Source organism: Minwuia sp., assembly GCF_048263705.1.
In the GTDB taxonomy this organism is placed as follows: domain Bacteria; phylum Pseudomonadota; class Alphaproteobacteria; order Minwuiales; family Minwuiaceae; genus Minwuia.
The window spans coordinates 113911-168573 of sequence record NZ_JBLXDV010000009.1 but is presented as its reverse complement, the minus strand read 5'-3'; the positions used below and the strand labels follow the sequence as shown (position 1 = coordinate 168573).

Genomic DNA, 54663 nt, shown 5'->3' with positions numbered 1-54663 from the left:
GTTCCGGCGATCCGGATCGCAGCCCGTCCGCCATCGGTGGAGAGGCAGTCCGCTTCCAGAACGCCGCCCGTCCCGACGAAATCGGCGACAAAGGCACTGTTGGGCCGGGCGTAGACGTCGTGCGGTGTCGCAATCTGTTCGAAGCGACCATCGCGCATGACGGCGATCGTGTCGGCCAGCGCCATCGCCTCGCGCTGATCGTGCGTGATGTAGAGCGTGGTCGCGCCGGATCTCTGATGAAACAGCCGCAGCTCGGTTTCCATGGAGTCCCGCAGATGCGGGTCGAGGTTGGCCAGGGGTTCATCCATCAGCACGATCCGCGCGCCGCTGGCCAGGCACCGGGCCAGTGCCACGCGCTGCCGTTGTCCGCCGGACAGTTCGGCGGGCCTGCGCTCCGCATAGGGCGTCAGTTCGACGGTTTTCAGATGTACGGCGGCCTCGGATCTGGCGCTGCGCCGGCCGCTGCCAGCGGACTCGATCGGGAAAGCGACATTCTTCAGCACCGACATATGCGGCCAGAGCGCATAGGACTGGAAGACGACGCCGACCTGGCGGTCTTCCGGGGACAGATGCCGGCCCGGCCCGGCGATGGCTTCCCCGTCCAGCGCGATTTCGCCCGCATCCAGCGTCTCCAGCCCGGCGATCAGGCGCAACAGTGTGGACTTCCCGCAGCCGGACGGACCCAGCACGACAAAGAACGATCCCTGCGCCACCGACGCGGAGAGCGTATCGACGGCGGTCTCGGAACCGAAACGCTTGGTCACGTCCTTCAGATCGATCGACATGGTGGGAGAAACTCTATGGAGATTATGACAAGCGGGTGACTGTCGGTTCAGATATTATTTCAGCTCGACCGGCTGGCCGTGCGGGGTGGCCAGGTAGGCCTCGCGCCATGCGGCCTTGCGTTCTTTCACGGCGCTGGTGCTGGCAAGGCCCTTCTCGCGGCAGAGACGTTCCAGCGCGGCCAACCAGTGATGGTAATAGGTGTCGCCCAGGTCGGCATCACCCGCCGCTTGCGCCGCCTTGATCTCGTCGGACAGGGTCGCCGCCCATTCGTCCCAGCCGAAATGTCCTGCCTCGTGCAGCCTGACGGCGAGCGCAAAGGCTTCCGCCTCCCACGGTTCGCGGAACGTCGGGCCTTCGCTGTCCTTCGGGATGCCGGGCAGGTCTTCGGGCGCGGCAGTCACAGCGCCTCCAGATAGGGTTCCCAGAGGTCGATTTTCACGGATCCGCCGAATGCATCCGGGCCCCACAGGTCTGTCGCCTCGAAACGCACGGTGTAGAGGTGCTCGCCGTGCCGCTCGCCCCTGGCGCTGGCGTCGGCAAAGACGTGGCCGCCGTGGTGCAGGACGATCTCGCCCACATGACCGCGGACATAGCGCGGGATACGGGTGTGGCCTTCCGGGTTGATGTTCCGCGCGCGTACCCGGTCGCCGACCGCAAACGATGGCGCGGCGTCGATATCCATGCTGGCGGGCCCGCCTTTCAGGAAGGTCTGGTCGACCGTGCCGCCTTTCAGCAGGCGGATGGAGTCCGGATCGGCCTTGCCCGCGGCCTTGGCCGTGGCCAGTTCCTCTTCGGTGATCAGGCCCTTCTGCAGCAGCAACCGCTCGGACGCATCCAGCCACTTCTCGTAGTAGCTCGCGCCCAGATAGCGGTCCGGGTCCATGGTCTCGCGGGCGAATCGAGCCTCGTCGATGCTCCACTTGCCCAGGAATCCGGCCGCCAGCGTGACCGCAAAGGCGCGGCGTTCCCATTCGGCGTGGAACAGCTCTTCCCTGTCTTCTGGGTCCGGATCGATCGGACCGAAGCCGTGCATGCCGCCCATGTCGTGCGGGCCGTTCATGCGGACACGCTCCGGGGGTCACGGGCCTTCTCGACACCGATCATGGAATTGCGGCTGACCAGGTCTTCCAGCTGTTCGGACGTCCAGTCCCCGGTCCCGGCGGGGCGCTCGGGGATCACCATGTAGCGCATCTCGGAGGTTGAATCCCAGACGTCGATCTCGACGCTTTCCGGCAGGTCGGTGCCGAACTCGGCCAGCACGCCGCGCGGGTCGATCACCGCCCGGCTGCGATAGGGGTTGGACTTGTACCAGCCCGGCGGCAGGCCCATCGTCGTCCACGGGTAGCAACTGCACAGCGTGCAGACGACAAGATTGTGCCGTTCGGGGCTGTTGAAGACGGCGTGCATGTGCTCGCCCTGACGCCCCGTGAAGCCCATGGAGGCGATCGCTTCAGTCGCGTCGCGTTTCAGCCAGGCCTCGAATTCCGGATCGGTCCAGGCGCGGGCGACGATCTTTGCTCCGTTCCGAGGGCCGACCTTGTGCTCATAGCGTTCGATGATCTCGTCCAGCGCCTGCGGGTCCACCAGTCCCTTCTCGACCAGCAGCGATTCCAGCGCCTTGGTCCGCAGCGCCAGATCGTGCGGCGGCTCGGTATGGTCGTGATCGTGATGATGGCCGTCGTGGGGCATGGCATCCTCCTGCTGTTGTGGCCAATGTTGCCACGGTGCGCCGTCGCTGTCAGCATTTCGACAGTGAATTCAGGGAGAGAACGCGCATGAGCCGGGAAACTGCGGTCGAGAAGGCCGGAACCTATGTCACCGACGGCCCCTTCTTTGCCGAACTGGCGGAGCGGGTGGCGGTGCGGACCGAAAGCCAGAAACCGGACAGCCTGCCCGAACTGCACCGCTATCTGGACACCCTCATCGAACCCGCGTTCCGGGCCATGGGTTTCACCTGCCGGAAGTTCGAGAACCCGCTGGGGCTGGGGCCGGTGCTGCTGGCCGAGCGGCACGAGGGCGACGATCTGCCGACGGTGCTGGGCTATGGCCACGGCGATGTCATCCGCGGGCTGGAGGACCAGTGGACCAGGGGGCAGGGCCCGTGGATCCTGACACAGGACGGGGATCGCCTCTACGGCCGCGGCACTGCCGACAACAAGGCGCAGCACACGCTGAACATGAATGCGCTGCGCACGGTGATCGAGACGCGCGGTACGCTCGGTTTCAACGCCAAGTTCATCGTCGAGACCGGCGAGGAGACCGGCTCGAAGGGTTTTCGCGAGGTGATCGAGCAGAACATGGACGCCTTCAGCGCGGATGTCTTCATCGCCTCCGACGGTCCGCGGGTGAAGCCGGACCGGCCGACATTGACGCTGGGTGCGCGCGGGGCCGTGAATTTCGATCTGCTGTGCGATCTGCGCGAGGGCGGGCACCATTCCGGCAACTGGGGCGGCCTGATCGCCAATCCCGGTCTGGTGCTGGCCCACGCCATCGCCAGCATCTCCGATCGGAATGGTGCCATCCGCGTGCCGGAATGGCGGCCCGAGCGCATTGATCCCGCCTCGCGTGAGGTGCTGAAGGATATCGAGATCGACGCGGGCAAGGGCGGACCGACCATCGACACGGACTGGGGCGAGCCGGGCCTGACGCCGCCCGAGCGGGTCTATGCCTGGAACAGCTTCGAGGTGCTGGCCTATCGTACCGGCAACCCCGACCGCCCGGTGAACGCCATCCCGCCGCGGGCCTGGGCGCACTGCCAGTTGCGCTTCATCACCGGCATCGATTTCGACGACATCATCCCCGCGCTGAAACGGCATCTGGAGCGCGAAGGGTTCCCGCAGGTGCAGGTGCTGCCCCCGGACGAGAAGAACGCCGGTGCCTTCGCGGCCAGCGCCACTCCGCTGGAGAACGCGTGGGTCGGACGCATCCGGCAGTCGATGGCGACGACCATCGGCGCGGATCCGGCAATCATCCCCAGCCTTGGCGGGTCGATCTGCAACGACCTGTTCACCGACCTGCTGGGCCTGCCCGCGATCTGGATACCGCACAGCTATGCCGCCTGCAGCCAGCACGCGCCCAACGAACACGTCCTGTTGCCCACCATGAAGTCCGCGTCAGAGATCATGGCGGGTCTGTACTGGGATCTGGGAGCGGAGTGACGCGGTGGCACCGCCCCACCTGTCGGGTTAGCAAGAAACATGAAACACCGGGCTGAGCGCCCTACAGCATCTCGCGCAATTCGGTCTTCAGGACCTTGCCGTAGTTGTTCTTCGGCAGGGCGTCGAGGAAGACATAGTCCTTCGGCCGTTTGAACCGGGCGATGTTGTCCAGGCAGAGCCGGTCCAGTTCGGCCTCCGTCGGCGCATCGCCCTCGGCCACGATGAAGGCCACGACTTCCTCACCCCAGTCCGGATGCGGGCGGCCGACGACCGAGGCTTCGGCGACGGCGGGGTGGCGCAGCAGCACTTCCTCGATCTCGCGCGGATAGATGTTGGTGCCGCCGGAGATGATCATGTCCTTCGAGCGGTCCTTCAGGGTCAGGAACCCGTCGTCGTCGAAGCTGCCCATGTCGCCGGTATGCAGCCAGCCGCCCTTCAGGGTCTCGGCGGTCGCCTCCGGCCTGTTCCAATAACCCTGCATGACCACGGGACCGCGCACGACGATCTCGCCGATCTCGCCCGCGGGCAGGGGGGTGTCATCCGCATCGACCACGCGCACCTCGACATCGGCGCGCGCGATGCCGACCGAACCCAGGCGCTCGGCGAAGCGCGGATGATCCACCATCGTGTGCATGTCGCGGCTGAGACCGGTGATCGTCATCGGGGCCTCGCCCTGGCCGTAGATCTGCACGAACTTCGGACCCAGCAGGTCCAGCGCCTGCCGGATATCGGCCACATACATCGGGCCGCCGCCATAGACGATGGTTTTCAGGTTTGACGTGTCGGCGTCGGCGATGCGGGGATCGTTGATCAGACGATGCACCATGGTCGGCGCGAAGAAGAAGCTGCACCCCGGCCAGCGTTCGATCAGACGGAACGTCTCCGCCGGGTCGAAGCCGCCAGAGTCAGGGATCACGTTCACCGCGCCCTTGGTGACGTGGGGCAGGGCGTACAGGCCCGATCCGTGGCTCAGCGGCGCGGCGTGGATGATGGCGTCGCCGGGGCTGATCTGATCCACGTCGGCGAAATAGTTCAGCACCATCATCAGCAGGTTGCGGTGGCTCAGCATCGCGCCCTTGGGCTGGCCGGTGGTGCCGGAGGTGTAGAACAGCCAGGCGAGGTCGCCGCCGTCGCAGGGGACAGGCTCCGGCGCACCGTTCTGCTGTTTCAGTCCCTCATAGGCGGGTGACCCCGTGATGACGATGCGCGGCGGGTCGGCCATCCCGGACACGGCTTCCTGCACGGCGTCCTGCAGATCCGCCGAAGTCAGCACGACGCGCGACCCGGAATTCTCCAGAATGTAGGCGAACTCACGCGGATGCAGCTTGGCATTCACCGGCACGGCTGCCAGACCGGCCCACCAGATGCCGTAGAGGCCTTCCAGAAAATGCTCGGAATTCTTCTGGATCAGGGCCACCCGGTCGCCGGGTTCAAGGCACGCGCGCAAACCCGCACCCAGCGCAGCCGCGTCGCGGGACAGGTCACGATAGGTCTGTGTGACCTGATCGCCGCGCGCGACGGCAGGCCTGTCGCCATGTACCAGCGCCGCGCGGTGCAGATGTTCCGCCATGTTCATCGGTCACGCCCTCCCCAAGGCACCCGCTTGCGATGTCGAAGCTGACCGGATTCAACCATCTCGCGTTCAGACTGTCACCCCGCCTCCGTGCAGGGAGCGAGCAACTCAAAGAACGCCGCGCGCATCGGGGACTCAGAAAGGCCCCCGGATAAACCGGGGGTGACGGTCTTTGCCCGGTTTCCCCGCCCCCATGACCGTCACCCCCGCTGGAGCGCAGCGGAATGCGATGGCCGGCGCGAATGTCCTGCGATATCGGAGCAGCTCAGGTGCCCGCCGCCGCCCCCATAGATCGGGGTGACAGTCCCGTACTCGGCCATTCATCCGAAGACGGGGCGGCCCTAAACCCGGAAAGGGCGTCGCCCCCGCGCGGCCAGGCGCTGGCCGATCCGGAAGGGGTCGGGCAGTTTCGCGCCTGCGCCCTTGAACTGCGCCTTTGCCTTCTCGATCTGCATGACGTTGCCGATCCGCCGGTCCAGAAAGGCCCAGGTTCTTTCGTGGTTCTCGGAGCGGTCGTTCAGCCAGTACAGCAGCGTCGAGCCGTAGACCCCGGCGAGCAGCGCCCGCTTGGAATAGAAGTTGAAATCCGTCGAGGTGTCGCCGATGGCGCGCCACATCAGATCGACCGTGCGATAGAGCGACTTCATGGCCGTCGGTGCGCGGTGGGGCAGACCCATGTGGTTCAGACCGCGCCGGACGGCCTCCTTGTGCGGTGCAGCCGCTTCCAGCCTCAGCCGCACGCCCGCCGCGATCTTGTCGCGAATGCGCATGTTTTCCAGATCCAGGTCGAGCATGTCGCTGACCATCTGCCGGTCGGCGCTGTCCAGATAATACTGCAACAGATCGTCCGCCCCGCCGGGAAAGGCCCGGTAGGCGTCGAGGGGCTCCAGCCCGGCATCGCGCACGGCATGGCGCAGGGTCGATTCCGTCCAGCCGTCAAAGGTCGCATGCGGCAGCGCGGCGTCCAGCAGTTGCGCGCGCAGATCGCCGATCTCGTCGGTGCTTCCGGTCTCGCTCATCACATCGTCTCCTGCAGGTGAAAGCGGAATTCGCTTTCGAAGATCAGTTTGGTCAGATCATCCATCCGTTGCGGATAGAGCACACCATCCAGATGATCGCATTCATGCTGCACGACGCGGGCGTGGAAGCCGTCGGCCTCGCGTTCGATCTTCTGCCCGTCCAGTCCGTAGCCGCTGTAGCGGATACGCGCGGGCCGTCTGACCAGACCACGCAGGCCGGGGACCGACAGGCAGCCTTCCCAGTCCCAGGCGGTTTCGTCGCCCAGCGGTTCGATCACCGGATTGGCGAGGATGGTCAGCGGCACCAGTACGTCATCGCCGCGACCCGCCGGAACGTGGAACATCACAAGTCGCCGGGGCGCGTGCACCTGGGGGGCGGCAAGGCCGGCCCCGCCGATATCCTCCAGCGTTTCCATCATGTCACCGGCAAGCTGCAGAACCTCGGGCAGGGTCGGATCGTCGATCGGTTCGGCAACCTGACGCAGGACGGGGTGTCCCATCTTCGCAATCTTCAGAATGGCCATGTGGCGTCGGTCTCCCGGTTGGCGGTACAGCCATCATTCTGGCGTCTCGTACGGCAGTTTAAATGTGGCATTCCCGCCCGGCTCCGTATCCGGCATGCAAAAGGGCGGCCCGCGACGGACCGCCCTTTTTTGTTTCTGTCCCGTCTTCAGGTCAGTTGATGGTGATGTAGCGCACGTCCGGCGTGCCCGAATAGATCGGGCGCATGCCCTCCACGCCCTTGCGGACGATGGTGTAATGCTTCCGGCCGCCGCGCAGCTGGATCGGTACATCGTCGTTCATCAGCCGGACCACGTCGCAGGTGTATTTCGCCCGCTCTTCCACCGTCGGTGCCGTCCGCATCTTGACCAGCAGCTCATCCATTTTCGGGTTCTTGTACTTGGTCAGATTATAGGGGCTCTCCGAATGCAGCAGTCCGAACAGCTGCGGACCGACATCCTCGGCATCCTGGATCCGCCAGCCGGACCAGTTGTAGTTGTTGGTGAACACCTTCTGGCGCAGCTGAAGCTGATCGACCGGCTGCAGGTTGGCGGTCACGCCCGCGCGGCGATTGAGCTGCTGCATGATCTCGGCCAGTTCGCGGCCGCGCTGGGTCGCCGTGTGGATCAGTTCATATTCGATCGGCTTGCCGTGCTCCGCTTCATAGGCGGCTGCCGCAGCCTTCGCGGCCTTCAGGTCGGGCTTGCGGTACCCGGCGTCGCACTTGGCGTCCGCACCCAGCGGATGTTCGACCGCCGGAACCGTGCTCTTGAACGAGACCTTCAGGTAGGTCTCCTGGTTCCAGGAATGCTGCACGGCCAGCCGCGCGTTCTTGTCGTCGAACGGCGGTTTCGCGGTGTTCATGAAATTGACGATCGCGCCCTGGCCGACGCGGCTGTGAACCACCAGCCCGTCCTCTTCCTCAGCTTTCAGGATGGTATCGCCGCGGTCCGTCCAGATCATGTCGACATCGCCCGACTGCAGCGCCGCGTAGCGCGTGGCCTGGTCGGGAATGATGCGGAACACGACGCGGTCCAGCGAGACATTGTCCTTGTCCCAGTAGTTGGCATTCCTGTCCACGATCACCCGGTCGCCCGAGCGCCAGTCGGACAGCATGAATGCGCCCGTGCCGATCGGTTCGCGGTTCTGCTTGTCGGCGGCCACATGGGCGCTGGAGGGAATGTAGGTGCCGAAGTTCACGCCGCCGTTCAGCCGTTCCATCGGTGCCCAGGGATGCTTCAGCTGGAAGGTGACCGTGTGGTCGCCGTCGGCCACGACCTTCTCGATGGGCGAGAAGAACAGCCGTCCGAAGTACTTGTTGGCGGGATCGAGCAGACGGTTCCAGTGGTCGGCGACGTCGCGCGCCGTGAAATCGGAGCCATCGTGGAATTTCACGCCCTTGCGCAGGGTGAAGGTGTAGGCCTTGCCGTCGTCGGATGCTTCCCAGGCGGTGGCGAGCTGCGGTTCCAGTTCGCCGCTGGCATCCGGCTGCACCAGACGGTCGGAAATGGCGTTCATCACCGTGCTCGCGGCGACGCCCAGCACGCGGGACTTGATGGCATCGAAGCCGCGCAGATCCGTCTCGATCGCGACCGTCAGCACCTTCTCGGAATGGGATGCGGCAAAGGCCGGCATGCCCGCTGTGATGGCAACTGCGGCGGCAACACCGCCGATCGCCCGTTTGATGGGTTTCATGATTTTCCTCCCGGTTGAAACTGTCCGTTTCTTGTTTTCTTGCCGAAAGTCTCGCCGCATCGTTGCCGTGGGTCAACAGACTGTTGACCGGCAGTCACTTGTCCGTGGCCGCCCGGCGGATATCTGATCGAGACAAGGAGAATGACATGAACAAGCCGAATGACCCGAAGCCGGCGAGCGATATCGTCGGCTATCACGCCCACATCTATTACCGCAACGACGCCGAGAAGGCCGAGGCCGCCGTGCTGCGCAGCCAGCTTTCGGCGCGCTTCGATGTGGAACTGGGACGGTGGCGCGACACGCCCGTCGGCCCGCATCCGCTGCCCATGTATCAGGTCGCCTTCGATACCGGGCTGTTCGCATCGTTCGTGCCCTGGCTGATGCTGAACCGGCGCGACCTGACCATCCTGCTGCATCCCCGGACGGGACAGGACGTGCCCGACCATGCCACCTTTCCGCTCTGGCTGGGTGAGAAGCTGCCGCTGGACATCGCGTTCCTGAAGCAGTTCGACCGTGCCTGAAGGTCTGTCCTAGAGCCGGTTGTGGCGGCCGCCGCCGGTCGGGAAGGCCTGGGAATATCCCACACCGAGCAACAGCGCGAACAGGCAGGCCACGGCGGGAATCTGGACGCTGAAATCGACCAGCGCATGCAGGCCGACCAGCGCGCCGGCCGCGAGGGCGATTCCGGGATAGCCCGCGTCCTGCTGTCTGGCGCGAATACCCCTGAAGCAGGCCAGCAGTACGCCCGCATAGAGCACCAGCAGCAGGATCAGCGCCGGTATCCCTGCGTCGGCAGCGAACTCCAGATAGCTGTTGTGCGCCTTGCTGATGGCATAGACACCGCCGAAATCGGCATTCTTGTAGCTCTGGAAATAGCTCTCGAACGAGCCGCCACCATGGCCGGTGAGGGGCTCGTCGGCGATCGCGCTGAAGGTGCGCTGGAACAGCCAGGGCCGGCCGCCGAGAGATTCCCCGTCGACCTCGGCCTTGCGCTCGAACGTGCCGCCACCGGCAGCGAACAGCACCAGCACGGTGGCGATCACCGCACCGCCCGCGAGGACGGGCAGGCCCGGCAGGCGTCCGCGGCGATAGAACCAGGCCCAGGCCACGACCGCCAGCCCGGCCCCCGTCGAGAACAGTCCGGCCCGTGACTTGGTCAGCAGCAGGGCAAGCAGCAGGATCGCGAGCGCGGTGGCAAGCAAGACGCTGGACAGCCCGAAGCGCGAGGGGGGGCGGATGACCGGGCGCGGCCGGTCGGATCTCGTGTCGCTTTCGGTGTGAAACGTCCGGGCAAGCATGCCGAAGGCCGCCACGGCCGCCAGTCCGGCGAAGGTTGCGAAACTGTTGCGGTTGACGAATGTGGACGTCAGGGAATCCTGATAGGCGCGCTGTTCGATCCCGACGATGGTGTCGCCGCCGGACAGTTCCGCGATCAGGCCGTAGAGCGCGTAGACCGTGCCGATGACGACGATCGCGTACAGATAGATCGCCGCGTTCTCGGGTTCGCGCCCGGTCTGCGCGGCCAGCCAGAAGATCGCGCCATAGCACAGCAACCGCATGGCGGCGGTCGCGGCGTCCGAGGGCGATACCGCGATGGCACCTCTGATGTCCGGTTCGTTCAGGGCCACCGAAGTCGTGGACCAGAGCGGATGCCACATGAACTCGGGGCCGGTGGTCTGCAACAGCATCCAGCCGACGATCAGCATCCATCCGATCACGGGGATCACCGCAGGCGGTCCCGACAGGCGAAACAGGGTCGGGCGGAAGGCGGCGGTCAGCGCCCACACACACAGCAGCCCGGCGATGAACAGCGACAGCAGGGACCAGCTGACCGGCCGGTTGCTGCCCAGCGGCAGCGGTGCAAAGGCGACGCAGGCGATCAGCATGATCACGAACAGCCGCTCGACATAGTTCAGCATGTCGGGATCCCGATCATCAATAGGCGTTCTCGTTCACGAACCCGACCAGCAGGGTGCGCAGGATGATGCGGATGTCCAGCCACAGAGACCAGTTGTCGATGTAGTAGAGATCATACTGGACGCGCATCTCCATCTTCTCGTTGGTGTCCGTCTCGCCGCGCAGCCCGTGAATCTGCGCCCAGCCGGTGATGCCGGGCTTCACCTTGTGGCGGCTGAGATAGTGATCGATCAGTTCGGCGTATTCCTCGTTATGGGCGACGGCGTGGGGCCGGGGGCCGACCAGCGACATGTCGCCTTTCAGCACGTTGAACAGCTGCGGCAGTTCATCCAGGCTGGTCTTGCGGATGAAGGCACCGATCCGGGTGATCCGTGCATCGCCCTTTGTCGCCTGCGCCCCGCCGCGCGCGTCCCCCGCGTCGTTGCGCATGGAGCGGAACTTGTAGACCGTGAAGACATTGTTGTTGAAGCCGTAGCGCTGCTGGCGAAAGATCGCCGGACCGGGGCTGTCGAGGCGGATCAGGATGGCCAGGGTGATCAGCAGCGGCGAGATGGCGATGATGATCAGGGCCGAAAGAATCCGGTCCTCCAGCGCCTTGATGATGTAGTTCCATCCCGACAGCGGCGGTTCCTGAACGACCGTCATCGGCAGGTCGCCCAGATGCCGGACCCGCCGTTCCATCAGCCGGTATCCCAGAGGCTCGGGTGCCAGCGAGACGTCGATGGGGGCCTCGCGCAACTGGTTCAGGACCGCGGCGATCTCCTCTTCCTTCGACCAGGGCAGGGCGACCATGATTTCCTGCACTGTGTTGTTGCGCACGAACAGCAGCAGATCCTTGATCCCGCCGCGGACGGGGATGCCGAACACTTCCTTGCGGCCCGCGCCGGGATTGAGGGTGAAGACCGCCAGCACGTTGATGCCCAGTTCGGCACGGTGTTCCTCGATATGGCGGATCAGCCTCTCGCCCTGCAGTCCCGCGCCCACGACCACCACGTTGCGTGCCAGCACGCCGGAGATCTTCCAGGTCTGGATGCGCCAGGCCAGCGCCATCCGGAACCCGCCCAGCATCAGGAAGCTGGAGATCAGCCAGATGCCGACCCAGATGCGCGAATAGTCCTCCGAGGTCTTCGAGAAGAAGCTGATGGCCAGCAGCGCGAGCGAAACGGCGGTCCAGCCGATCGCCAGGCGGCCGAGCTGGCTGCCGATCCGCTCCAGTTCGTTGAAACGGTACAGGCCCGCGAACTGGAAGGCATTCGCGGCCACCGCGGCGGCGACCAGCATGGCCGCGACATAGGGAGCAGGCAGGACCAGGCTGTCGTGGCGCAGGACATAGGCCAGCCAGCCCGCCAGCAGAATGATGGCAAGATCGAAAAATCGCGTGAACCCGACCAGCAGGCTCGGGCTGGAAGCGATCATCCGCACCCGGCGGCTGTTTTTCGACATCGCAGTGGTCATGAAGTCACCTGGGTTGGGAATCGCCGACTCCGGCAACCATAGTGCCAGTGGCGACCGTCAGATAGGGCGGAGGCCACAAGGCTCAGCGCACCTGCCGCTGCATCTCTTCCAGCCATGCATCGCCCTCGCTCTCCATGGTGACGCGTTCCGGTTCGTTGATTTTCTCCTTCATCGCCATGCGGCCGACGATACCGGACACCTCTCCCGATTTCTGGGCAACGTAGTACCATTTGTAGGCGCGGGCGTGATCGGGGTCTCCGAAGACTCCTTCCTCGTAGGCCTTGGCCAGCCGGACGGCGGATCGCCGGTTCTTTGCCGCAGCCTTGGTGAACCATTCCAGCGCCAGGTCGTAGCTCTGCTGCACGCCGGTACCCGCCGCATAGGAAAGGGCGAGATCGATCATCGCGCCGGCATGCCCCTTGTCGGCGGCGCGCTTCAGGTATTCGACGCCCTTGTCCATGTCCTGGAATTCGAGTTCGGGGTTCCGGTAGATGACCGAGGCGTTGTAGTAGGCGAGCGCCAGATCCTTCTGCGCGGCGCGTTCGAACCATTCCAGTGCCTTGGCGAAACTCTGATGCAGGCCTATGCCGTCGCGGTACAGCTCTCCCAGGATGTTCTGGCCCCGGTCGATGTCGGCCTCCGCGGCGATCAGCGCCCAGCGAACCGCCTCGGCGTGATTTTCCTGCACGCGGCCCTGGCCGTCCTCCTCGATGGGGCGGCCTTCGCCGCTGCGGTAGATGGCGGCCAGCGGGACGGCCGACCCCACGACCCCCAGACTGTAGGCTTCCTTGTAGAGCTCCTCCGCCCTGGGCAGATGCTGGATCACGCCCACGCCGTTGCGATAATGCCAGGCCAGCCGGCTGATGGCCTGCTTGTGCCCCTGTTCGGCGGCCTTCTGAAGCCAGTAGGCTGACTCGATCTTGTCGATCTTCTCGACGCCGCGCCCCCGGAAATAGTCCAGCGCAACGCGAAACTGCGCCGCAGCGTCTCCGGCTTTCGCCTTCTCCAGATTCTCGGCGAAGACGGCGCGCTCTTCCTCGGGCGTCAGTTTCGTCTGTGCAGTTGCAGGATGGGATGCAAAGACCAGCAGGACGATCCCCGTGAGCCACAGTTTGCGAAACATGCCTTTTGCCTCCATCATCGTTGCCGCCTCGGATTCACCTGCGCGAATGCCGGGCCGGACCGCGCATGCGAACGCTTCCGTATCGAAAGCAATTTCAAAAAGCCGCCGCAACCGATATTACTGAACCGGTCAGCGACCTGCCAGATGAGTGAGATGCAAATCCCGTGCTACCCTGGATGAAGAAAGACCGGCGTCAGGAACCGCAGCCCATGTCGAAGGTGCCGCGCGTTCCCGAGGGGGAGCGGATCTACGCGATCGGGGATGTGCACGGTCGGGCCGATCTTCTTCTGGACCTGATCGAACGGATCAAGTCCGACATGAAGCAGGGCACGGCAGCGCGACATACCATTGTCTTTCTGGGCGATTACGTCGATCGGGGCAGCGACAATCGTGAAGTGCTCGAAACCCTGAGCGGCCGTCCCTTCGGCGACACCGAGATGATCTGCCTGATCGGCAATCATGAGGCCGTGATGCTGCAGTTCCTGCAGGATGCCGAGATCGGTCGGGACTGGGTCCGGTTCGGCGGGGACACGACGCTGGCGTCCTATGGCGCGCGCTTGCGCCGGGAGTCGCCCTCGATCGGCGAGTTGCTGAAGGCGCAGGAGACGCTGGCGGCGAATCTTCCCGCCCATCATCTCGATTTCCTCCATGGCCTGAAGCTCAGTTTCCGGGCGGGGGACTATCTCTTCGTGCATGCGGGCATCCGCCCCGGCGTTCCGCTGGAAGAGCAGGACGGCAACGATCTGATCTGGATCCGGAACCGGTTCCTGGATTCCGATGTCGATCACGGATGTATCGTGGTGCACGGACACACGCCGAACCTGGAGGTCCAGAGCCGCCACAACCGGATCGGGATCGACACCGGAGCCTATTTCAGCGGTCGTCTGACTGCTGCGGTGCTGGAGAACGATATCAGGCGGTTCATTGCGACCTGACCGGCCCGTCCCGAGCGGTACGTCTCTTGCTTTGCGGGACGCGGGTACGACACCGGTCCGTGACGGGAAGACTGATGGCAGCAAGTGATGCATACGGGATGAGCGGGCAGGGCGGCAGCCGCGTGCCGTTCTTCGAGATCGCCCTGCCGCCGTTCATCGTCTTCAATTTCCTGTACGGCGCGTTCTACAACCTGCTGCCCGAAGGGTTGATCACGCCGATCGCCGGAGTCCTGTTCGCCGGGCAGACCGCGCTGTCGCTAGTCAGCATTCTCGCCCGGCCCTCGTCGTTCCGCTGGCGGCTGTTCTTTCTGATCAGCAGCCTGCCGATCATCTGGCTGGTGTCGCATCTGATCCTGCAGCACCAGATCGATTTTCCCCAGATGCTGCGGTACCTGGGCCCCTTCTATCTGGGGCTGCTGGTGTTCGGTCACTACGACAAGTTCCCCATCCGCCTGATGGCCTTCATGGCCTGTGCTTCCGTGATCTGGGTGATGATCTGGTCGGCGACCCAGCCCTTCTACCTGCACTCCAACGAGGCGGTGTTCGACGAACCGGTGCCCGGATGGTGGGCCAGCATCGTCGGTAACGGGCGTCTGGCACCGTTTCATGGCGGTCCGGAGAATCCGCATTCCAGCGGATACATGGCGCTGGCCTTCATGCTGGTCATCCATCAGTGCCTGGTCTGGGGCGTTCTGGGATTCCGTGTCGCCGTGGCCTTCATCGGCATGGCGATGCTTTACATCGTCGGCTGTTTCTCGACGCAGGTCCTGTTTGCCGCCGTTGCCTATTTCGGGATCTACGGCATGTACTGGCCGCGCATCCCGAAGGTCCTGAAGGTCACGGCGGGTCTGGTCGGGTTCAGCTTGCTGGTGCTGATCGCAGCCGAGAACGAGGAACGCAAGGCAGCCGTGCGCAACGACACAAACGTGAAGCTGGAAGAACTCGGATCCGGCCGTCTGGGCACGTGGATCGAGCGTGTCGACATCATCTCGGACCGCACGCCCGCCGAAGTCTGGCTGGGCACCGGGATCGGATCCGACAACATGTCGTCGATCATCTGGCGTCTGAAGGAAACCACGTCCCACAACACCTATCTCACGATGATCATCGAGAATGGCGTGATCGGCTTCCTGATCTATTTCGGCGTGCTGATCATGATGATGCTGAAACTGGGACGGCACGGCATTGCCCTGTTCACACCCGTCTTCATCACCGCGCTGATCGGCAACGGTCTCTCGCTCAGACCGATGCCCTTCATGGTGTTTTTTCTCGCGGTAGCTGTTTGCATGTGGGGCATGGCGCGTCAGTATCACCTGCAGAAAGCCGCCGCAGACAGGCGGCGCATGGCGGCCCGCCTGCATGATGACGGCTGGTAGCGGCTGCGATACCGGGGGAAAGCCATGACCAGCGACAACACCGGCCAGAACACGACTGGCCAGAACGCGACCGGCCAGGACAATGCCGACCAGATCGCCTACTGGAACAGCGACAGCGGCGGCAAATGGGTCCGCAACCGTGAACGCATGGACCGCACGCTGAAACCCTTCAGCGAACACGTGATGTCCGTGGTCAGGCCGCTGAAGGGCGAGACCGTGCTGGATGTCGGTTGCGGGTGCGGCGACACTTCGATACGCCTGTCGGAAACCGGTGCCGTGGTTGTGGGTGTCGATGTCTCGCAGCCGATGCTGGCGCACGCCGGCAGCCGGCCCGGCGCGAAGAACGTCCGTTTTGTGCTGGCCGACGCGTCGAGCCACGATTTCGGGGATCAGGCCTTCGATCTCGTCTTCTCGCGGTTCGGGGTAATGTTCTTCAGGGATGCCGACGCGGCGTTCGCCAACATCGGACGCATGGTACGTCCGGGTGGACGGATCGGGTTCGCCTGCTGGCGTCCGCTGTCGGAGAATCCCTGGATGCTGAAGCCCGTGCTGATCGCCAAGGATTTCGTCGACCTGCCGCCACGGCCCGGTCCGGAAGAGCCCGGTCCCTTCTCGTTCAGCGATCCCGAGCGCGTGAAGCGCATCCTGACTGCCGGTGGCTTCGCCGACATCCGCATCGATCCCTATGACCATGACATGTTCATGGGAGAGACGGTGGACGATGCCGTGATCACGGCGATGGAGGTCGGCCCCGTCGGCGGTGCCGCGAAGGAAGCGACGGACGAGACCGTGTCTGCCCTGAAGTCCGCGCTTGCCGCCATGCTGGCCGAACATATGGACGACGGTGCGATCCGGCTGCCCGGTGCCATCTGGTGCGTGACGGCGACGAAAGGCTGATCAGCGTTTCTTCCGGAAGAACGTCCTCAGCAGGTCCGCGGCCCGTTCCTCGTCGATGCCGGGATAGATATCCGGGGCGTGATGACAGGTCGGCTGCTGAAAGAAGCGCACGCCGTTCTCGACCGCCCCGCCCTTGGGATCGCCCGCGCCATAGTACAGTCGCCGAATGCGGGCATGGCTGATCGCGCCGGCGCACATCGCGCAGGGTTCCAGCGTTACATAGAGATCGCATTCGACGAGACGATGCGTCCCCAGGGCCAGCCCGGCCTGCCGCAGGGCCAGAATCTCGGCGTGCCCCGTCGGATCGTTGCGTGAATTGGTCATGTTGCCCGAACGTGCCACGATGCGGCCGGTCGGGTGGTGCACGATCACCGCACCGACCGGGATCTCGTCGCGGTTCAGCGCGCCGCCTGCCGCATCCAGCGCGTGGCTCATGTAACTGGGTTTCTCGAAATCCATGGTGCCATTCAACGGCGGGATGCGGGACGTTGCAAGCGTCTAGGGACGCGTCAGCGCGCGCCGTTCATCCTCGACCACCTTGCGAAAGGCACAACCTTCGACGTGATCGTTCACCAGCCCCATGGCCTGCATGAAGGCATAGGCCGTGGTGGGGCCGACAAAGCTCCAGCCGCGCTTCTTCAGGTCCTTCGACAGGCGTGTCGATGCGTCAGTCGTGGGATTGGCGACCAGCGCGGTCCAGGTCACCGGATCGGGGCGGGTTTCCGGCTCCGGTTCGTAGGACCAGAAGAAGCGGGCCAGCGATCCCGTCTCTTCGACCAGGTCACGGGCACGGCGGGCGTTGTTGATGGTGCTCTCGATCTTCCTGCGGTGGCGCACGATCCCCGCATCGTCGAGCAGGCGTTCGACGTCCGCTTCACCATATTCGGCGACCTTGCGGAAATCGAAACCGTCGAACCCGGCACGGAAGTTCTCACGCTTGCGCAGGATGGTCAGCCAGCTCAGGCCCGACTGAAAACCCTCCAGACAGATCTTTTCGAACAGGCGGATATCGTCGGTCTCGGGACGCCCCCATTCCTCGTCGTGATAGATCTGATAGTCATCCTTGCCGCCGTGCCAGGCGCAGCGGACGATACCGTCATCGCCGCGAACCAGCCCGTCGTCGTTCACCGGTTGGCTCCCGGTGTCCACAGTACATCGTCCTTGCCGTCATTGTTCAGGATGCGGCCCAGCACGAACAGATGATCCGACAGGCGGTTGACGTACTTCAGTGCGGCATCGCTGATCTCGGCGTCCTCGGCAGCGCGCCACATCAGGCGCTCGGCGCGGCGGCAGAGCGTGCGGGCCAGATGCAGGTGCGTCGCGGCCGGCGTACCACCGGGCAGGATGAAGCTTTTCAACGGCTCCAGCCGTTCGTTCATGCGGTCGATCTCCTGCTCCAGCCGGTCCACCTGCGACTGGACGATCCGCAACGGTTCCCACTTGTAGCTCTCGGCGTGGGGCGTCGCCAGATCGGCCCCCAGGTCGAACAGATCGTTCTGGATGCGCGACAGCATCTCGTCCGCCTCGCCATCGGTGTGCAGCCGCACCAGTCCCAGCGCCGCATTGGTCTCGTCGACCGCGCCATAGGCCTCGATCAGCGGATCGGTCTTCGGGCGGCGCGATCCGTCGGACAGGGATGTCTGGCCCTTGTCGCCGCCGCGCGTATAGATCTTGGAGAGCGTGACCATCGTGCTACCGCCTCAGTTGTCGAAGAGAAACGCCAGACCCAGCAGGCCGATGGCGATGGCCTGGGTCAGCACGCGCAGGCGCATCAGCTTGTTGCCGTACTTCCGGTTGAATTCGCCGCCTTTGACCATCGAGACGATACCCGTCATCAGGACGGCAAAGACCAGGAACAGGGCGATGGCGATCAGAATCGTGAACATGCTCATGCTTTCCATATAGTTCGAAACGGTCGGGGATGAAATCGTCGGGACACGGTTTCGTGCAAACTGCGGGGCGTGTTCCTAACCGCGGGCGATGGATATATGCTCTACGAAACCGGGGGACATTCAGATGACCGACAAGACGATCACCTACTACTACGCCGCGCATTCTGCTTTCGCCTATCTGGGCTCGCGCACCTTCATGAATCTGGCACGGAAGCATGGCCGGACCATCGTGCACCGCCCCATCGACCTGCGCGCGCTGCTGCCGGCCATCGGATCGCCGGACTTCAAGGCGCGCACCCCCGCACATTACAAATACTACTTCGGGCGCGAGATCGACCGCTGGGCGGAATACCGTGGCGCGCCGGTACTGGGCCATACGCCGACGCATCATCAGAACGACATCGACCTGCCGAACTGTGTCCTGATCGCGGGGATGGAAGCCGGGATCAATATCGACGAACTGGCGCACCGGATGCTGGAGAGCCACTGGAAGGAAGACAGCGATCTGGCGGACCGCGAGACCCTGCTGCGGTTGTGCGATCAGGTCGGGATCGGTGGCGCGCCGCTGCTGGAGGCTGCGGGCACCCCCGACATCCGCAAGATCTACGATTCCTATACGCAGGAGGCCATCGATCTGAATGCCTTCGGCTCGCCGACCTACGTCATCGACGGCGACATGTTCTATGGCCAGGACCATTTGGAGATGATGGACCGCGCCCTGTTCAAGCCCTTCGCATGACCATCCTGCTGGACCATGTGAATATCCGCTGCAGCGATCTGGACCGGACGCGTGCGTTCTTCGAGGAGGTAGTTGGGCTACAGGTCGGTGACCGGCCCGATTTTCCATTCCCCGGTTACTGGCTTTATGCCGGTAATCAGGCGGTGGTTCATCTGGTTGAACAGCGGCTCAGCGGCGAACCGGGCGGCAAGGGTACCATGGACCATTTCGCCCTCAGCGGCGGCGATTACGCCGGGCAGAAGTCGGCCATCGAAAAGGCAGGCTTCCCCTTCCGCGAGAACGACGTACCCGGCATGAACCTGCGGCAGATCTTCGTCACCGGCCCCGATGACGTGGTCGTCGAACTCCAGTACCGGACCTGATCAGGCCCGCAGAGCCTCTGTCGCCGCCGTATCGACGGAACGGCCGTCGCTGGCGATCACCACGCGGTACACGTCGCGGGCGGCTTCCGGGCTGACAAGGCCATCAAGGACGTCGCGCAGGACCGCGTCCGTGGCCCGGTGGGCCGGATCGCCGTAACCGCCGCCGCCGGGCGACCGTGCGGTCAGGCGGGTAGGGGGCAGTTCGCGCATCCCGTACTGCGGGGCATCGAAAGGTGCCTGTCCGTCCGGGAAGACCCGCATCTCGCCGGTCTCGCCGGTGCCGCCGCCCTTGGCACCGAAACCGGAATGCTGGCCGATGCCCTCGCCGCGGAACGAGTAGGTCGCAGGCACCCGGGTTTCGACCTCATAGTCGATGCCCGAGCCGCCCCGGAACTCGCCGGCACCGCCGCCGTCCGTGCGAAACTCCTGGCGTCGGATACGCACCGGATAGATACGCTCGAATCCTTCGGCGTTGGGCAGGTGCAATCCGCCAAGGCTGACCAGCAGTCCGATCTGGTTGAAACCGTCGCGGCCCTGCACGGCTCCCGCTCCGGCATTGGCCGCCCAGTTGTACATCACGAACGGTTCCGAAGCGCCTTCCGCCCGGCCCGACGTGATGTTGTGGATGGTCTTGCCCCAGCCCGCGCAGGCGCGTGACGGCACGGCCTCGCCCAGTGCCCGCCAGATGGCGTGGATGATCTCGTGGGCGATGAAGACGGTGCACATGGTCATCGGCGCCGGCGCGCGCGGGTTCACGACGGTGCCTTCCGGTGCGACGATCTTCACGGTGCGGAAGGCGCCTTCGTTGCGCGGCAGGTCGGGATCGAAGAAGGACGACAAGGCCATGTAAACGGCCGAGTGCGTGTTCGCGACCGAGGAATTCTTGAAGCCCCGCATCTGCGGATCGGTACCCGTGAAATCGACCGTCAGACCGTCCGCGGTCTTCACCAGGGCCACGCGCACGTGGATGTCGCGCTTCTCGAAGCAGTCGTTGTCGGTGATCTCGGTTGCCTCGTAGCGGCCTTCCGGGATCTCGGCAAAGGCCGCCCGGAAGCGCTGGTCGGCATAGTCGAGCAGGGCGTCGAAATAACCCGCGCCTTCCTCGCGGCCCAGATCGACCAGCAACTCCTCCAGCCGGTCCGCGCCTATATTGGTCGATCCGATCATCGCCCGCAGATCGCCGTCCAGCAGGTCCGGCGTGCGGCTGTTCAGTTTCAGCAGGGCCCAGAGGTCATCGCGCAGTTCACCGCCCTCGATCAGCTTCAGCGGCGGCAGGCGGATGCCCTCGTGAAAGATCTCGGTCGCTTCCGGGTTGTAGGTGCCTGCCGCGCCGCCGCCGATATCGGACTGGTGCGCCCGGTTGCACGCCCAGGCGGCGAGTTGCCCGTCAACGAAGACGGGCCGCGATATCACCCAGTCTGGCAGATGGTTGCCGCCTGCCTCATAGGGGTCGTTGGACAGGAAGATATCGCCCGGATGGATACGCCCGTCGAAGGCTTTCAGCAGCGCGCGAACGGTGAAGCCGCCGCCGCCCGTATGGATCGGGATGCCATCTGCCTGACTGATCAGCGTGCCGGACGCATCGGCGATGAAGCAGGAGAAGTCGTGGCTCTGGTTGAAGATCGGGCTGCGCGCGGTCCGCGTCATCACGAAACCCATCTGCCGCGAGATATGGTCCAGCCGGTTCTGCACCAGTGCCAAAGTAACGGGGTCGATGCTCATGGCCGTTCTCCGATCTCGATCATGTAGTGCCCGTGCGCATCGACCGTCAGCCGGTCCCCGGCAGCGGCGAGGATCGTTGTGGTCGGTGCCTCGATGATCAGGGGTCCGTCGATGCTGATGCCCGGCCTCAGGTCTGCGCTGCGCCAGACGGGCACATCCTGCCATCCGGTCGCCGCATCGACGAAGCATGTCCGCGTTTCGGCGGCCTGCGTCTCGGGTCCGGTGACATCTGTTGGCGGCTCGGGCGGCTGCCGGTCGATCCGGCCTGTCGCCACGATCCGCAGCGCGGTGATCAGGATCGCTCCGCCGGGTTGAATGTGGCCGAAGCGGCGCTGGTGATCCGCCTCGAAAGCGGTGCGGATGGCGGCGCGGTCCAGCCCGTCGATCTCGGTGCGCAGCGACCATTGCTGGCCGCGATAGCGCAGGTCGAGCACGCGCTGGATCTGTTGCCGCTGCGTACCGATGCCTTCGGTATCCAGCGCGGCACGGGCCTCGTCGATCAACGGCGCGAACCCCTGCTCAAGTTCGGCATCGCCGCTTCGGTCCAGATCGCCGTCCATCACCTTCAGGAAGTCGAGACGCACGTCCGACCAGAGCATGCCCAGGGCGCAGAACGCTCCGGCCTGCTGCGGCGCGAACACCCGCCGGCAGCCGAGCGACCGTGCAACGGACGCACCGTGCATCGGACCGGCACCGCCCGCCGCAACCAGCGTGAACTGCTTCGGATCATAGCCGCGCTCCACCGACAGGCGCTCGACCGCATGCAGCAGGTTCTGTTCCAGCAGGCGCAGCATGCCGATCGCGGCCTCGTCGTCCGACAGGCCCAGCGGTTCGGCGACATGCGTTCTGATCGCGGCGCGGGCGCGGTCGATGTCCAGCGAGACTTTCCCGCCGGCCATCGGTCCGGGTCTCAGCCGGCCCAGCACCAGATGGGCATCCGTCGCGGTGGGCCGGTCATTGCCCTTGCCATAGGCCGCCGGACCGGGATCGGCACCGGCACCTTCCGGTCCGACGCGCAGCATCCCGCCGTCATCCACGCCTGCCAGGGTTCCGCCGCCCGCGCCGACCGTGTGAATGTCGATGGCCGGTGTCGCAAGATGATAGCCGTCGATCTCCAGCTGGTCGGACACCGGCACCGCGCCCGCCGCCATCAGGGTCACGTCGCAACTGGTGCCGCCGATCTCCATGGCGACCAGATCGTCCAGACCGGTGAGTTGCTGGTAGAGCTTCAGCGCGCCCACGCCGGCAGCGGGTCCTGACAAGGCAAGGCTGACGGGACGGGTGGCCGCTTCGCGCACCGATACGGCGCCGCCGTTGGACTGCACCAGCAGGATGGAGCCGGGCAGTCCCTGATCGCGCAGCGTCTCGTCCAGACGTTCCAGATAACCGACGACCTTGGGGGCCACATAGGCGTTCATGACCGCCGTCGAGCCGCGTTCGTATTCGCCGATCACGGGATTGATGTGCGATGACACCGAAATCCACGAACCGTTCCAGCATTCCCGGACGATTGCCGCGGCACGATCCTCGTGCGCCGCGCTCGCATAGGCGTTGTGCAGGCAGATCGCGACGGACTGCACGTCTTCGGCGTCGAAGCACCTGATCGCCGCGCGAATGTCGTCCTCGTTCAACGGCTCCTCCTCAACGCCGTCGCGATTCAGGCGGCCCCGGACGGGCATTCGCAGATAGCGCGGCACCAGGACTTCCGGGTTGGGCGCGCGATGATCCCACTGGTCGGCGCGGAACCCGCGGCGGATTTCCAGCGCGTCGCGGAATCCGTCGGTCACGATCATCCCGACCCGCGCGCCCTTCTTTTCCAGGATCGTGTTGGTCGCGATGGTCGAACCGTGCACGAACAGGCTGCACCGCTTCAGCAGGTCGGAAACCGCGAGTCCGCTGGTCTGCGCCGCAACCGCAATCACGTCCATCACCCCCTCGCTGGGATCGGACGGCACGGACGGTGATTTGAAGACATGCAGCGCCCCCGCGGCATCGATCAGCGCCATGTCGGTGAAAGTGCCGCCCACGTCGACGCCGATGCGCCAGGGCGGAGTCAGTTCGGTCATGCCATGTCTCCCCTGCAGCGCAGTGTTGCCTGTCCCGGCGTCAGGTTCAACTTGGCGATCCTCCCTGGAACCGCATACGATGGTTGCGTTGAAAGGGAGAACGCTCATGTTTCCGAATCCGGAAGGCCGTTCGGCCAAGCTTACCCAACGTGCCATGCAGGTTCTGCCGGACGGCAACAGCCGCTCCACCATTCGTCTCAGTCCCCATGCGGTCTATGTGAAGGACGGCAAGGGCGCGCGGGTCACCGACGTCGACGGCAATGAACTGCTGGACTTCAACAACAATTTCACCTCGCTGATCCACGGCCACGCGCATCCCGGCGTCGTTGCCGCGATTCAGGAACAGGCACCGAAGGGCACGGCGTTCGGTTTCGCGACCGAGGCGGAGATCGAACTGGCCGAAATGCTGGTCAGCCGTGCCGACGGCTTCGACATGATCCGCTTCTGCAACTCCGGGTCCGAAGCGGTCATGAACGCGATCAAGGCCGCGCGTGCCTATACCGGCAAGGGACGCATCGCCAAGTGCGAGGGTGCCTATCACGGTTCCTATGATTTCGCCGAGGTCAGCCTGGGATCGGGCCCCGAGGCCTGGGGCGACGAAAACCGGCCCAACAGTGTCGCCTACAGTCACGGCACCCCGAACGGCGTGCTGAACGACGTCATCGTCATTCCGTTCAACGATGTCGAACGCTCGGAAAAGATACTGAACGAACATGCGCACGAACTCGCAGGCGTGCTGTTCGATCCGGTCTCGACCCAGATCGGCCTGCTGCCGCCCAGCCCCGAGTTTCTGGACATGCTGGTCCGGTTCCGGGAAAACAGCGGCGCGCTGCTGATCTTCGATGAGGTCATCGCCTTCCGGCAGGGTTATGGCGGCTCGCAGGGGCTGATCGGCGTGACACCGGACCTGACCGCGCTGGGCAAGATCATCGGTGGCGGGCTGCCCGTCGGCGCGGTCGCGGGATCGCGTGAGGTCATGGATGTCTTCCGCGTGGACGGCAAGAAGGCGCGCCTGCCGCATGGCGGCACGTTCAACGCCAACCCGCTGACGATTGTCGCGGGCCGGGCGGCGATGCAGGACTGGACGCCGGAAGCGGTCGATGCGCTGAACGCGAAAGGCGAGGCCTGCCGCGAGGCGCTGCGCGAAGCCATCCGCATCGCCAATGTGCCGGGACAGGTGACCGGCAGCGGTTCGCTGTTCAAGATTCACATTCACGGACGTGAGATCCACACCTACCGCGATACCTACCCGATCGGTCTGGAGGCGGATCGTGTGGTCGCCCTGAACCATCGGCTGATCGGCAACGGCGTGTTCTGTTCCAGCTACGGCTTCGGCTGCCTGTCGACGGCCAGCACGGATTCCGAGATCGATCAACTCGCGGAAGCAAGCGTCGCGGCCTACCGGCAGATGCGCGAGGACGGCCTGTACGACGCGGACTGAACAAGACCCTTCGTATCCGGACGATACCTGCTAGTATTCACCGGTACTCTAGGCGGACGTTAGCGGAAAGCTGGCGAGGGGAGTGGCGGCAAGAGATCGCCAGATGAAAAATACGGGGGAGTATGCGATGCGGTCCGCGATGCGGGAGGAGATCGCGCAACTGAAGCGCGAGCGGATTCTGGAAGAAGCGCGCCAGCTTTTCTTCGAGAAGGGCTACCAGGGCACGACGCTGGACGCTGTGGCCAAGCAGCTTGAAGTCACCAAGCCCTTCATCTACTCGCATTTCGACAACAAGGCCGCGCTGCTGGGCGAGATCTCCGAACGGGGAACCCAGAAGTCGCTGGAAGCCGTGACCCATGCGCATGAGGCCGAGGGCGATCCGGCGGATCGCGTGGCCCAGGCCGTTCGTGAGTTCTGCCAGGTGGTGATCGATCATCAGGCCAACATCGCGGTCTATTTTCGCGAACAGCAATATGTCCCCGAGGCCTCGGCCACCAAGATCGATGACATGCGCGCCGAATTCGACCGGAAACTGTCGGCCCTGCTGCGTGAAGGCGTGGAGAAGGGCGTGTTCCACGTCCCCGATACCAACATCGCGACGCTGGCCATCGGCGGCATGGTGTCGTGGATGTTCACCTGGTACCGGCAGGGCGGTCGCATGTCAGACGAGGAACTGTGCGACACCATGGTCGCGCTGGCGATGAATACATTGGGCGTGAAGGAAACGCCATGAGCGTGCCCGCCTATGACTGGATCGCGCATCACGCGGCCTATCAGGCCGATGCCCTGGCGACTGTCGATCTTCATTCGGGACGGCGGCGGACCTATGCGGAATTTCACCGCCGTGTCGATCGGTGCGCCCTGTTTCTGAAGGCCGAACTGGGGGTGGCGAAGGGCGACCGCGTGGCCATGCTGGCCCACAATTCGACCGATCATTTCGACGTCGAGTTCGCCTGCCGCCGGATCGGTGCGATCTTCCTGCCGCTGAACTGGCGGCTGGCGGTGCCGGAGCTTGAGTTCATCGTCGGCGATGCCGATCCCCGGGTGCTGATCGCGGGGGCCGAGTTCATGGAACAGGCGCGCGCCATCCAGAAATCCACCGGTACACCGCATCTGGTGGAATGCGCCGACGGTGCGGCGAGCGCGTTCGAGACGGGCATCGAAAAGGCGCAGGGTGCTTGCGCGATCGAGCCGCTCACCCACGACGACACTTGGGCGCTGGTCTATACTTCCGGCACCACAGGCCGGCCGAAGGGCGCGCGGATCACCCACGGACAGGCGTTCTACAACGCCGTCAACAGCGCCATGAAATGCGAACTCACCCGAAAGTCGGTGAACCTCACTTTCCTGCCGCTGTTTCACGTCGGCGGGCTGCAGCTCTTCGCGAACGGTGTCTTCCATCTCGGCGGCACGAATGTGGTCATGCGGGCCTTCGATCCCGAGGACTTCCTGGCCGTGTTGTCCGACGCCGATCTGGGAATCACGCATGGCTTCGGCGTGCCGACCAATTTCCTGTTCGCCAGCCAGCTTGATGCCTTTGCCTCGGCCGATCTGTCGCGTCTGGTCTGCATCGGTGTGGGCGGGGCATCGCCGCCGCTGACCCTGCTGGAGACCTATGCGGCGCGCGGCATCGTCCTGCAGAACGGCTGGGGCATGACCGAGACCTGTACGCTGGGCACGCTGCTGTCGAAGGAACGCGCGATGGACAAGATCGGTTCGTCCGGCCAGGCCGCCATGCACACGTCGATCCGCATCGTGGATCCCGACGGCAACGATCTGCCGGCCAACGAGACGGGCGAACTGTGGATCAAGGGGCCGACGATCACGCCCGGCTACTGGAACCGCCCCGAGGCCAACGAGAAGAGCTTCACCGATGGCTGGTTCCATACGGGTGACGCCGCGCGGATGGATGAGGAAGGCTTCGTCACCATCGTCGACCGCTACAAGGACATGTTCATCTCAGGCGGAGAGAACGTGTATCCGGTCGAGGTGGAGAACGTGATCTATCAGCTCGACGGCGTGGCCGAAGCCGCCGTCATCGGCGTGCCGGACGACAGATGGGGCGAGGTGGGCCGCGCGTTCGTCGTGACCAGGGCCGGCTCGAACCTGAACGACGAGGCCATCATCAGTCATTGCAAGGACAATCTGGCGACCTTCAAGGTGCCGAAGTCGGTCCGTTTCATGGATGAACTGCCGCACAATGCGACGGGCAAGGTCACCAAGCACGAACTGCCGAAGACCTGAACGTCAGGGCAGGGGCCGCAGCATTGCATCCTCGCGCCTGACCGGATTGAAACCGATCCGCTGATACATGGGCAGGGCCGAGGGATGGTCGGCGGTGCAGGTGTTGATCGTGACCGCTTCGGGACCGCGCGACCACAGCTCGCTGACGGCCCAGTGCAGGAACCACGGACCCAGCTTCATGCCGATGAATTCCGGCATCAGGCCGAAATAGGCGAGATCGGCCTCGTCGGGCAGCTTTCTGAAGTCCAGCTCGGCGTATCCGGCGGGCACCCCGCGGACATACAGCACCATGATCTCGACGTTGTCGTCGCGAATGATCGCGCCCAGATCGTCGTCGCTCATGTAGCGCCGCTCTGTCCAGGTCCAGCGTTCGCCGACGGTGTTGTAGAGATAGCGGTAGAAGCTGATGGTCGGGCGCTCGGCACGCAGGATCGCGTGCGGAATCCCCGGTGTCGGCGGCGGTGCCTTGGTCAGCGGACGGTCCATCCTGAGATAGGTGATCGTGATCGGAATCGACCGTTCGGGCAGCGGATCGTTCATCGGCTGATCGGCAGATCGTCGCGTCCGCCCCATTCCGTCCATGACCCGTCATAGACGGCGGTCTGGCGATGACCGATCAGATGCAGGCCGAGCGCCAGCACGCAGGCCGTCACGCCTGAACCGCAGGTCGTCACGACCGGCTTCTTCATGTCGATACCGGCCCGGTCGAAAGCGGCCTGCAGACCGGTGGCATCCTTGAAGGTCCCGTCGGCCTTGAACATTTCCTGATAGGGCAGGTTGAGACTGTTGGGAATGTGTCCGCTGCGCAGTCCTTCGCGTGGTTCCGGGTCGGTTCCGGCAAAGCGCCCGGCGCTGCGCGCGTCCAGCACCTGCTCCCTGTTGCGCTTCACATTGTCCAGTACCTGATCGACGTCGCGGACCAGAAAGGTGTTGTAGCGCGCGGAAAGATGCCGTTCGCGCGGCACGTCCGGCAGATCGGCCAGCGGGCGGTTCTCGGCTTTCCATTTGGGCAGGCCGCCGTCCAGCACCGATACGTCGTCATGTCCGAACGCCCGGAACATCCACCAGGCGCGCGCGGCCGCCGTGCAGCCGCCGCCGTCGTAGATCACGATGCGCACGCCGTCGCCCAGACCCAGACGGCGGCAGCGCGACGAGAACTTCTCCGCGCTCGGCATCATGTGGGGTAGGTCGCTGTCGGTGTCGGCAATATCGTCAATATCGAAATAGACCGCACCGGGGATGTGCTCGGCCTTGAATTCGGCCTTCGGGTCGCGGCCCAGATGCTTCATGTACCAGCTCGCGTCCACAACGCGGACATCGGGCGCATTCAGATGCTGTGCGAGCCATTCGGTCGATACCAGCGATTGGGGATTGGCGTAGCCGATGATGGCCTCCTACTGCTTGAACTGGATCGAGACGCGGCGGTTCTGACGCCCCTTCTTCTCGATCTTGCGGACTTCGACAGGACCGATCTCGCCGGTCCTTGAAATATGCGTGCCGCCGCAGGGCTGCAGATCGCGTCCGCTGACCTCGATCAGCCGCACGTGACCGGCACCGGTCGGCGGTTTCACGGACATGGTCTTGACCAGTTCCGGTGTGGCTTCCAGTTCGGCATCCGTGATCCAGCGAAAGCTGACCGGATCGTCCGCCTCGATCAGTTCGTTGAGCTGGGCGGTGATGGTATCCTTGTCCAGGATCGCTTCCTGGATATCGAAGTCGAGCCGGGATTTCTCCGCGCCGACCTGCCCGCCGGTGACCGGATAGGGCAATACTGCCGACAGCAGATGCAGACAGGTGTGCATGCGCATGTGCGCATAACGCCGGTCCCAGTCCAGCGTGACGGTGACTTTCTCGCCGACGTCGGGGCAGGTCGCATCTTCGGGCAGTACATGCACGATCTGGTCCGGCGTGTCTCCTTTGACCGTGGTTGCTATCGGGACCTCGCTGCCGTCGGCGCGGGTCATCGTGCCGCTGTCGCCGGGCTGACCGCCGCCGGTGGGATAGAACACCGTGCGGTCCAGCACCACGCCGCCCCTGTCGTTCACGGCGGCGACGGTCGCCGCGCAGGATTTCAGATAGGAATCGTCACGGAACAGGGCTTCGGTCATGGATGCGTCTCCGAAAGGGCTCACCCTTCTGGATTAGTCCAGCCAGGGCGGTGTCGGCAAGCCTTTCTCCCGCAGGAATTCGGGATTGTACAGCCGGCTGAAATAACGCTGCCCGCCATCGCACAGGATGGTGACGATGGTGTGGCCGGGGCCGAGGTCTTTGGCCATGTGCACGGCACCCGCGACATTGATGCCGCTGGAACCGCCCAGGATGAGGCCTTCGTTCTGCGCCAGGTCGAAGACCATCTCGACGATCTCCGGATCACCGATGCGATAGGGGTGATCGACGTCCAGCCCTTCCAGATTGGCCGTGATGCGGCCCTGACCGATACCTTCCGAGATCGAGCTGCCTTCGGCCTTCAGTTCGCCGTGGGCGTAGTAGTTGTAGATCGCGGCACCGTGCGGATCGGCCAGGCCGATCTTCACTTCGGGCTTGCGTTCGCGCAACGCCTGGGCAACGCCCGCCAGCGTGCCGCCCGAGCCGACCGCGCAGATGAAGCCGTCGACGGTGCCGTCGGTCTGGTCGAAGATCTCGGGGCCGGTGGTCTCATAGTGGCCGTGCCGGTTGGCCGTGTTGTCGAACTGGTTGGCCCAGATCGCGCCGTTCGGGTTCTCCTTTGCGATCTCATCGGCCAGCCGCCCCGAATAGCGTACGAAATTGTCCGGGTTGCTGTAGGGGGCCGCCGGCACCTCGCGCAGGTCCGCGCCGCAGATGCGCAGCATCTCCTTCTTTTCCTCGGTCTGGGTTTCGGGAATCACGATCACGCACTTGTATCCGCGCGCGGCCGCCACCAGCGCCAGCCCGATGCCGGTGTTGCCGGCCGTGCCCTCGACGATCGTACCGCCTGGCTTCAGCAAGCCGCGTTCCTCGGCGTCGGTGATGATGGCCAGCGCCGCGCGGTCCTTGACCGATCCGCCGGGATTCAGGAACTCGGCCTTGCCCAGAATCTCGCAGCCGGTTTCCTCGGAAACCCTGTTCAGGCGGATCAGCGGGGTGTTGCCGATGGTGCCGACGAAGCCATCTTTAATTTGCATTTTTTTCTCGTAAAATACCGTTCATCCAGATGTGTCACGGTATTTAGGGCGAACCACACAACGGGTAAAGCCTGGAAGGTCCGCTCAACCCTTCTTGATCTGGTCGTATCCGTCCAGCGCCCGCTTGCGCGCCGTGGCGTGATCGACGATCGGCCGGGGATAGGTGTCGTCCAGGACGATACCGGCCTGCTCCAGAACATCGTCGGGCGCGTTCCAGGGCTCGTGCAGGTGCTTGTCGGGCAGATCGGCGATCTCGGGCACCCACCGCCGGATGTAGGTGCCCTTCGGATCGTAGTCCTGTCCCTGCTTGATCGGGTTGAAGATGCGGAAATAGGGGGCGGCGTCGGCGCCCGATCCGGCCACCCACTGCCAGCTTGCGGCGTTGTTGGCCAGGTCGGCATCGCACAGCGTGTCCCAGAACCATGCCTCGCCATGTTTCCAGTGCACCATCAGATGCTTGATCAGAAAGCTGGCGACGACCATGCGGACGCGGTTGTGCATGTATCCGGTGTGCCAGAGTTCGCGCATGCCGGCATCGACCAGCGGATAGCCGGTGCGGCCCTTCTGCCACGCCTTCAGTCCCGCTTCATCCTCGCGCCAGGGAAATTCGTCGAACTGTTCGCGCCAGTTCTCTTCCGGCAGTGTCGGATAGTGGAACAGCAGGTGGTGGCTGAATTCACGCCAGACCACTTCCGAACGGAACTTGCCGATGGACCTGGCGCCTTCCTTCTCGGCGAAGTCGAGCTTCTGCCAGATCTGATTGACCGAAATCTCGCCGAAATGCAGGTGCGGCGACAGACGCGACGTCACATCCCGGTCGGGATAGTTCCGGCCCTTGGCATAGTCGGACAGGTCGCCGTCGATGAAACGTTCGAAGCGCGCCATCGCCCCCGCCTCGCCCGGTGTCCAGCTTTCGCGCAGCCCGCCGGCCCAGTCGGGTTTCGTCGGCAGCAGATGCCAGTCATCCAGCGCATCGCTGTCCGGGAATGCGTCGGGCACGCCGATGCCTTCTGGGACCGGCAGCGGTTCCGCGGGCGGGTCGGCGTTCAGGCAGGCCTTCAGGAAAGGCGAGAACACGCGGTACGGGCCGTCGTCCTTGGTCTTGATGACCCAGGGTTCGAACGCGAGGTTGCCGCGAAAGCTCTGCACGTCCAGATCCCGCTCGCCCAGATCGGCCTTGATGTCCCTGTCGCGATCGATTTCCGCCGGATCGTAGATGCGGTTCCAGTAGACGCCCTGCGCGCCGGTTTCGGAAATCAGACCGTCCAGCACGCTCGCCGCATGACCCTTTCTCAGAATCAGCCGATTATTGCGTTGTCCGAACGCGGCGGACAGGCGTTCCAGCGTGTGATGCAGCCACCAGCGGGACGCGCCGCCCATCGCCCATTCGCCCGGCGTTTCGTCGTCCAGAATGTAGACCGGCAGGACCGGCGCGCCGCTTTCGGTTGCGGCTGCCAGCGCAGGATTGTCGGCCAGACGCAGATCCCGGCGGAACCAGACGATGATGGGGGCGTCGGACATGGGCGTTCTCCTGCTACAGGCTACCAGCAAGGCCGTACGGCATCGGCTGCGGGATGGATCACGCGTGCCGGTCGGACTTCAGACGTGCTGGTCGATCAGGATCGCGTTGCCGTCGGGATCCAGCAGGGTGCAGCTTGCCGGACCGGTGGTTGTCTCATCCGCCTCCGTCTCGAAGGTGATGCCGTCGGCCTTCAGCCGCTTCTGAAGCTCACGCACATCGGTGAAGCTATCGAGCGTCTGTCCGTCCGCGTCCCAGCCGGGATTGAAGGTCAGGATGTTCTGCTCGAACATGCCCTGAAACAGGCCGATCACGCAGCCCTCGTTCTTCATGATCAGCCAGCCCTGATCCGCGACCCCGCCGATCTCGCCGAAGCCCAGCTTCTCGTAGAAGGCCCGCGACGCGGCGATATCCTTCACCGCCAGACTGATCGAGAAATTGCCGAGTTTCATGTGTCGATCTCCCGTGCGTCAGAGCACCCTTGCGCGGACTTCACCGAGCAGGCTGTGGCGATAGACCAGTTCGCTGCCGGGCTTCGGGAATTGTGTGCGGATCACGGTACCGGTCAGGATCCAGTCGCCGGCCTTCAGCGTCGACCCCTGGGCCGTCATTTCGTCGGCCAGAAACTGCAACCCGTTGAACGGATGCCCCATGGCATCCGCGCCGACGCCGCGCCCGACCTCCGCACCGTCGATTTCCAGCGTGGCGGTGGCTTCGGGCAGGCCCGACGGGTCCACATCCCTGTGCACCTCGCCCAGCACCATGCCCGCGTTCCAGGCGTTGTCGGCGATCATGCTCATGGCTTCCAGCGTCGTGTAGTCTGCATCGCGGTCGTCAGCCACTTCGAACGCGGCGGCCATGGCAACGACCCTGTCGGCGATGGTGGCCATGTCGAAAGGGCCCTCGTCCGGATGCAGGTCGTGGCCCAGACGCAGGGCGACCTCGCACTCGAAGCAGATACGACCGAAATCCGAAGCCTTCAGGTCAGCAGGACTTTCGTGCAGCGATGGCGCGACGATGGTGCCGCCGACCGGGCGGTCGATGTTGACCATCTTCTGCATCGTCTCGGCCGTCAGCGCGATCTTCCAGCCGAAGGACGGGCGACCGCGTTGCGCCATCCGTGCGACGAACGCCTGCTGTACCCTGTATGCCTCGGGAATATCGACCGGGCGCAGATCGTCCGGCATCGGGACATAGCGATCGCCGTTCAGGTGGGCGTTGTCCAGCCAGGTCGCCGCCCGGTCGATTTTCTCTGTCGTCGTCATCGCCGTCCCCTTGTGATGGTGTTCCACGACAAAGACTAGCGTCTGAGGGGGCAGGGGAGAACCGCATGCGCGATTTCCGGACCATCGCCACCGGAAAAATCACCATCACGAGCGCCGGACAGGTCGAAGGTTCGCAACGGGCGATGGGCCTTTCCCGTTCAGGTGCGTGAGCAGGCTGGAACGTTCCGGCATCTGATTGAAACCTTCAGACGCACGAGGTGTCACCCCCGCTCGTGCCGGGGGCAGCAGATGATTCAGCCAGCACTGCGCGTGCCGGGCATGCGGAAAGGCCCCCGGATAAACCGGGGGCGACGGTCCGGGATCCGGCGGTTCAGTCGAGGACGGGAACGACTCAAAACCCCGTCAGTTTCACCAGCTTGTCCAGGATCGGCAGCACTTCGTCGTCCGGTGCGGGGGGCAGCCCGAACACCAGCCGGTCCACCCCGGCATCCTCGAACGTCTTGATCCGGTTTTCGTCCTGCGGTGCGGCGAAGATCGAGACGGGCAGGTCCGACGGGTCGCGGTCGGCTTCGGCGGCCATCTGCCGGAACTGCGACAGGGTCTCCATGATGTCCCAGCCGCGACCGTCGATCGGCATCCAGCCGTTGCCGTAGGCGATGGCGCGCTTGCCGCCGCCGGGGAAACCGCCGCCCACGATGATCGGCGGGCCGCCACGCTGCTTGGGCTTCGGCCAGGCCATGACGGGATCGAAATTCACGAACTCGCCATGATACTCGGCCTCGTTCTGCGTCCAGATCGCCTGCATGGCCTGCACCTTCTCGCGCATGATCTTGAAGCGGCGGTCGAAGTCGGTGCCATGGTTCTCCATCTCCTCCCGGTTCCAGCCCGCGCCGATGCCCAGAATCACGCGGCCGTCGGAGATCTGGTCCAGCGACGCTACCTCTTTCGCCAACTGGATCGGATCCCGCTGGATCACCAGACAGATGCCGGTGCACAGCTTGATGGTCGAGGTCACCGAGGCCGCACTGGCCAGCGAAACGAAGGGGTCCATCACGTCGTAATACATCTTCGGCAGTTCGTCGCCGCCCGGCCAGGGCGACAGCCGCGACGCCGGAATGTGCGAATGCTCGGGCAGCCAGAGCGACTCGAAGCCGCGTTCCTCGGCCGCCTTTGCCAGTGTGGCCGGCCGGATCGAATAGTCGGTGGCGAAAATCTGGACGCCGTACTTCATGATGAACCCTCCCCTTGGTTGCGCGGCCCGCGGTTCAGGCCGCGCGCATGCCTTCCAGACGTTCACGGATCAGCGAATCGGCTTCCGACATGATCCGGTCGATCAGTTCCTGACAGGTCGGGATGTCGTGGATCAGTCCGGCGACCATGCCGCAGGACCAGACGCCGGCGTCCATGTCGCCGTCCAGCATGATCTTCGGATAGACGCCGGCCACTTCCTCGATGATGTCCTTGAACTCCAGGGCGTCGCCCAGGCGCTTTTCCTTGGCCAGCAGGCTTTCGGCGGCGGCGTTGTTCAGCACACGCTCGGTGTTGCGCAACGGGCGCATGACCAGCCGCGTGTCCAGTTCGGACGCGGCGACGATGGCCTGCTTCACGCGTTCATGCACCGGGGCTTCCTTCGTCGCGATGAAGCGCGTTCCCATGTTCATGCCGTCGGCACCCATGGCAAGGGCGGCGACCAGGCTGCGCGCATCCGCCATGCCGCCCGACGCAACGAACGGGATCTTCAGTTCCTCCGCCGCGCGTGGCAGCAGGATCATGTTCGGGATGTCGTCCTCGCCTGGATGGCCGCCGCATTCGAACCCGTCGACGGAAACGGCATCGCAGCCGATCTGCTCCGCCTTCAGAGAATGACGCACCGAGGTGCACTTGTGGATGACCTTGATCCCGGCTTCCTTCAGGCGCGGCAGGTGCTCCGCCGGGTTGCGTCCCGCCGTTTCGACGATCTTCACGCCGCCGTCGATGATCGCCTCGATATAGGCCGGATAGTCCGGCGCGGTCAGCGAGGGCAGGAAGGTCAGGTTCACGCCGAACGGCTTGTCGGTCAGGCCGTTGCACTTGGCGATTTCCTTGGCCAGATCGTCCGCGGACTTCTGCGTCAGGCCGGTGATGATGCCCAGCCCGCCCGCGTTGGAGACGGCTGCGGCCAGCTCGGCAAATCCGACATAATGCATGCCGCCCTGGATGATCGGGTGCTCGATGCCGAACAGTTCTGTGATCCGCGTTTTCATGGTTATGGTCCTTCAGATTTTCCGCCCCGGTTGGTTGCCTCGACCCTGCCGTAGCCTGACGCGCGGGTCAATCTTGTCGCGGCGACGGTACTGACGCATGATCGCGCCGCAACAGGGAGAGTCGGAACATGTATCAAGTCGTCGGAAAGCCGAACAGCCGCGTGATGCGGATCATCTGGATGCTGGAGGAACTGGGCGAGCCCTACGAGATCATCGTCGCCGCTCAGCACACGGACGAAGTCACGAAGGGCAATCCGGGCGGCAAGATGCCGGTTCTGCGAGACGGCGGGACAATCATCCCGGACTCGGTCGCCATCTGCACCTACCTGGCCGACAAGCACGGCAAGCTGACGGCCCCGGCGGGCACGCCCGAACGCGGGCGCCAGGATGCGATGACCCAGTTCTGTGTCGACGAGGTGGAGGGGGCGCTCTGGACCGCGGCCAAGAACGACTTCATCCATCCCGAAGAGGTGCGCACGCCGGAGATCCGCAAGACCTGCGAGCATGAGTTCGCGAAGGCCATGCGGACCCTTGAGAAACACCTGGCGGACCGGGAGTTTGTCACCGGTGCCGCCTTCACGGTGCCGGATCTGCTGCTGGGCCATTGCGCGGGCTGGGCCAAGGGGGCGAAATTCAGCATCCCCGAGGGCCCGGTCGAGGACTATTTCGCGCGTGTCCGGGGCCGCGATGCGCTGAAGCGCGCCGTCCAGCGCGGCAAGGAAGCCACCGAGGCTGCCGAAGCGGCATAGCGATTGGCCCTCTCCATCTGGTCATCCCCGCTTGCGCGCGAGTGCAACGCGGGGATCAGACTGAACCAGCCGTTTTCTGATCCCGATCCCCGAGTCGTGCCGCCGGCGCGATCGGGGACGACGCAGATTCCAACTCTTCAGGAGCACCACGACCTTGAACTACCGCACACTTGGCCGGACTGACCTCAACGTATCGACCCTCTGTCTTGGTTCCATGACCTGGGGTTCACGCAACTCCGAAGCCGAAGGCCACGCCCAGATCGACCACGCGCTCGATCAGGGCATCAATTTCATCGACACGGCGGAGATGTATCCGGCCAATCCAGGCCCGGACGATCATTTCGGGGACACCGAGGCGGTCATCGGATCGTGGTTCGCGAAGACCGGCCGTCGGAACGACGTCATCCTGGCTTCGAAGATCAGTGGCGAGGGCTCGAAGCGCGGCACGGCGGAGGGTGCTCCGATCACCTCGAAGACGATCCGGCCCGCGCTGGACGCCTCGCTGAAACGTCTGCAGACCGACCGCATCGACCTCTATCAGCTGCACTGGCCCAATCGGGGCAGCTATCACTTCCGTCGCTACTGGCACTACGATCCGACGGGTCGGGCGCCGGAGCAGACGAAGCAGCACATCGTCGATGTGCTGGGCGAACTGCAGCGCCAGATCGAGGCGGGCAAGATCCGCCACATCGGTTTGTCCAACGAAACCGCGTGGGGCACCGCCCAGTTCATCCGCGCGTCGGAGGACCATGGACTGCCGCGCGTCGCCACGATCCAGAACGAATATTCCCTGATGTGCCGGATCTTCGATACGGACCTCGCCGAACTCTGCTGCAACGAGGATGTTGATCTGTTGGCCTATTCGCCGCTGGCCGGAGGAATCCTTTCCGGCAAGTACGAAGGCGACGTGACGCCAGCGCACTCCCGGCGTTCGGTGAACGACGATATCGGCGGGCGCATCACGCCGAACATGTGGCCCGCGCACGACGCCTATCTGGCGCTGGCGCGGGAACATGATCTCGATCCGTCGCAGATGGCGGTGGCCTTCTGCCTGACGCGACCGTTCATGGGATCGGTGATCTTCGGTGCAACGACGATGGATCAGTTGAAGGCGACCGTTGCCTCGTCAGACGTGACGCTGTCGGACGAGGTGATGGAAGCCATCGCGGCGATCAATCGCCGGCACCCGATGCCGATCTGATCTCAGAGAAAGCGACGGTAGTCGTAGTCCGTGACGTCAGAGGCGGCGGCGTCCGTGGCCATGTCCACCAGCGACTGGTGCAGGGGGGACTTGGCGCAGGCGGGATCGGTCTCGGACGCGTCGCCGGCGATGGCCATGGCCTGACACCGGCAGCCGCCGAAATCGATGTCCCGGCGCTCGCAGGTCCGGCACAGATCCGGCATCCAGTCGGTGCCGCGATAGGCGTTGAAGGCCTGCCCGTTCTGCCAGATGTCCGCCAGCGACTTTTCCTGAATCCGGTCGAAGTGCAGGCCCGGAATGCTCTCCGCGGCGTGACAGGGCAGTACCTTTCCGGCTGGCGTCACGTTCAGGGAGCGCCTGCCCCAGCCGCCGACGCACGGTTTGGGCAGCCGCGCGTAATAGTCCGGCACGACCGCATCGATGACGATCTCGCCCTTCAGTTCCCGGCGGAGGGTTTCCACCGTCTGAAGGGCCGTCTCGACCTGCTCCCATGTCGGCATCAGGGCCGCGCGGTTGCGCAGGGCCCACCCGTAGTACTGCGTGTGCGCAACCTCGACGCGCTTCGCCCCCATCGCGACGGCGGCGCGCACCATGTCCTCGACCAGTTCGATATTGGCACGATGGATCACGGCGTTGACGGTGAGCGGCAGGCCGAGGTCGATCACCTGGGCCGCGAGTGCGCGTTTGGCGGCGTGGGCGCCTTTCAGACCGGCGATCCGGTCGGCGGCTATATCCTCGACACCCTCGAACGAGATCTGCACGTGATCCAGACCGGCATCGGCCATCGCGGCCATCACATCCGGCTTCACGCCGACCGCCGCCGTGATCAGGTTGGTGTAAAGGCCGACGCTGGCACAATGTCCGACGATCTCGACGATATCGCGGCGGGCGGTGGGCTCGCCGCCGGACAGGTGCACCTGCAGGACACCCAGATCCGCGGCTTCCGAAAACACGCGTTTCCAGTCGCCGGTCGACAGCTCGGACGCGCGGCGATCCAGTTCGACGGGGTTCGAGCAATAGGGACAGTGAAGCGGGCAGCGGTGGGTCAGTTCCGCCAGCATGCCGATGGGCGGCTCTATCGCGGCGGGCGCGGTCACAGGTCCAGAAAGCGCTTTTCGGCCAGATCGCCCAGCATCTTCTTCACATCACCATCGATCTGGTCTCGCGGTGCGTTGAAGCCGGCGGCCAGGTCATCGACGATCGCCGCAACCGTGACACTACCATCGATGCGCTTCAGGATTTCGTGCGCGATCGGATCCAGCCTGATGATCCGCTCCGGTGCCATCAGGGTCCACCCGCCCCGCGCCTTGTCCTCGCGCAGTTTCACGCCGCGCGGCAGCTTCGGTACGGCGCTGTCGGCGACGTCTGTCATGTCAGTCCCGCTCCGGCACGAAGGCGTCGGGCGGCACCATGCCGGGTTCGACATAGGAGAAATAGAGCGCATCGAGCTGGGACCAGAGCACGGTGCACTTGAACGTCAGCGCGTGCAGCACAGCCTTCTGCTGATCGGGGCGTGTCGCGTGTTCCTTCACATAATCCAGCGCGAAATCGGAATCGCGGGGGGCCTGCGTCAGCCGTTTGTTGAAATAGCCGAGCGTCTGTTCGTCGACGAAATCGTAGTTGGCCAGCATGCCCGACACGCGCTCGGAAATGATGGTGGGGGAGAACAGTTCGGTCAGGGAACTGGCGATCGCATCCAGAAGGGGCATCTCGCGCACGAAATGCACATAGGCCTGCACGGCGAACTTCGTCGTCGGCAGGATTCCCTGCATGCTTTCGACATAGTCGCGGTCGAGCCCGAGCCCTTCGCAGAGACGCAGCCAGCGTTCGATTCCGCCTTCGCCGGTCGTGTCATCGCCGTCGTGATCGACGATCCGCCGCCGCCATTCGCGGCGCAGTTCGGCTGTCGGCAGCCGCGCCATCAGCGACGCATCCTTGGCGGGAATATGCGCCTGATAGCAGTATCGGTTCAGCGCCCACGCCTGGACCTGCGCCCTGGTCAGGTCGCCGCCGTGCAGCAGTCTGTGGAAGGGGTGCAGGTTGTGATAGCGGCGCGCGCCGATGTCGCGCAGGGCCGCTTCCAGTTCCGCAGGTGTCAGGGTGGAAGCCGTCATGGCACGCTCTCCGAAAGGCGCTGAAGCACCCGCTCAGACATGAAAAGGGCCGGCAGGTATAGACCGGCCAGCCCCCTTCGACATGCAACTGACCGTGAGATCAGAATTCGGCAGGGAAATACCCGTTAATTTCCATACCAATGCAAATCTCTTCGATCACAGGTGTATGCCAGATCACGAGATCACCTCCCTTCGCTATGTTGAACAAGAACTCAGTTTTTGAAGCCTAGCCGCGTTACCGCATCCCCGCAATGCTCAACTTTTCGGCAGTCTGCGGGCGTTGGGGAAAAACACCTGCCTGCCCGCCAGCCGGAACGATGCAATCGCAGCCTGACCCTCGGCGGAGATCAGCCAGTCGATGAACCGTTTCGCCGCGCCGGCCTTCACGTGCGGATGGCGCTCCGGGTTCACGCGTATCACCGCATATTGATTGAACAGCGCAGGATCGCTTTCGAACAGGATGCGATGACCGCCCTTGTTGGCGAAGCTGGTCCATGTGGCGCGGTCGCTGAGCGTATAGGCACCCATCGCCACTGCCGCGTTCAGGGTGGCCCCCATGCCCGAACCCATCTCGCGGTACCAGTTCTGCCGCGTTGCCGGTTTGCCGCCCGCCCTGGCCCAGAGGCTGATTTCCGCCCTGTGGGTGCCGCTCTCGTCACCACGCGATGCGAAGGGCTGTTCAGCCCGCGCGATCCTTCCCAGCGCGTCGGCGGCGGTTTCCGAGGTGCCCACCCGTGCGGGATCGGCGGCAGGTCCGACGATCACGAAGTCATTGTACATCACGGGCAGACGTCGCACGCCGAAGCCGTCCGCCACGAACCTTTCCTCGCTTTCGCGATGGTGGGTCAGCAGGACATCGGCATCCCCGTTGCGGGCCAGACGGATGGCCTGACCGGTACCGACCGCAATGACGCGGACCTGGATTCCGGTCTCGACTTCGAACAGCGGCAGAAGGTGCGCGAAGAGTCCGGAATTCTCGGTCGATGTGGTGGAGGCCAGCGTGATCTGGTCGGCCTGCGCCGCCTGTCCTCCCCCCGTCAGGATCAGGATCGTCAGTACTCCAAGCAATCGTCTCACCACAGCAATCGTCCTTCCAGAAATGCCCGGCCGGTCTCGGTGCCCGGCGAAGCGAAGAAGCGCTTCCCGTCGGCCTTTTCGACCAGATGTCCGTCATGCAGGAAAATGATCTCGTCGGCGATCCGGCGGGCCTGGCTCAGATCGTGTGTCGTCATGATGATCTTGGTGCCGCTGTCTCCGATCCGCCCGATCAGATCCTCGACCTGCCCGGTCGCACCGGGGTCCAGGCTGGCCGTCGGTTCATCGAGAAACAGCACCTCCGGTTCAAGCGCATGCGCCCGCGCCAGCGCCAGCCGTTGCTGTTCGCCCATCGACAGCGAGGGGGCATAGCGATCCGCCAGTTCCGCAAGCCCGGTGATGGCCAGCGCAGCTTCGATCCGCTGGACCTGCCGTTCGCGGGGAACCCTGTGGAGCGCCAGCCCGTAGGCGACGTTGGCCTTCACTGACCGGCGAAGCATGACCGGTTTCTGAAACACCATGCCCTGCGCGCGTCTCTGGTTCAGCCGGTCCGTCTCGGTCCATGTGATGGTCCCGCGTGTCGGCGCGATGAGTCCGTGACAGAGGCGCAGCAGCAGGCTCTTGCCCGCCCCGTTGGGGCCTAGAATGACTGTCTTGCCCGGGGATCCGATCGTCAGGCTGATGCCGTCGAGCAGGGTGCGCCCGTCCGCATCCAGTCCGATCCCTTCCAGTTCAAGCGGGAGCAGGGCCATGGGTCAGAGCCCCCGGTGCCGGGTCGTGCCGCTGATGATCGAGGCAACGGCGTTCACACCCAGCGCGATCAGCACGAGGATGAAGCCGAGCGCCAGAGCCAGCGCGAGATTGCCCTTTGCCGTCTCAAGCGCGATCGCCGTGGTCATGACCCTGGTGGCATAGGCGATGTTGCCACCGACGATGAAGACGGCACCGACCTCGGCCATGGCGCGCCCGAACCCGGCCATCACCGCCGTCATCAGGGCCGTGCGGCTGTCCCACAGCAGAGTGCGCAGCATCTGTGCGGGACGCGCGCCGAGGGAGCACAACTGTTCGCGGTATTCATCGTACAGGTCGCGGACGATCTGGCGTGCGAGCGCTGCGACGATGGGCGTGATCAGCAAGGTCTGTGCGATGATCATGGCACCGGGCGTGAACAGCAGACCGAGCACGCCGAGCGGACCGCTGCGCGACAGCATCAGATAGACGATCAGTCCGATGAAGACCGGCGGAAGTCCCATCATGGCATTGAGCAGGACGATGGCCGCCCGCCGGCCGGGGAAGCGGTAGACCGCCATCGCCGCGCCGAGGGGCAGGCCGATCAGCGAGGCCAGGGCGACCGCGCTGAGGCTTACCATCAGCGAGCGGCCGACGATGTCGATCAGTTCGGCATCCAGTCCGAAGATCAGGCCCAGCGCGAGGCCGAATGCTGTGGCGATATCCGACATGGCCTGCAGGAACACGAGATCGCGGGCCGGCGCAAGTCCAGTTGCGACATGGTCCGCACCAAAAAAGGCCGGCCTCCTTTCGGAGACCGGCCTTTCGGGTTTCGCGATGTCAGCGGTGTCAGCCGACGGCGTCAATCGCCCGGCGTGTCATGACCGTGCACAGGTGCGCGCGATAGTCGGCGCTGCCGTGAATGTCGCTGTTCAGGCCGTCGGCGCTGACCACGCCATCCTTGATCGCGTCCTTCGAGAAGTTCGACGACAGGGCATCTTCATAGTCCTTCACCCGGAACACGCCCGGTCCCGCGCCGATGATGGCCACCCGGATGCCGTCGGCGGTTTCCGCGACGAACGAACCGGCCATGGGATAGCGGGAGGCCGGGTTCTTGAACTTGGCGTAGCCGGCCTTCTTCGGGATGGGGAAATGCACTTCGGTGATGATCTCGTCTTCTTCCAGTGCCGTGTCGAACATGCCGGTGAAGAAGTCGTCCGCGGCAATCTCGCGCTTGGTCGTCTTGACCGTCGCGTTCAGGGCGACGACGGCGCTGGGATAGTCGGCTGCGGGATCATTGTTGGCGATCGAGCCGCCGATCGTGCCGCGTGCCCGCACCGCCGGATCGCCGATGGTGCCCGCCAGATAGGCCAGTGCCGGGATCGCCGACTGGACCTCGCTGGACCCCGCGACCGCGCCGTGGGTGGTCATCGCGCCGATCACCAGCGTGTCGCCGCTGCGGCTAATGCCAACCATGCCGGCACCCGCCAGATCGATGACGTCGGACGGGCTTGCCAGGCGCTGTTTCAGCGTCGGGATCAGTGTCATGCCACCGGCCATCACCTTGCCGTCTTCAGCCGAACCGAGAGCCTGTGCTGCCGCATCTGCGCTTGATGCTTTCTGATAATTGAATTCGTACATCTCTGATCCCCCTTATTCGGCAGCCTGCTTCATACCGCCATGGATGGCCTTCCAGATCTTCGCTGGGGTGGCCGGCATGTCGATATGATCGACTCCGTAATCCTTCAGTGCGTTGACAATAGCGTTGATCACCGCGGGCGGCGATCCGATCGCCCCCGCTTCGCCGCAGCCTTTCACGCCCAGCACGTTGTGCGTACAGGCGGTCACCTGATGATCGATCGAGAAGAACGGCACATCGTAGGCGCGCGGCATCTGGTAATCCATGTAGGAACCGCTCACCAGCTGGCCGTTGCTGTCATAGACGGCGTTCTCGAACAGGGCCTGACCGATGCCCTGCACCAGCCCGCCATGCACCTGTCCCTCGACGATCATCGGGTTGATGACGTTGCCGAAATCGTCGGTGGCATGGAACGCAACGATATCGACCATGCCCGTATCGGGGTCGATCTCGACCTCGCAGACGTAGGTGCCGGACGGGAAGGTGAAGTTCTTCGGATCGTAGAACGCGGTCTCTTCCAGTCCCGGCTCAAGCTCTTCCAGCGGATAGTTGTGCGGGACATAGGCCGTCAGGGCGACATCGCCGAAGGCGACTTCCTTGTCGGTGCCCGCTACCTTGAACATGCCGTTCTCGAAGACGACGTCCTCCGACGATGCTTCCATCAGGTGCGCCGCGATCTTGGTGGCCTTGTTGATGATCTTGTCGGTCGCATTCGACAGCGCGACGCCGCCAACCGCCATCGACCGTGAGCCATAGGTGCCCATGCCGAACGGGATCTTGTTCGTATCGCCGTGAACGATCTCGATCTGCTCGATCGGCATGCCCAGCTTCTCGGACACGATTTGCGCGAAGCTGGTCTCGTGACCCTGGCCGTGGCTGTGGCTGCCGGTCAGGACCTGGATCGAGCCGGTGGGGTTCACACGCACGGTGGCGCATTCGTACAGACCCGCCCGCGCGCCCAGCGCGCCCGCCACATTGGACGGGGCGATGCCGCACGCCTCGATATAGCAACTGATGCCGATGCCGCGCAGCTTGCCGCGCGATGCGGCTTCCTTGCGGCGCTCCTCGAAGCTGTCCCAGTTGCTGGCCTTCAGACCGGCAGACAGGGTGGCCTCGAAATCGCCCGTGTCATAGGTCAGGGCGACCGGCGTGTCATAGGGGAACTGGTCCGGCTGGATGAAGTTCTTCCGGCGGATGGCCACGGGGTCCATGCCCATCTCGGCGGCGGCCTTGTCGACGATCCGCTCCAGCAGATAGGTCGCTTCGGGCCGCCCTGCGCCGCGATAGGCATCGACGGGCACCGTGTTGGTGAAGGCGGCCTTGACCTCGGCATAGATCACCGGCGTCGTGTACTGACCGGCCAGCAGTGTCGCGTGCAGGTAGGTCGGGATCGACGGCGCGAAGGTGGACAGGTAGGCCCCCATGTTCGCGATGGTGAATTCACGCAGCGCCAGGAACTTGCCGTCCTGGTCCAGCGCCAGTTCGACCGTGGTGATGTGGTCGCGGGCGTGCGCGTCCGACAGGAAAGCCTCTGACCGGTCCGAGGTCCACTTCACCGGACGTCCGATGACCTTGGCCGCGACGGTCATGATCGCTTCTTCGGCATAGTGATAGATCTTCGAGCCGAAGCCGCCGCCCACGTCCGGGGCATAGATGCGCAGCTTGTGCTCGGGGATCTGCAGCACGAACGCACCCATCAGGAGCCGGATCACGTGCGGATTCTGGCTGGTGGTGTAGAGCGTGTGCTCGCCACTTGAATTGTCGTAGTCGCCGATGGCGCAGCGCGGCTCCATCGCGTTCGGGACCAGCCGGTTGTTGATCAGTTCCAGCCTGGTGACATGATGTGCCTTCTCGAACGCGGCATCGACCGCGGCCCTGTCGCCGATTTCCCAGTCGAAACACTGGTTGTCGCCGGCTTCGTCATGGACGGAGGCGGGCTTGCTGCCCAGGGCCTCGCGCATGTCGATCACGGCGGGCAGCTCGGTGTAGTCCACATCGACCAGTTCGGCAGCGGCCTGGGCCTGCGCCTTGGTCTCGGCAATGACAACGGCCACCGGATCGCCCACATGGCGCACCTTGCCCTCGGCGAGGATGGGGTGCTTCGGTTCGATCATCGGCTCTTCGTTCTTGCCGATCACCTGCCAGCCGCAGGGCAGTCCGCCATAGGCGGCGAAATCTTCCGATGTCAGCACCGACACGACACCCTCGGCCGACAGTGCGGCGCTGGCGTCGATGTCGTTGATGGTCGCATGCGCATGCGGCGAGCGGACGATGACCGCGTAGGTCTGATTGTTCAGCGTGATATCGTCGGTGTACTTGCCGCGTCCCTTGATGAAGCGGAAGTCTTCCTTGCGGCGCGGGCTGGCGCCAATTCCCTGTTCCGTCATGACAGTTCCTCCCTGAGAACGTCAGTCTGTTCGAATGACCGGTCGCACAGCAGTCTAGCCGCGCATCGCCTCGGCACCTGCTTTGATGCTCTTCACGATGTTGTGGTAACCGGTACAGCGGCAGATGTTGCCTTCCAGCCAGTCCCGGATTTCGTCTTCCGACGGGTCCGGATTGTTCTTGGCCAGATCGACCGCCGACATGATCATGCCGGGCGTGCAGAAACCGCACTGCAGGCCGTGGTTCTCGCGGAAGGCTTCCTGCATCGGGTGCAGGTCGTCGCCGTTGGCCAGACCCTCGATCGTCGTCACGTCCGTGCCTTCGGCCTGAACCGCCAGCATGGTGCAGCTCTTGACGGAGCGCCCGTCGACCAGCACGACACAGGCACCGCACTGGCTGGTGTCACAGCCGACATGGGTTCCGGTCAGACGCTGTCCCTCGCGCAGGAAATCCACCAGCAGCGTGCGTCCCTCGACCTCGCCGCTGACAGCCTTTCCGTTGATCTTCATCGAGACGTTAGGCATGCCCCCCATCCTCCCTTTCGTATTTCGTCAATCAGATGTACCTCAGATGCCGCGTATCCTGCGCCGGGATCAAAACAATCTCAAGCGGCGAGCGCGACCAGCACGATAATTAGCGCGACCGCACCGACGAACCAGACCCAAACCGGCAGGCCGCTGGTCTTTTCTGCTTCGGGAACCGCCCCGGCTGTCGCCTGCGGATCGGGCGCGACAGCGACGCCGGACACGGCGGCGGCTGCCGCGTTCTGCGCCGCGGCTTCGCGGATCTCCTGCTCTTTCATGCTTTCTTCCGGAGTCTTGGCTTCGGCATCCTGATCCGGCTTTGCAGGTTCGGCGGCGTCCTGCGGATCGGGCGCGCCTTCGACTGCGATGGCCACCGGTGGCTCCTCTGCGGGCTCGGTCGACGCAGCGGCCGTCGCTTCGGTATCGCTCGATCCGGCACCGACCTGCTCGCGAAAGTTTGCAAAGAACTGGTCGGCCATCTTCTTGGCCGTGCCGTCGATCAGCCGTCCGCCGATCTGGGCCAGCTTGCCGCCGACCTGGGCATCGGCCTCATAGGTCAGATTGGTGCCGCCCTCGATCTCGGTCAGCTTCACGTCCGCGCCACCCTTGGCGAAACCCGCGGCACCGCCCTTGCCGGATCCTTCGATGCGGTAGGATTCGGGCGGGTTGAGATCCTTCAGTTCCACCGTGCCGTTGAATTTGGCCTTCACCGGGCCGACCTTCGCCGTGACGACGGCGGTCAGTTCGTTGTTCTCGGTCTTGTCCAGCGACTCGCAGCCAGGGATGCAGGCTTTCAGAATTTCTGGATCGTTCAGCGCTTCCCATACGGTCTGGCGGTCGGCTTCAATATCGTAGCTGCCGGAAATCTTCATGACCCGAGCCTCCATGAGTTCGCGCGATTTCGCGATGCCCGCAGGCATGTCGCGCTTGTTGGAATTACCGGTAAAGTTAGCGCGTCGGGGCGCACTCCCCAATTCACGCCATCGGTTTTGCGTCTCTATGACGCATGAATTGCGGCGTTTCCGACGGCAGACTTTGAAAGGATGACTGTAACCCCGATGTCGGAATCATGAACAGGGTCAGGAAAAGCGATCTCGCCATCGTCGGTGCCGGTGCCTGGGGCACGGCACTCGCGATCTGTGTCGGGCGTGCCGGTTGCGATGTCGTGCTCTGGGGGCGCGATGGCGCCGCCCTGGCCGCGCTGTTGCGCAGCGGTACACATCCGGCGCTGCCGGATGCCAGCCTGCCCGATCGGGTCACGGTGACGGACAGGCTGCCGGACCTGTGCGGCGTCGAGACGATCCTGCTCGCCACCCCCGCGCAGGCGATCCGCGCCGTCGCCGGAGACCTCGATCGGACGGGTGTCGTGCCGGATCGGGTCATCGTTGCGGCGAAGGGGATCGAGCAGTCGACGCGGTGCACCATGCCGGAACTGGCGGGCGCACTGTGGCCGTCGGCGGAGATCGGCATGCTGTCCGGACCGACGTTTGCGACAGAACTCGCGCGTGGCCTGCCCGCTGCCGCGACGCTCGCCGCGTCGGACCTGACAATCGCCCGCGAACTCGCGCGATTTTTCGCCGGCAGCGATCTCCGGCTCTACGCCAGCGATGATCTGACCGGCGTCGCCATGGGCGGCGCGGTCAAGAACGTGCTGGCGATCGCCGCGGGGGCCGTCATGGGGGCCAGGCTGGGGGCCAACGCGCGGGCTGCCGTGATCTCCCGCGGGCTGGCCGAACTCACCCGTCTGGGTCTCGCCCTGGGCGCGCGTCCCGAAACGCTGTCGGGCCTTTCAGGGCTGGGCGATCTGGTTCTGAGCTGCACCGACGAACAGTCGCGCAACTACAGCTTCGGGTTCGCGCTGGGGCGCGGCGAGCCGCCGCCCGCGAAGCTTGCGGAGGGCGCGTTGACGGCTGCGCCGCTGGTCGAACTGGCGCGACGTCATCGGGTCGAGATGCCCATCGCCGAAGCGGTGAATGCCGTGCTGAACGACGGTTTGCCCCTGCGCGAAGCAGTTGCCGGTCTTCTGAAACGGCCCGAAGGGCTGGAGTGAACGCCGCCTCTTCCCGTTCCGCGACGCTTCAACTGATGACGATACGCGGTCCCGCGCCGGTGCCGCCACTGAGGGCCACGTCGATTTTCTCGGCCACCCGGTCGGCCAGCGCCAGATAGGCCTGCGCATGTTCGCCGTCAGGGTTCGAGGCGACGATGGGCGTGCCGCCGTCGGAGGTCTCACGAATCGACATGTGCAGGGGCACTTCACCCAGAAAGTCGGTTTCCAGCTCGGCGGCGGTCTCGCGCGCGCCGCCGTGGCCGAAGATCTCCGAACGCTCCCCGCAACTCGGGCACAGGAAATAGCTCATGTTCTCGATGATGCCCATCAGGGGCACGTCCACCTTGCGGAACATGGCGATGCCCTTGCGCGCGTCGATCAGGGCGATGTCCTGGGGCGTCGAGACCACGATGGCACCGGTCAGCGGCACGCGCTGCGCCATGGTCAACTGAGCGTCGCCGGTACCGGGCGGCATGTCGACGACCAGCACATCCAGTTCGCCCCAGTTCACGTCGCGCATCAGCTGTTCCAGCGCGCTCATCACCATCGGGCCGCGCCAGATCATCGGCGTGTCGCCTTCGATCAGGAAACCGATGGACATGCAGACGATGCCATGCGCGGCCATCGGATCGATGCTCTTGCCGTCAGGGGATTTCGGTTTGCCCGACAGGCCCATCAGCCGTGGGACCGAGGGGCCGTAGATGTCGGCATCCAGCAGGCCGACCTTGCGTCCGCGCTTCGACAGCGCGACGGCCAGATTGATGGCGGTGGTCGATTTGCCGACGCCGCCCTTGGCCGAGGCGACGGCAATGATGGATTTCACGCCCGGAATGTCGGCGCGCTGGTTGGCGCGGGCCTGCCCGGGGCGCTTGCCCTGCGGCGGCCCGGCGGGGGGGCTCGAGGGACCTTCCCTGTGCGCTGTCAGGACGGCAGTGACCGACGTGACGCCGGGAAGTGCCATCACCGCTTCCTCGCAGGCTTCGCGCAAGGGTTCCTTCTGCGCACCCTTCGCGGGATCGACTTCGACCGCGAACCCGATGTTGCTGCCTTTCACCACCAGACCGGATATCATGCCCGCGCTGATCACGTCTTTTCCGTGGTCCGGATCGACCACGCGCGAGAGGGCGGCGCGAATATCGGATTCTTTGATTTCCGGCATCGTTGAAAACTCCAATCCCGCCCCGATATGAGGCTCAACGTGTAAACATATCCGCAGCGGGTTTGCCCCGCCGGGATCAACGTCATATAACGCGCTCTTCGCGCCGCCGATAGAAGCGGACGGAACGGTGCGGTAATTCAGCTCGAGATGTAAGGACACCTTATGCCCTGGAACAGTCAAGGCGGCGGATGGCAAGGCGGCGGCAACGGAGGCGGCGGCGGTAATCGCGGTCCCTGGGGGCAGGGGCCCTCGGGCGGTGGAGGCGGCGGCGGCGGTCCGCAGAAGCCCGACATCGAAGAGATGATCCGGCGCGGCCAGGATCGTCTGAAACAGTTCTCGCCGGGCGGCGGGGGCAACAGGACGGTCATCATCATCGTCGTGCTGCTGATCATCGCGGTGGTCGCGGCCTGGCAGATGGCCTATCGCGTCTCACCCTCGCAGCAGGGCGTCGTGCTGCGGTTCGGCGAGTACGTCCGGACGACCAACTCCGGCCTGCACTTCAAGCTGCCGGCACCCATCGAGACCGTGCTGCTGCCCGAGGTGACGAAGGTCCAGCAGACCGATATCGGATTCCGCCGCACCGGCCAGGACCGCAAGAACGACATCAAGGACGAGAGCCTGATGCTGACCGGTGACGAGAATATCGTGGATATCGATTTCTCGGTGCAGTGGAAGATCAACGATGCGGGCAAGTATCTGTTCGAGATCGAGAACCCGCCACAGACCCTGAAGGTGGTGGCCGAGAGCGCCATGCGCGAAGTGATCGGCCGCGCGCCGATCCAGGCCATGCTGACCACCGACAAGAACCGGATCGAGCAGGAAGTCCAGACCCTGATCCAGAGTACGCTGGATGACTATCAGGCCGGCATCAGCATCGAGGAAGTCAAACTGCAGCAGGTCGACCCGCCGAGCAACGTCATCGACGCTTTCCGCGACGTTCAGCGTGCAAAGGCGGACCGCGAGCGCAAGAAGAACGAGGCCGATGCGTACGCCAACTCGATCGTGCCGGTGGCGCGCGGTGAGGCGGCCAAGATGCTGGAAGAGGCCGAGGCCTACAAGCAGCAGAAGATCGCCGAGGCCGAAGGTGAGGCAAGCCGTTACGCCGCCATCGCGCTGGAATATCAGCGCAACCCCGGAGTCACGGGTCGGCGTCTCTATCTGGAAACGATGGAGCAGGTGCTGAAGGGCATGGACAAGGTGATCATCGACGACAAGGGCGGCAACGGCGTCGTGCCCTATCTGCCGCTGAATGAACTCACCGGCAGGAACAAGGGGAACAACCAATGAGAATCATCGGCATCACAGTCGGCGTTCTGATCCTGATCCTGGCCATCGTCGGCTACAGCGCGATCTACACCGTCCACCAGACCCAGCAGGCCATCGTGCTGCAGTTCGGCAATCCCGTTCACATCGAGAACGATCCGGGCCTGCACTTCAAGGTCCCGTTCATTCAGGACGTGGTGTTCCTCGAAAAGCGCATCCTGTCGCTGGACACCGAACCGGATGAGGTCGTGACCGCCGACCAGAAGCGGCTGGTGGTCGATGTCTTCACCCGCTACCGCATCTCGGATCAGCTGGAATTCATCAAGGCCTACTCGACGATGGAAGCGGCCAAGAACCGGCTCGACACGATCGTCGGATCGAAGTTGCGCGAACTGCTCGCCAAGGAACAGTTCACTGCGCTGCTGACCGGTGAACGCGCGGAACTGATGAACCGTCTGAGCCGTCAGGTCAGCGCCCAGATGGCCCCGAACGGCATCGAAGTGGTGGACGTCCGCATCAAGCGGGCCGACCTGCCTGAGCAGAACAAGGACGCGATCTTCCAGCGCATGCGCACCGAACGCGAGCGCGAGGCCAAGGAAGAGCGTGCGCTGGGCGACGAAGAGGCGCGCCGGATCACGGCGAAGGCCGATCGCGACCGGACGGTGCTGCTGGCCGAAGCGAAGAAGACCTCTGAAATCCTGCGCGGTGAAGGCGACGGCGCACGTGCCGCCATCTTCAACCAGGTGGCGGAACAGGATCCGGACTTCTATTCCTTCTACCGCTCGCTGCAGGCCTATCGCGAGGCGCTGAACAGTGACGACACCACGCTGGTGCTCAGCCCCAACTCGGACTTCTTCAAGTTCTTCGGCGATATCAAACCGATCGAACCGCGCTAGCGTTTGCACGGGCTGATCGTCCTCGATGACTGAGCTGCTGGTCGCGCTTGCCCTGGCACTGGCCCTGGAGGGCGCGGCCTATGCTCTTTTTCCCGACGGCATGCGGCGGGCGATGGCGACGCTGCTTTCCCTGCCGGCTGACCGGATCAGGGTCATGGGGCTGGTCGCCTGCGTGACCGGGGTGGGACCGGTCTGGCTGCTGCGCGTCTGAGCCTTTGTCAAAGCGCGGCGGCAACGGCCTCCAGGAAGGGGTCGCGCACCGCCATGCGACGCAACTGGGCGACGGTTTCCCGGACGTAGTCCGCATTGTGCCCGCTGTGTCCTTCCGATCTGCGGACCGTGTCGGCGGCGGTCTCCACAGTCAGGCGTCCGGCGTATTGCGGATTGGTGCGATCGACGGTGAAGGTCACGCCATCGACCCGGCGACCGTCCTGCAGGCGCAAGGTGACGCGCGAGGGCCGGTAGACCGGCGTCACCATCTCCCGTGCGGCAAGATATTCGAAGGCACCGGGTGCTTCCCGGGCCGGCACGCGGAACGCGCTGCCGATGCAGGACCCGCCCCGGTCGAGACCCATGACGAGACCCGGCGCGTGCTGCAGGCCCCGGTGATACCAGGACCAGACACACAGTCTCCGGTGACGTCCCGGCAGCATCGCCCGGTGCTGTTCGACATGTTCGAATCCCGGCCGCCACATCAGCGAACCATAGCCGAAGATCCACAGATCGCCGTCGGGAAGGGTAAAGCCGGAAGCGGGTCTATCGTTCGTCAGGTCAGACACGCCCGCCCCCGGCAGATCCTGTAATTCAGTTTTTCAACTTGGGCGATTTGACGACGAGGACGATGTCATCGTCAATCTCGTCCTGACCGTAGCTCATGCCGAAGTCGAGCCGCTTGATCGTGCCGGACGCCGTGAAGCCGGTATCGTCCTGCACCACGTCGAACGTCACCTCGCGGGTCACATCCAGCAACGTCAGGTCGCCCGTGACGCGGCCCTTGCCCGGCCCGGTGCTGACATATTCCTTCGAGACGAAGGTCATCTCGGGGTGTTCGACGGTGTTGAAGAACTTGTCGGATTTCAGCTCTTCGGTGCTGGCGTCGGTATCCGCCTGTATCGAATCGGTGCTGATCGTGATGTTCACGCGACTGGATGTCAGGTCCTTTTCGTCGATGACGATATCGCCTGAGATCACCTTGAAGGTGCCCTTGATCTGGCTTCCGTCCGGTCGAGCCATCGAGAATTCCGATGAGGGAGACATGGCATGGCTGCCCGCGATCGCGGGTGCCGAGAGGGCGAGGGCCGTTGCCAGCGCAATCGAAGCTGTGAGGCGTTTCATTTTTTAGTTCCTTTTTTCCGCTACACGTCCGGCGCATGAAGAAAGCGCCCGACCCCACCGATGTGGCGAGAAACGCGCCCGTCTCAAGGCGCGGCGCTGCGACCTGTCCGCGCGGGCTGGTTTCGCGCGTGTCCTTCAGCCCCGTCCGTGCGGTGCGTCGAAATCGATGTCCGGCCCTGCGGACACCACGCGCGTCGGGTTCACGTGCGGATGGCTGTAGTAGTAGTGCCAGCGGATATGGGCCATGTTCACGGTCTCGGCGACGCTTGGCCACTGGTAGAGCTCGCGCGTGTGAGCGAACAGGTTTGGATAGTCCACCAGACGCCGGACGTTGCACTTGAAATGCCCGTGATAGACATGATCGAAGCGGATCAGCGTCGGAAACAGCCGCCAGTCCGCCTCCGTGATCCGGTCGCCGGCCAGATAGCGCTGCTGCCCCAGCCGGTCTTCCAGCCAGTCCAGCGTATCGAACAGCGCGGTGACGGCCTCATCGTAGGCTTCCTGCGTGGTCGCGAAGCCGGAACGGTAAACGCCGTTGTTGACGGTTTCATAGACCCGCGCGTTGACCAGATCGATCTCGTTGCGCAGGTCTTCCGGATAGAAATCGTCCGCGCTGCCCGTCAGATCGTCGAACGCGGAATTGAACATCCGGATGATCTCGGACGACTCGTTGTTGACGATGCCGCCGGTCTTCTTGTCCCACAGCACCGGCACGCTGACCCGTCCCGTGTAGTCCGGCTGGTTGGCGGTGTAGACCTGATGCATGTAGGTGAAACCGTTCACATGGTCTTCCGTCGCCCCCTCCCACGGCGTGAACTCCCAGCCGTTTTCCAGCATCAGCGGGCTGACGACGGAAACGCCGACATGATCGCGCAGGCCCTTCAGCGCACGAAAGATCAGCGTGCGGTGCGCCCACGGGCAGGCGTATGAGACGTACAGGTGGTATCGGCCGGATTCGGGCGCGAACGCGGTGCTCCCATCGCTCCTGATCCAGTTCCGCAGCTGTGATTCCGTACGATCGAACGCGCCTTCAGCCGAAGGCTTGCGTGCCTTGTCCCGCCATACGCCGTTTTCGAGCAGACCCATCGCGACTGTCCTTTTCTGACTGATGACCTGACAGATAGGGTCTTGGCGCTTGGTCTCCAGCCGGACACGTGGAAGTATTCGGTTTCCAGTTGGAAACAAAGGCAGGCGCGATGCACGATCTGACGGCGATGGCGGTGTTTGCGGCGGTGGCCGAGGCGATGAGCTTCAGCCAGGCGGCGGATCGGCTGGGCCTCTCGAAATCAGCCGTCTCGAAACAACTCGCCCGGCTGGAGGAACGCCTGGGCGCTCGGCTGGTGAACCGGACCACGCGGCAGATCAGCCTGACCGAGGTCGGACAGACGTACTACGGCTATTGCGCCCGGATCCTGGCGGAGGCCGAGGCGGCGGATCAGGCCGTCGCGCAGTTGCAGGATGGCCCGCGCGGACGTCTGAAGGTCAATGCGCCCATGAGCTTCGGCACCATGCATCTGGCACCGGCGGTCGCCGCCTTCATGTGCGCCTATCCGGAAGTGACGGTCGACCTGGAACTCACCGACAGCTTCGTCGACCTGATCGAACAGGGCGTGGACGTCGCCATCCGTATTACGCAGATGGCGGATTCCAGCCTGATTGCCCGGAAACTGGCCCCCAGCCGGGCACAATTGCTGGCCAGCCCGTCCTACATCGCGGCCCACGGCCAGCCGCAGCATCCGCAGGACCTGAAGCAGCATCGGATGCTGATCTACACGAATGCGTCCGAGACCGCGCTGCTGTCATTCACCAGAGGCGACGAGACCGTACAGGTCGGCGTGGATGGCCCCCTGCGGTCCAACAACGGCGAGATACTCCGGGATGCCGCCATCGCCGGACGAGGGCTGGTGATCGACCCGACCTTCATCACCTACAAGGCCATCCGTGCCGGGACGCTGGTGCCGCTTCTGACGGACTGGGTGCCGCAGGACCGCAACATCCACGCGGTATACCCGCATCGCAAACATCTCTCGCCCAAGGTGCGGGCCTTCATCGACTTCCTGGCGAACCATTTCGGCGATCCGCCCTACTGGGATGAGGGAATATAGTCCTATTTGATGGAAAGTGACTTGCGGGCCAATCCAGAAAAAATTCTCATTTCGTCAAGAATGTTTGCCGTACCAGTCAGGTGCAAGTCAGCTTCCTTCTGAATATGTTGCGCAACGATTTCATCACAGAGATCGATAAAGTATGGATTGCCTGAAATGAGAAACCCTCGCGCCAGCCTTTCGTAAAGGAGAGAGAAATCTGTCTGGCCAGAGTTTTTTGTTTCCGAAAGTACGATCTGCTCGAAATCTGCGCGCTCTTCGACCTCACGAAAAGACTGAAGAAGCTTGCGTTCAAATGTCTTGCGTCTTCTCCCATCGTATTCTGCGATGTCTGCACGAACCAGATCTGACGGCGCGATAGCGTGAACCGATTTCGCGATTACGACCGGTTTACCCAACATGCTCGCAAATCCGAGTTCCAAACAGATATTTGCAAGACTCTCCGGA

At 64.2% G+C, this 54663-nt stretch carries 57 protein-coding genes and 1 pseudogene (2 of these 58 cut by a window edge); 17 read left to right on the top strand and 41 right to left on the bottom strand.

Annotated elements, in window-relative coordinates; genetic code table 11:
- The 4 genes in view from ACN0X7_RS14210 to nthA are tightly spaced (at most 54 nt apart) and all read right to left on the bottom strand, a layout consistent with a single transcriptional unit that may run on beyond the window.
- Positions 1 to 785, bottom strand: the 5' portion of a protein-coding gene (locus tag ACN0X7_RS14210) for an ABC transporter ATP-binding protein (protein ID WP_417518369.1). It extends 262 nt beyond the left edge of the window; only the first 785 of its 1047 coding nucleotides appear in the window; the start codon lies at positions 783 to 785; the stop codon falls past the left edge of the window.
- A gap of 54 nt (positions 786 to 839) precedes the next feature.
- The gene (locus ACN0X7_RS14205) at positions 840 to 1187 is read right to left on the bottom strand and encodes a nitrile hydratase accessory protein (RefSeq protein WP_417518367.1); all 348 of its coding nucleotides are present in this window, start codon (positions 1185 to 1187) and stop codon (positions 840 to 842) included.
- Entirely contained in the window at positions 1184 to 1846 is a 663-nt protein-coding gene (gene nthB / locus ACN0X7_RS14200; protein WP_417518365.1) for a nitrile hydratase subunit beta, read from the bottom strand. The genes ACN0X7_RS14205 and nthB overlap by 4 nt, the downstream gene beginning before the upstream one ends.
- Positions 1843 to 2475, bottom strand: coding sequence for a nitrile hydratase subunit alpha (nthA, locus tag ACN0X7_RS14195; protein WP_417518363.1), 633 nt, complete (start codon positions 2473 to 2475; stop codon positions 1843 to 1845). The genes nthB and nthA overlap by 4 nt, the downstream gene beginning before the upstream one ends.
- An 86-nt stretch (positions 2476 to 2561) precedes the next feature.
- Between nthA and ACN0X7_RS14190 the strand changes: the two genes are divergently transcribed.
- Positions 2562 to 3944 carry a M20 family metallopeptidase gene (locus ACN0X7_RS14190; RefSeq protein ID WP_417518361.1) on the top strand — a complete coding sequence of 461 codons (1383 nt, stop codon included), beginning with the start codon at positions 2562 to 2564 and terminating at the stop codon, positions 3942 to 3944.
- A 61-nt stretch (positions 3945 to 4005) separates the two neighbouring features.
- Here the strand turns inward: ACN0X7_RS14190 and ACN0X7_RS14185 are convergent, their stop codons facing one another.
- The 4 genes from ACN0X7_RS14185 to ACN0X7_RS14170 all read right to left on the bottom strand — a co-directional run bounded on the left by ACN0X7_RS14185 (position 4006) and on the right by ACN0X7_RS14170 (position 8732).
- A complete protein-coding gene (locus ACN0X7_RS14185) occupies positions 4006 to 5520 on the bottom strand; it encodes an acyl-CoA synthetase (RefSeq protein ID WP_417518359.1) in 1515 nt (504 codons plus the stop codon).
- 338 nt (positions 5521 to 5858) lie between these two features.
- Positions 5859 to 6536, bottom strand: a complete 678-nt coding sequence (locus ACN0X7_RS14180) for a COQ9 family protein (protein WP_417518357.1) — start codon at positions 6534 to 6536, stop codon at positions 5859 to 5861.
- The gene (gene def, locus ACN0X7_RS14175; protein WP_417518355.1) at positions 6536 to 7060 is read right to left on the bottom strand and encodes a peptide deformylase; all 525 of its coding nucleotides are present in this window, start codon (positions 7058 to 7060) and stop codon (positions 6536 to 6538) included. Before def ends, ACN0X7_RS14180 begins: the two co-directional genes overlap by 1 nt.
- 151 nt (positions 7061 to 7211) lie before the next feature.
- On the bottom strand, positions 7212 to 8732 hold the full coding sequence (locus ACN0X7_RS14170) for an ABC transporter substrate-binding protein (protein WP_417518353.1): 1521 nt from the start codon (positions 8730 to 8732) through the stop codon (positions 7212 to 7214).
- A 146-nt stretch (positions 8733 to 8878) separates the two neighbouring features.
- On the opposite strand from ACN0X7_RS14170, the gene ACN0X7_RS14165 reads away from it, so the two are divergent.
- Positions 8879 to 9253, top strand: a complete 375-nt coding sequence (locus ACN0X7_RS14165) for a DOPA 4,5-dioxygenase family protein (RefSeq protein WP_417518351.1) — start codon at positions 8879 to 8881, stop codon at positions 9251 to 9253.
- A gap of 9 nt (positions 9254 to 9262) precedes the next feature.
- Here the strand turns inward: ACN0X7_RS14165 and ACN0X7_RS14160 are convergent, their stop codons facing one another.
- The 3 genes from ACN0X7_RS14160 to ACN0X7_RS14150 all read right to left on the bottom strand — a co-directional run bounded on the left by ACN0X7_RS14160 (position 9263) and on the right by ACN0X7_RS14150 (position 13227).
- Positions 9263 to 10651, bottom strand: a complete 1389-nt coding sequence (locus ACN0X7_RS14160) for an O-antigen ligase family protein (RefSeq protein ID WP_417518349.1) — start codon at positions 10649 to 10651, stop codon at positions 9263 to 9265.
- Positions 10652 to 10667: 16 nt separating this feature from the next.
- On the bottom strand, positions 10668 to 12104 hold the full coding sequence (locus tag ACN0X7_RS14155; RefSeq protein ID WP_417518347.1) for an undecaprenyl-phosphate glucose phosphotransferase: 1437 nt from the start codon (positions 12102 to 12104) through the stop codon (positions 10668 to 10670).
- Between the two features lie 82 nt (positions 12105 to 12186).
- The gene (locus tag ACN0X7_RS14150; RefSeq protein WP_417518345.1) at positions 12187 to 13227 is read right to left on the bottom strand and encodes a tetratricopeptide repeat protein; all 1041 of its coding nucleotides are present in this window, start codon (positions 13225 to 13227) and stop codon (positions 12187 to 12189) included.
- A gap of 209 nt (positions 13228 to 13436) precedes the next feature.
- Here ACN0X7_RS14150 and ACN0X7_RS14145 point away from each other — a divergent pair, with 209 nt between their 5' ends.
- The 3 genes from ACN0X7_RS14145 to ACN0X7_RS14135 all read left to right on the top strand — a co-directional run bounded on the left by ACN0X7_RS14145 (position 13437) and on the right by ACN0X7_RS14135 (position 16435).
- The gene (locus ACN0X7_RS14145; RefSeq protein ID WP_417518343.1) at positions 13437 to 14162 is read left to right on the top strand and encodes a metallophosphoesterase family protein; all 726 of its coding nucleotides are present in this window, start codon (positions 13437 to 13439) and stop codon (positions 14160 to 14162) included.
- Between the two features lie 74 nt (positions 14163 to 14236).
- Positions 14237 to 15538 carry an O-antigen ligase family protein gene (locus ACN0X7_RS14140; protein ID WP_417518341.1) on the top strand — a complete coding sequence of 434 codons (1302 nt, stop codon included), beginning with the start codon at positions 14237 to 14239 and terminating at the stop codon, positions 15536 to 15538.
- Between the two features lie 24 nt (positions 15539 to 15562).
- On the top strand, positions 15563 to 16435 hold the full coding sequence (locus ACN0X7_RS14135) for a class I SAM-dependent methyltransferase (RefSeq protein WP_417518339.1): 873 nt from the start codon (positions 15563 to 15565) through the stop codon (positions 16433 to 16435).
- Here the strand turns inward: ACN0X7_RS14135 and ACN0X7_RS14130 are convergent, their stop codons facing one another.
- The 4 genes from ACN0X7_RS14130 to ACN0X7_RS14115 are packed head-to-tail and all read right to left on the bottom strand — an operon-like array spanning position 16436 to position 18321.
- Positions 16436 to 16894, bottom strand: a complete 459-nt coding sequence (locus tag ACN0X7_RS14130) for a nucleoside deaminase (RefSeq protein WP_417518337.1) — start codon at positions 16892 to 16894, stop codon at positions 16436 to 16438.
- Between the two features lie 39 nt (positions 16895 to 16933).
- Entirely contained in the window at positions 16934 to 17563 is a 630-nt protein-coding gene (locus tag ACN0X7_RS14125; RefSeq protein ID WP_417518335.1) for a DNA-3-methyladenine glycosylase I, read from the bottom strand.
- Positions 17560 to 18123, bottom strand: coding sequence for a cob(I)yrinic acid a,c-diamide adenosyltransferase (locus ACN0X7_RS14120; protein ID WP_417518333.1), 564 nt, complete (start codon positions 18121 to 18123; stop codon positions 17560 to 17562). The genes ACN0X7_RS14125 and ACN0X7_RS14120 overlap by 4 nt, the downstream gene beginning before the upstream one ends.
- A 12-nt stretch (positions 18124 to 18135) precedes the next feature.
- Complete coding sequence (locus tag ACN0X7_RS14115; protein ID WP_417518331.1) at positions 18136 to 18321, bottom strand: twin transmembrane helix small protein; 186 nt, start codon at positions 18319 to 18321, stop codon at positions 18136 to 18138.
- Positions 18322 to 18451: 130 nt separating this feature from the next.
- Between ACN0X7_RS14115 and ACN0X7_RS14110 the strand changes: the two genes are divergently transcribed.
- A complete protein-coding gene (locus ACN0X7_RS14110) occupies positions 18452 to 19066 on the top strand; it encodes a 2-hydroxychromene-2-carboxylate isomerase (protein ID WP_417518329.1) in 615 nt (204 codons plus the stop codon).
- Positions 19063 to 19428, top strand: a complete 366-nt coding sequence (locus ACN0X7_RS14105; RefSeq protein WP_417518327.1) for a VOC family protein — start codon at positions 19063 to 19065, stop codon at positions 19426 to 19428. Before ACN0X7_RS14110 ends, ACN0X7_RS14105 begins: the two co-directional genes overlap by 4 nt.
- Here ACN0X7_RS14105 and ACN0X7_RS14100 read toward each other — a convergent pair whose 3' ends face one another.
- Positions 19429 to 21150 (bottom strand): hydantoinase B/oxoprolinase family protein, encoded by a 1722-nt coding sequence (locus ACN0X7_RS14100; protein ID WP_417518325.1) that lies wholly within the window; start codon positions 21148 to 21150, stop codon positions 19429 to 19431. It lies immediately after the preceding gene.
- Positions 21147 to 23216, bottom strand: a complete 2070-nt coding sequence (locus ACN0X7_RS14095) for a hydantoinase/oxoprolinase family protein (RefSeq protein WP_417518323.1) — start codon at positions 23214 to 23216, stop codon at positions 21147 to 21149. The genes ACN0X7_RS14100 and ACN0X7_RS14095 overlap by 4 nt, the downstream gene beginning before the upstream one ends.
- A 106-nt stretch (positions 23217 to 23322) precedes the next feature.
- On the opposite strand from ACN0X7_RS14095, the gene ACN0X7_RS14090 reads away from it, so the two are divergent.
- From ACN0X7_RS14090 to ACN0X7_RS14080, 3 genes are all read left to right on the top strand, one after another.
- Entirely contained in the window at positions 23323 to 24657 is a 1335-nt protein-coding gene (locus ACN0X7_RS14090) for an aspartate aminotransferase family protein (RefSeq protein ID WP_417518321.1), read from the top strand.
- 103 nt (positions 24658 to 24760) lie between these two features.
- Complete coding sequence (locus ACN0X7_RS14085; protein WP_417518319.1) at positions 24761 to 25390, top strand: TetR/AcrR family transcriptional regulator; 630 nt, start codon at positions 24761 to 24763, stop codon at positions 25388 to 25390.
- Positions 25387 to 26901 (top strand): acyl-CoA synthetase, encoded by a 1515-nt coding sequence (locus tag ACN0X7_RS14080; RefSeq protein WP_417518317.1) that lies wholly within the window; start codon positions 25387 to 25389, stop codon positions 26899 to 26901. Before ACN0X7_RS14085 ends, ACN0X7_RS14080 begins: the two co-directional genes overlap by 4 nt.
- A 3-nt stretch (positions 26902 to 26904) precedes the next feature.
- On the opposite strand, the gene ACN0X7_RS14075 is transcribed toward ACN0X7_RS14080, so the two are convergent.
- The 9 genes from ACN0X7_RS14075 to ACN0X7_RS14035 form a co-directional block, all read right to left on the bottom strand.
- Positions 26905 to 27441 carry a GNAT family N-acetyltransferase gene (locus ACN0X7_RS14075; RefSeq protein ID WP_417518315.1) on the bottom strand — a complete coding sequence of 179 codons (537 nt, stop codon included), beginning with the start codon at positions 27439 to 27441 and terminating at the stop codon, positions 26905 to 26907.
- Positions 27438 to 28286: a 3-mercaptopyruvate sulfurtransferase gene (gene sseA, locus ACN0X7_RS14070; protein WP_417518417.1), complete on the bottom strand. Its 849-nt coding sequence runs from the start codon at positions 28284 to 28286 to the stop codon at positions 27438 to 27440. Before sseA ends, ACN0X7_RS14075 begins: the two co-directional genes overlap by 4 nt.
- A gap of 9 nt (positions 28287 to 28295) precedes the next feature.
- Complete coding sequence (locus tag ACN0X7_RS14065) at positions 28296 to 29009, bottom strand: alanyl-tRNA editing protein (protein WP_417518313.1); 714 nt, start codon at positions 29007 to 29009, stop codon at positions 28296 to 28298.
- Between the two features lie 33 nt (positions 29010 to 29042).
- On the bottom strand, positions 29043 to 30044 hold the full coding sequence (locus ACN0X7_RS14060; RefSeq protein ID WP_417518311.1) for a cysteine synthase A: 1002 nt from the start codon (positions 30042 to 30044) through the stop codon (positions 29043 to 29045).
- Between the two features lie 84 nt (positions 30045 to 30128).
- Positions 30129 to 31565, bottom strand: coding sequence for a cryptochrome/photolyase family protein (locus ACN0X7_RS14055; protein WP_417518309.1), 1437 nt, complete (start codon positions 31563 to 31565; stop codon positions 30129 to 30131).
- A gap of 78 nt (positions 31566 to 31643) precedes the next feature.
- Positions 31644 to 32015: a VOC family protein gene (locus ACN0X7_RS14050; protein WP_417518306.1), complete on the bottom strand. Its 372-nt coding sequence runs from the start codon at positions 32013 to 32015 to the stop codon at positions 31644 to 31646.
- A gap of 18 nt (positions 32016 to 32033) precedes the next feature.
- Positions 32034 to 32828 (bottom strand): 2-keto-4-pentenoate hydratase, encoded by a 795-nt coding sequence (locus tag ACN0X7_RS14045; RefSeq protein ID WP_417518304.1) that lies wholly within the window; start codon positions 32826 to 32828, stop codon positions 32034 to 32036.
- Between the two features lie 352 nt (positions 32829 to 33180).
- A complete protein-coding gene (locus ACN0X7_RS14040) occupies positions 33181 to 34020 on the bottom strand; it encodes an LLM class F420-dependent oxidoreductase (protein ID WP_417518302.1) in 840 nt (279 codons plus the stop codon).
- A 34-nt stretch (positions 34021 to 34054) separates the two neighbouring features.
- Positions 34055 to 35032 (bottom strand): NAD(P)H-dependent flavin oxidoreductase, encoded by a 978-nt coding sequence (locus ACN0X7_RS14035; protein ID WP_417518300.1) that lies wholly within the window; start codon positions 35030 to 35032, stop codon positions 34055 to 34057.
- Positions 35033 to 35160: 128 nt separating this feature from the next.
- Between ACN0X7_RS14035 and ACN0X7_RS14030 the strand changes: the two genes are divergently transcribed.
- Together ACN0X7_RS14030 and ACN0X7_RS14025 are read left to right on the top strand one after the other, a co-directional pair.
- A complete protein-coding gene (locus tag ACN0X7_RS14030) occupies positions 35161 to 35781 on the top strand; it encodes a glutathione S-transferase family protein (protein ID WP_417518298.1) in 621 nt (206 codons plus the stop codon).
- 154 nt (positions 35782 to 35935) lie between these two features.
- A complete protein-coding gene (locus ACN0X7_RS14025; RefSeq protein ID WP_417518296.1) occupies positions 35936 to 36982 on the top strand; it encodes an aldo/keto reductase in 1047 nt (348 codons plus the stop codon).
- Between the two features lie 2 nt (positions 36983 to 36984).
- On the opposite strand, the gene pqqE is transcribed toward ACN0X7_RS14025, so the two are convergent.
- From pqqE to ACN0X7_RS13975, 10 genes and pseudogenes are all read right to left on the bottom strand, one after another.
- Positions 36985 to 38079: a pyrroloquinoline quinone biosynthesis protein PqqE gene (gene pqqE, locus ACN0X7_RS14020; protein WP_417518294.1), complete on the bottom strand. Its 1095-nt coding sequence runs from the start codon at positions 38077 to 38079 to the stop codon at positions 36985 to 36987.
- Positions 38076 to 39096 (bottom strand): annotated as a pseudogene (pqqC, locus tag ACN0X7_RS14015) (pyrroloquinoline-quinone synthase PqqC). The gene pqqE and the pseudogene pqqC overlap by 4 nt, the downstream one beginning before the upstream one ends.
- Positions 39097 to 39196: 100 nt before the next feature.
- Positions 39197 to 39274, bottom strand: a complete 78-nt coding sequence (gene pqqA / locus ACN0X7_RS14010; RefSeq protein WP_417518415.1) for a pyrroloquinoline quinone precursor peptide PqqA — start codon at positions 39272 to 39274, stop codon at positions 39197 to 39199.
- A 77-nt stretch (positions 39275 to 39351) separates the two neighbouring features.
- Positions 39352 to 40176, bottom strand: coding sequence for a substrate-binding domain-containing protein (locus tag ACN0X7_RS14005; RefSeq protein WP_417518292.1), 825 nt, complete (start codon positions 40174 to 40176; stop codon positions 39352 to 39354).
- Entirely contained in the window at positions 40170 to 40883 is a 714-nt protein-coding gene (locus tag ACN0X7_RS14000; RefSeq protein WP_417518290.1) for a phosphate ABC transporter ATP-binding protein, read from the bottom strand. The genes ACN0X7_RS14005 and ACN0X7_RS14000 overlap by 7 nt, the downstream gene beginning before the upstream one ends.
- 3 nt (positions 40884 to 40886) lie before the next feature.
- Positions 40887 to 41591, bottom strand: coding sequence for an ABC transporter permease (locus ACN0X7_RS13995; RefSeq protein ID WP_417518288.1), 705 nt, complete (start codon positions 41589 to 41591; stop codon positions 40887 to 40889).
- Between the two features lie 118 nt (positions 41592 to 41709).
- Positions 41710 to 42501, bottom strand: a complete 792-nt coding sequence (locus ACN0X7_RS13990) for an FAD binding domain-containing protein (RefSeq protein ID WP_417518286.1) — start codon at positions 42499 to 42501, stop codon at positions 41710 to 41712.
- A 12-nt stretch (positions 42502 to 42513) separates the two neighbouring features.
- Positions 42514 to 44886, bottom strand: a complete 2373-nt coding sequence (locus ACN0X7_RS13985; RefSeq protein WP_417518284.1) for a xanthine dehydrogenase family protein molybdopterin-binding subunit — start codon at positions 44884 to 44886, stop codon at positions 42514 to 42516.
- A gap of 54 nt (positions 44887 to 44940) precedes the next feature.
- Complete coding sequence (locus ACN0X7_RS13980) at positions 44941 to 45408, bottom strand: (2Fe-2S)-binding protein (RefSeq protein WP_417518282.1); 468 nt, start codon at positions 45406 to 45408, stop codon at positions 44941 to 44943.
- Between the two features lie 80 nt (positions 45409 to 45488).
- On the bottom strand, positions 45489 to 46280 hold the full coding sequence (locus ACN0X7_RS13975) for an SRPBCC family protein (protein WP_417518280.1): 792 nt from the start codon (positions 46278 to 46280) through the stop codon (positions 45489 to 45491).
- Between the two features lie 197 nt (positions 46281 to 46477).
- On the opposite strand from ACN0X7_RS13975, the gene ACN0X7_RS13970 reads away from it, so the two are divergent.
- On the top strand, positions 46478 to 47458 hold the full coding sequence (locus ACN0X7_RS13970; protein WP_417518279.1) for an NAD(P)H-dependent glycerol-3-phosphate dehydrogenase: 981 nt from the start codon (positions 46478 to 46480) through the stop codon (positions 47456 to 47458).
- 28 nt (positions 47459 to 47486) lie between these two features.
- Here the strand turns inward: ACN0X7_RS13970 and apbC are convergent, their stop codons facing one another.
- Positions 47487 to 48617, bottom strand: a complete 1131-nt coding sequence (apbC, locus tag ACN0X7_RS13965; protein ID WP_417518277.1) for an iron-sulfur cluster carrier protein ApbC — start codon at positions 48615 to 48617, stop codon at positions 47487 to 47489.
- Between the two features lie 162 nt (positions 48618 to 48779).
- Here apbC and hflK point away from each other — a divergent pair, with 162 nt between their 5' ends.
- Genes hflK through ACN0X7_RS13950 form a run of 3 tightly spaced genes read left to right on the top strand, consistent with a single transcriptional unit; the run spans position 48780 to position 50987 of the window.
- Positions 48780 to 49904 carry an FtsH protease activity modulator HflK gene (gene hflK / locus ACN0X7_RS13960; RefSeq protein WP_417518275.1) on the top strand — a complete coding sequence of 375 codons (1125 nt, stop codon included), beginning with the start codon at positions 48780 to 48782 and terminating at the stop codon, positions 49902 to 49904.
- Entirely contained in the window at positions 49901 to 50776 is an 876-nt protein-coding gene (gene hflC / locus ACN0X7_RS13955; RefSeq protein WP_417518273.1) for a protease modulator HflC, read from the top strand. The genes hflK and hflC overlap by 4 nt, the downstream gene beginning before the upstream one ends.
- A gap of 25 nt (positions 50777 to 50801) precedes the next feature.
- Positions 50802 to 50987 carry a DUF2065 family protein gene (locus ACN0X7_RS13950; RefSeq protein WP_417518271.1) on the top strand — a complete coding sequence of 62 codons (186 nt, stop codon included), beginning with the start codon at positions 50802 to 50804 and terminating at the stop codon, positions 50985 to 50987.
- Positions 50988 to 50994: 7 nt separating this feature from the next.
- On the opposite strand, the gene ACN0X7_RS13945 is transcribed toward ACN0X7_RS13950, so the two are convergent.
- From ACN0X7_RS13945 to ACN0X7_RS13935, 3 genes are all read right to left on the bottom strand, one after another.
- Complete coding sequence (locus ACN0X7_RS13945; RefSeq protein WP_417518269.1) at positions 50995 to 51555, bottom strand: gamma-glutamylcyclotransferase; 561 nt, start codon at positions 51553 to 51555, stop codon at positions 50995 to 50997.
- Positions 51556 to 51580: 25 nt separating this feature from the next.
- Positions 51581 to 52111: a YceI family protein gene (locus tag ACN0X7_RS13940; protein WP_417518267.1), complete on the bottom strand. Its 531-nt coding sequence runs from the start codon at positions 52109 to 52111 to the stop codon at positions 51581 to 51583.
- A 135-nt stretch (positions 52112 to 52246) separates the two neighbouring features.
- Positions 52247 to 53197 (bottom strand): glutathione S-transferase family protein, encoded by a 951-nt coding sequence (locus tag ACN0X7_RS13935; protein WP_417518265.1) that lies wholly within the window; start codon positions 53195 to 53197, stop codon positions 52247 to 52249.
- A 110-nt stretch (positions 53198 to 53307) separates the two neighbouring features.
- Between ACN0X7_RS13935 and ACN0X7_RS13930 the strand changes: the two genes are divergently transcribed.
- Positions 53308 to 54216 (top strand): LysR family transcriptional regulator, encoded by a 909-nt coding sequence (locus tag ACN0X7_RS13930; protein ID WP_417518263.1) that lies wholly within the window; start codon positions 53308 to 53310, stop codon positions 54214 to 54216.
- Between the two features lie 2 nt (positions 54217 to 54218).
- Here ACN0X7_RS13930 and ACN0X7_RS13925 read toward each other — a convergent pair whose 3' ends face one another.
- Positions 54219 to 54663: the 3' portion of a hypothetical protein gene (locus ACN0X7_RS13925; RefSeq protein ID WP_417518261.1), read on the bottom strand. 272 nt of this gene lie beyond the right edge of the window; only the last 445 of its 717 coding nucleotides appear in the window; its start codon lies off the right edge, out of view — the gene reads right to left on this strand; it ends in the stop codon at positions 54219 to 54221.

Bases quoted from the DNA above. Each gene is read 5' to 3' on its own strand.
- ACN0X7_RS13940 (WP_417518267.1), bottom strand. From the start codon at position 52,111: ATGAAACGCCTCACAGCTTCGATTGCGCTGGCAACGGCCCTCGCCCTC.
- ACN0X7_RS13935 (WP_417518265.1), bottom strand. From the start codon at position 53,197: ATGGGTCTGCTCGAAAACGGCGTATGGCGGGACAAGGCACGCAAGCCT.
- ACN0X7_RS14180 (WP_417518357.1), bottom strand. From the start codon at position 6,536: ATGAGCGAGACCGGAAGCACCGACGAGATCGGCGATCTGCGCGCGCAA.
- ACN0X7_RS14155 (WP_417518347.1), bottom strand. From the start codon at position 12,104: ATGACCACTGCGATGTCGAAAAACAGCCGCCGGGTGCGGATGATCGCT.
- ACN0X7_RS14135 (WP_417518339.1), top strand. From the start codon at position 15,563: ATGACCAGCGACAACACCGGCCAGAACACGACTGGCCAGAACGCGACC.
- hflC (WP_417518273.1), top strand. From the start codon at position 49,901: ATGAGAATCATCGGCATCACAGTCGGCGTTCTGATCCTGATCCTGGCC.
- ACN0X7_RS14105 (WP_417518327.1), top strand. From the start codon at position 19,063: ATGACCATCCTGCTGGACCATGTGAATATCCGCTGCAGCGATCTGGAC.
- ACN0X7_RS13975 (WP_417518280.1), bottom strand. From the start codon at position 46,280: ATGAAGATTTCCGGCAGCTACGATATTGAAGCCGACCGCCAGACCGTA.
- ACN0X7_RS14170 (WP_417518353.1), bottom strand. From the start codon at position 8,732: ATGAAACCCATCAAACGGGCGATCGGCGGTGTTGCCGCCGCAGTTGCC.
- ACN0X7_RS14100 (WP_417518325.1), bottom strand. From the start codon at position 21,150: ATGAGCATCGACCCCGTTACTTTGGCACTGGTGCAGAACCGGCTGGAC.
- ACN0X7_RS13995 (WP_417518288.1), bottom strand. From the start codon at position 41,591: ATGTCGGATATCGCCACAGCATTCGGCCTCGCGCTGGGCCTGATCTTC.
- ACN0X7_RS14160 (WP_417518349.1), bottom strand. From the start codon at position 10,651: ATGCTGAACTATGTCGAGCGGCTGTTCGTGATCATGCTGATCGCCTGC.
- ACN0X7_RS14055 (WP_417518309.1), bottom strand. From the start codon at position 31,565: ATGTCCGACGCCCCCATCATCGTCTGGTTCCGCCGGGATCTGCGTCTG.
- ACN0X7_RS14030 (WP_417518298.1), top strand. From the start codon at position 35,161: ATGTATCAAGTCGTCGGAAAGCCGAACAGCCGCGTGATGCGGATCATC.
- ACN0X7_RS14110 (WP_417518329.1), top strand. From the start codon at position 18,452: ATGACCGACAAGACGATCACCTACTACTACGCCGCGCATTCTGCTTTC.
- hflK (WP_417518275.1), top strand. From the start codon at position 48,780: ATGCCCTGGAACAGTCAAGGCGGCGGATGGCAAGGCGGCGGCAACGGA.
- ACN0X7_RS14090 (WP_417518321.1), top strand. From the start codon at position 23,323: ATGTTTCCGAATCCGGAAGGCCGTTCGGCCAAGCTTACCCAACGTGCC.
- ACN0X7_RS14120 (WP_417518333.1), bottom strand. From the start codon at position 18,123: ATGGTCACGCTCTCCAAGATCTATACGCGCGGCGGCGACAAGGGCCAG.
- ACN0X7_RS14130 (WP_417518337.1), bottom strand. From the start codon at position 16,894: ATGGATTTCGAGAAACCCAGTTACATGAGCCACGCGCTGGATGCGGCA.
- ACN0X7_RS14165 (WP_417518351.1), top strand. From the start codon at position 8,879: ATGAACAAGCCGAATGACCCGAAGCCGGCGAGCGATATCGTCGGCTAT.
- ACN0X7_RS14075 (WP_417518315.1), bottom strand. From the start codon at position 27,441: ATGAACGATCCGCTGCCCGAACGGTCGATTCCGATCACGATCACCTAT.
- ACN0X7_RS14080 (WP_417518317.1), top strand. From the start codon at position 25,387: ATGAGCGTGCCCGCCTATGACTGGATCGCGCATCACGCGGCCTATCAG.
- def (WP_417518355.1), bottom strand. From the start codon at position 7,060: ATGGCCATTCTGAAGATTGCGAAGATGGGACACCCCGTCCTGCGTCAG.
- ACN0X7_RS13970 (WP_417518279.1), top strand. From the start codon at position 46,478: ATGAACAGGGTCAGGAAAAGCGATCTCGCCATCGTCGGTGCCGGTGCC.
- ACN0X7_RS14190 (WP_417518361.1), top strand. From the start codon at position 2,562: ATGAGCCGGGAAACTGCGGTCGAGAAGGCCGGAACCTATGTCACCGAC.
- ACN0X7_RS14115 (WP_417518331.1), bottom strand. From the start codon at position 18,321: ATGTTCACGATTCTGATCGCCATCGCCCTGTTCCTGGTCTTTGCCGTC.
- ACN0X7_RS14065 (WP_417518313.1), bottom strand. From the start codon at position 29,009: ATGACCGAAGCCCTGTTCCGTGACGATTCCTATCTGAAATCCTGCGCG.
- nthA (WP_417518363.1), bottom strand. From the start codon at position 2,475: ATGCCCCACGACGGCCATCATCACGATCACGACCATACCGAGCCGCCG.
- ACN0X7_RS14140 (WP_417518341.1), top strand. From the start codon at position 14,237: ATGGCAGCAAGTGATGCATACGGGATGAGCGGGCAGGGCGGCAGCCGC.
- ACN0X7_RS14060 (WP_417518311.1), bottom strand. From the start codon at position 30,044: ATGCAAATTAAAGATGGCTTCGTCGGCACCATCGGCAACACCCCGCTG.
- ACN0X7_RS14185 (WP_417518359.1), bottom strand. From the start codon at position 5,520: ATGAACATGGCGGAACATCTGCACCGCGCGGCGCTGGTACATGGCGAC.
- ACN0X7_RS13950 (WP_417518271.1), top strand. From the start codon at position 50,802: ATGACTGAGCTGCTGGTCGCGCTTGCCCTGGCACTGGCCCTGGAGGGC.
- ACN0X7_RS14150 (WP_417518345.1), bottom strand. From the start codon at position 13,227: ATGTTTCGCAAACTGTGGCTCACGGGGATCGTCCTGCTGGTCTTTGCA.
- apbC (WP_417518277.1), bottom strand. From the start codon at position 48,617: ATGCCGGAAATCAAAGAATCCGATATTCGCGCCGCCCTCTCGCGCGTG.
- nthB (WP_417518365.1), bottom strand. From the start codon at position 1,846: ATGAACGGCCCGCACGACATGGGCGGCATGCACGGCTTCGGTCCGATC.
- ACN0X7_RS14095 (WP_417518323.1), bottom strand. From the start codon at position 23,216: ATGACCGAACTGACTCCGCCCTGGCGCATCGGCGTCGACGTGGGCGGC.
- ACN0X7_RS13990 (WP_417518286.1), bottom strand. From the start codon at position 42,501: ATGTACGAATTCAATTATCAGAAAGCATCAAGCGCAGATGCGGCAGCA.
- ACN0X7_RS14035 (WP_417518300.1), bottom strand. From the start codon at position 35,032: ATGAAAACGCGGATCACAGAACTGTTCGGCATCGAGCACCCGATCATC.
- ACN0X7_RS14000 (WP_417518290.1), bottom strand. From the start codon at position 40,883: ATGGCCCTGCTCCCGCTTGAACTGGAAGGGATCGGACTGGATGCGGAC.
- ACN0X7_RS13980 (WP_417518282.1), bottom strand. From the start codon at position 45,408: ATGCCTAACGTCTCGATGAAGATCAACGGAAAGGCTGTCAGCGGCGAG.
- ACN0X7_RS13985 (WP_417518284.1), bottom strand. From the start codon at position 44,886: ATGACGGAACAGGGAATTGGCGCCAGCCCGCGCCGCAAGGAAGACTTC.
- ACN0X7_RS14045 (WP_417518304.1), bottom strand. From the start codon at position 32,828: ATGACGACGACAGAGAAAATCGACCGGGCGGCGACCTGGCTGGACAAC.
- ACN0X7_RS14145 (WP_417518343.1), top strand. From the start codon at position 13,437: ATGTCGAAGGTGCCGCGCGTTCCCGAGGGGGAGCGGATCTACGCGATC.
- ACN0X7_RS14085 (WP_417518319.1), top strand. From the start codon at position 24,761: ATGAAAAATACGGGGGAGTATGCGATGCGGTCCGCGATGCGGGAGGAG.
- ACN0X7_RS14040 (WP_417518302.1), bottom strand. From the start codon at position 34,020: ATGAAGTACGGCGTCCAGATTTTCGCCACCGACTATTCGATCCGGCCG.
- ACN0X7_RS14050 (WP_417518306.1), bottom strand. From the start codon at position 32,015: ATGAAACTCGGCAATTTCTCGATCAGTCTGGCGGTGAAGGATATCGCC.
- ACN0X7_RS13930 (WP_417518263.1), top strand. From the start codon at position 53,308: ATGCACGATCTGACGGCGATGGCGGTGTTTGCGGCGGTGGCCGAGGCG.